Below are 55,639 nucleotides of genomic sequence, written 5' to 3'. Positions count from 1 at the left end.
CGAATGCTGCATGCCTGCGACGAAGCTGCCATCGATCTTGATCATGTCGAACGGGTAGAGGCGCAGGTTGCTGAGCGAAGAGTAGCCGGTGCCGAAATCATCCATCGCCAGCCGAAGGCCGAGCGTTTTGAGGCGAGTAAGCACGTCCAGCGTGCTTTGATTCTCCTCGAGCAATGCGCTTTCGGTGATCTCCAGTTCAAGCCGCGCCGCGGGCAAGCCGCTGTCGGTCAAAGCACTGCGGATCACTTCGAACAGGTCGTTGTTACGCAGCTGCAACGGCGAAAGGTTCACCGAGACCACGGGTTCGTCGTTCCAGCTCGCCGCCTCGTGGCAGGCCTGGCGCAGTACCCATTCGCCGAGAGGGACGATCAGGCCGGTTTCCTCGGCCAGTGGCACGAACTGCTCGGGCAGAAGCAGGCCGCGTGTAGGGTGGTGCCAGCGCACCAGCGCCTCTGCGCCGTTGATGCGCATGCCTTCGCTGAAGTAGCGCGGCTGGTAGTAGAGCTCGAATTGCTCTTCGACCAAGGCCAGGCGCAGTTCGTCTTCCTGACGGCGACGTTCGTGCAACCGCTTGTCCATTTCACTGCCGTAGAAACACCAGGTTCCGCGCCCGTTGGCCTTGGCCTGGTACAGCGCGATGTCCGCGCACCGCAGCAGGTCGGCGGACTGTACGGCGTCGGTCGGCGCCACCGCGATGCCGATGCTCGCACCGATATGGATCAGGTGTTCCTCGTAGTGGAAGGGCTCGCTGAGGCTGGTCACGACGCGCGAGCATAGGCCTTCGATATCGTCGCTACCTTGCAGGCGCCCAAGAACCATGACGAATTCGTCGCCACCCAGGCGCGCGACAAGGTCATCGGCGCGAACGCACTGCTTGAGGCGGTTGGACACGCCGACAAGGATCTCGTCGCCGGCTCCGTGCCCCAGTGTGTCGTTGACGGGCTTGAACCGGTCGAGGTCGATGTAGAGCACCGCCACACTCGACAAGCTGGTCACCGTGGCGAGCCGGTTCTCGAGGTATTCGCGTAGGCGGTTGCGGTTGGGCAGGCCCGTCAGCGCATCATGCTGCGAGAGGTACTGCACACGGGCCTGAGCCTTTGTTTCCTCGGTGATGTCGCTGGCGGTGCCCCGATATCCGATGAGTTCGCCGTTGCGCCGTATGGCCCGTGCCGACAACCGGCAATGCCGCTCACAGCCGTTAGCGGCGCGATAGCTGCAGCGCAGGGGCGCGCGCCGGGAACTGGCCAGCCAGTCTTGCAGGGCAGCCTTGTCGCTGATGAGCAGGTCGAGCAAGGGGCGCCCGATCCACTCGCTCGGTGCATGGCCGGTGATTTCCTCGAAGCGGCTGGACAGATAGATCAGGCGGGCCTGCTGGTCGGTTTCCCAGATCCAGTCGGAGGCCGCTTCGGCGACGTCCCGGAAACGTTCCTCGCTGGCCGCTAATGCTGCCCGGCTCGCCGCGAGCCGCTCGTAGCTGGCGTCCATGATCCGCAGGTTCTTTAGCGCTTGGCGCAGTAATAGCCAGGCAAGCAGGCCCAAGCCGAGCGTTACGCCGCCCAGCACGGGCATGGTAATCCACAAGAGGTATTCACCTGGCTGGGACACCGTCCAGGTCATGCTCAACGGCGAGCCGTCCAGGTAGCCCAGCTCGAACCGCGCATCGGTCTCCTGGTCGCTTCTAGGGGCAACGCGCAGGCCGTCGATAGCGTAGGCCGCGCCCAGTTCGCGTAGGCGGGCCGGGTCGAGAAGGTCGACGAACAAGAGCGTCGACGCGGGCCCTGGGGTGGGTTCGATATCGCTGCCACCGGTGGTCATCACCGCAGCGGCGGCCATGGCCGGGTGCCCCTCGGCTGTTAGCAGGCCAGTCGTGGTCTCCTCGTTGTCGAGGGCGACGCGCGCATCGTCCAGTAGCGTAGACAACCCCTGACCCAGCCATTGCTTCGCATCGACGTCGCTAAGCTCGCCACGGATGACTGAATACGTGGTGCGGCCGTTCGCATCGACGACGAACACTGCTTCGTAGCCGAAATCTTCATACAGCGAAGGCCCGAGATTCTCCTGCTCGTACGCCCAATCGAGATTGGTCTGGCTGCTCAGGTTGGCGTAGGCATCACCCCAGAAAGCGTTGTCGGCGATGTGACGGTTCATCCCTTCCTGGTGCGTCTCGAATGCTCTTTGGGCAAGAAAGCCTTCGCGTACCAGGGCGTCTCGGTCGATGGTGCCGGCAATGTGTATGACGGCCACAGCGGCCGCTAGCAGCGCGAGGGCAAGCAGGCATGCAATGCCAGGCAGAATGCGCCGGGCAAAGGCCGCCTGGGCCTTGGGTCGGATATCACCGAGCGGAGAGGGGACTGCTGACATGGTTCATCCTTATGAAGGACAGCAATGATCGCCCGAGGCCAGGCAAAAGGCCATCACTGACCGTTCGGTCCGAACATCCCGTGAAGTCTGAGGCAAAGAGCGAGTGATGGAGGGGCGGCTAGCGGTTGCGGGTATCCTCGGCATCCGCTTCGGCGTTGCGCTGGGCGATGCGCTGTTTTTGCTCTTCGGTCAGGGGGATCTTGCGGGCGCCGGCCTTCAGCAGGATCAGCCCGCCGATGATCGAGCCGAGCACCACGGCAAGCAGCAACCAGATGTACCAGGGCATGTTCGACTCCCGAAAGCTGTGATGCAGCCACCTTACGCTGTGGCGCTGGGCGATGCCATCCCGGCAGGCGGAAAGTCGCCACGCGGTGGGGCTCCGCCGGTGCGCCGTATTCTGCGACAATGCGCGCCGAAATTTGCTGAGGACGCCCCATGCCCTGCCAGACCCCCCTCATCGTTGCGCTCGATTTTCCTTCCCGTGATGCTGCGCTGACACTGGCCGAACGGCTGGATCCAGCGCTTTGCCGCGTCAAGGTCGGCAAGGAACTGTTCACCCGCTGCGGTCCGCAGATCGTCGAGGCGCTGCACGCCAAGGGCTTCGACGTGTTCCTCGATTTGAAATTTCACGATATTCCCAATACCACGGCGATGGCAGTGAAGGCTGCGGCGGAGCTCGGCGTATGGATGGTAAATGTCCACTGCTCCGGCGGGTTGCGGATGATGACGGCCTGCCGCGAGACGCTGGACGGGCTCAACGGGCCCAAGCCACTGCTGATTGGTGTTACGGTGCTGACCAGCATGGAACAGCAAGATCTCGCCGGCATCGGCCTGAATCTGGCGCCGCAACAGCAGGTGCTGCGCTTGGCAGGACTGGCAGCCCAGGCCGGGCTCGATGGCCTGGTCTGTTCGGCGCAGGAAGCTCAGCCGCTCAAGGCGCAGTTTCCTTCGCTCAAGCTGGTGACGCCGGGGATTCGCCCAGCAGGCGCGGCAGCGGATGATCAGCGTCGCATCCTGACCCCGGCCGAAGCGATGCAGGCGGGGTCGGACTACCTCGTGATGGGCCGGCCGATTGCGCAAGCCACCGATCCGGCGAAAGCCTTGGCGGATGTCGTCGCGCAATTGGCCTGAAGGCCTAGCCGGCTGCCAGGCGGCAGCCGGCCTGCAATGGCTTAGCTGACTTTCAGCACCAGCTTGCCGAAGTTACCGCCGGTAAAGAGCTTCATGAGCGTATCGGGGAAGGTATCCAGCCCTTCGACTATGTCTTCCTTGCTTTTGAGCTGCCCGCTTTGCATCCAGCCGGCCATGTCTTTCATCGCTTCGGGATAGCGCGAGACATAGTCGATCACCACCATGCCCTGCATGCGTGCCCGATTCACCAGCAGCGACAGGTAATTAGCCGGGCCCTTCACTGCATCGGTGTTGTTGTACTGGCTGATCGCGCCGCAGATCACGATGCGAGCCCCGACGGTTATGCGGGTGAGCACCGTGTCGAGGATCTCGCCGCCGACGTTGTCGAAAAACACATCCACGCCCTTCGGGCACGTGCGCTTCAGACCCGCGCCGACCTCTTCGCTCTTATAGTCGATGGCGGCATCGAAGCCGAGCTCGTCGGTTAGAAAGCGGCACTTGTCCGCACCGCCGGCGATCCCGACCACTCGGCAACCTTTGATCTTGGCAATTTGCCCGACGACGCTGCCCACCGCGCCAGCCGCACCAGAAATCACCACGGTTTCACCCGCCTTGGGTTCGCCGACCGCCAGCAGACCGAAATAGGCAGTCATGCCGGTCATCCCCAGCGCGGAGAGGTAGCGGGGCAGCGGCGCCTGGTTCGGATCGACCTTGTAGAAGCCTTTGGGCTCGCCGAGGAAGTAGTCCTGGACGCCTAGTGCACCGTTGACGTAGTCACCCTCCGCGAAACCGGGGTGCTGCGACGCGACGACCTTGCCGACGCCTAGCGCGCGCATCACTTCGCCAATACCAACCGGCGGAATGTAGGACTTGGCATCGTTCATCCAGCCACGCATGGCAGGGTCCAGCGACAGGTATTCCACTTTCACTAGGATCTGCCCTGGTCCCGGCTCGCCAAGAGGTGTTTCGACGAGATCGAAGGTGTCGCGACTCGGCGCACCGATCGGGCGCTTGGCCAGCAGGAATTGGCGATTGGTCTTGTCCATGGGAGCCTCTGGTCAGGAAAACCTTTGGTTTAGTCGCTCGGACCCGCCGCTGCAAGCAAAGCGGAACTCTGAAATGCATGGGCATCGGCGCGAGTGATATCCGGCGAACGGCTTATGACGATTCAGGCGTTGGCGGTATAACGGTGACCAATTCGCGAGCCTCGGTCACAGCGGGGCGGTGCTTCATCTATCAGAACAAGGGAAATCCGCATGAGCATGTCATTCGCCGGAAAGGTTGCGCTGGTTACTGGCGCCGCAGCTGGCATCGGTCGCGCTACGGCGCTGGCGTTCGCCCGGCAAGGATTGAAGGTGGTCGTCGCCGACCTCGACGAAACCGGCGGCCAGGCCTGTGTCGAGGCCATCCTGGAGGCGGGCGGCGAGGCGCTCTTCGTGCGTTGTGACGTGACACGCGATGACCAGGTCCGCGGCATGCTCGAGCAAACAATCGAGGCGTACAGCCGGCTGGATTACGCCTTCAACAATGCTGGGATCGAGATCGAGCAGGGCAAGCTGGCCGAGGGAAGCGAGGCGGAGTTCGATGCCATCATGGGCGTCAACGTCAAGGGTGTCTGGCTGTGCATGAAGCATCAATTGCCGGCAATGCTTGCCCAGGGCGGCGGGGTGATCGTCAACACCGCATCGGTGGCGGGCCTCGGCGCTGCGCCGAAGATGAGCATTTATTCGGCGTCCAAGCATGCGGTGATCGGGCTGACCAAGTCAGCGGCCATCGAATATGCGAAAAAAGGCATCAGAGTCAACGCGGTCTGCCCAGCAGTGATCGACACCGACATGTTCCGCCGGGCCTATGAGGCCGATCCACGCAAGGCCGAATTTGCCGCGGCGATGCATCCGGTCGGGCGCATCGGCAAGGTAGAAGAGATCGCGGCAGCGGTGCTCTATCTCTGCAGCGATGAAGCAGCCTTCACGACGGGCCACGCATTGGCGGTGGACGGTGGCGCGACAGCCATCTAAGTCGTTGCTCTCAAGTCGTGCCGCCTGCCAGCGTGACTTGTTACCCCGGGGGGGGGGTAAGTCGGATTTGGCCGGCGGCATACTGCCGCCCATCTCACCTGCGACCGTTGAGAATCACCAACGTCAGCACCCCTGCAATCAAGCCCCACAACGCGGCGCCAATGCCGAACAGCGTCAGCCCTGACGCCGTCACCATAAAGGTGATCAACGCTGCCTCCCGCTCGTTCGGCTGTTGCATCGCTTGGGTCAGCCCCGACCCAATAGAGCCCAGCAGCGCCAGTGCGGCGACCGACAAGACCAGTGCGGTAGGGAAGGCGGCGAACAATGCGGCTAGCGTCGCGCCAAAAATACCGGCGATGCCATAGAACACGCCGCACCAGGCGGCGGCGGTGTAGCGCTTGGTTCGGTCGGCATGTGCCTCTGGCCCGGCGCAGATGGCCATCGTGATGGCTGCCAGATGGATGCCGTGCGAGCCGAAAGGCGCCAGTAGCAGCGAGGCGATGCCGGTCACCGAGATCAACGGCGACGCCGGCGTGTCGTACCCCTCGGCACGCAGCACCGCCAGGCCGGGCATGTTCTGCGAGGCCATGGCGATGACGAACAAAGGAATGCCGATGCTGAAGATCGCCGCGATGGACAGCGAAGGCGTAGTCCACGCCGGCACCGCTACTCGCAGGCTCAGGCGCTGAAAGTCCAGCAGCCCAGAGAAGCCAGCAATCAGGCAGCCGACTAGCAACGCGCCAAGCACGGCGTAGCGAGGCTGCACGCGCTTGGCTACCAGATAGCTGAAGAACATGCCGAGCACCAGCAAGGGCTGTACTTCTACCGCGCGGAAAATCTCTATGCCGATGTTGAACAGCACGCCAGCCAACAGTGCCGCCGCCAGCGAGGCGGGGACGCGGCGCATCAGGCGCTCGAAGCTGCCGGTCAGCCCGCACAGCGCGATCAGTGCGGAGGCAAAGATGAACGCGCCGATGGCCTCTCCGTACGGAACGCCGGGAAGACTGGTGATGAGCAGCGCGGCGCCGGGCGTCGACCACGCGATGACCACCGGTGCGCGGTAGCGCAGCGACAGGCCGATGCTGCAGATCGCCATGCCGATCGACAACGCCCAGATCCACGACGAGATCTGGCCTTCGCTCAGCCCTGCCGCCTGGCCTGCCTGGAACATGAGCACCAGCGAGCTGGTGTAGCCGGTGAGCATGGCGATGAAACCGGCGACGACGCTGGAGGCCGAGGTGTCGGCAAGCGGGCGAGGCATTGAGCGAGTGGCGTCCGTCATGGTGATTCCTTTGAGTCCGGCTGCTTAGCCTAGGGCGCCCCGCCGCGGCCGTCACGGTACAGCCGGCATGGCGATGAGCGGAACAGCCAGTGGAATGGGGTGCGCTCAAGGCTGGAGGGCGCCGGCGGGGAGGCCATCTCCCAAGCGGAAGATTCCTGGCAGCGCTCGTGACGCAGCAGCACGACATTCAGGCTGTGGTCGGGCCTCCACCTTCAGGCCGTTCTGGCATCGATGTTGCTATTACCCCTGTGCCCGCTGCGAAGCGTCAAAAAACCCGCAGCTGATGGAGGACCAATGAGCCAGGGTATCGAATTCAACCGCTTGATGCTGGAAATGCGCGCCATGCAGACCGATGCAATGGCGCGTTCCAAGCCCGTGTCTGCGCCCCAGGAAGTGGGCGCGCCGAGCTTCTCCGACATGCTCGGCCAGGCCGTCAACAAGGTGAACGAAACCCAGCAGGCCTCCAGCCAATTGGCTAGCGCGTTCGAAATGGGCCAGGGCGGCGTCGATCTGACCGACGTGATGATCGCCTCGCAGAAGGCCAGCGTTTCTTTTCAGGCCATGACCCAGGTGCGTAACAAGCTGGTCCAGGCGTATCAAGACATCATGCAGATGCCGGTCTAAGGCGGGGTTTGATCAATGGCTGAAGTGCTTAGCAAAGTTCCCGCCACGGTCGATTCGGATGCTCCGAAGAAGCCGCTGTTTGGCCTGTCTTTTCTCGAGAACCTCTCCGAGATGTCGATGCTGCGGCAGATCGGCCTGCTGGTTGGCCTTGCCGCGAGCGTCGCGATCGGCTTTGCCGTGGTGCTCTGGTCGCAGCAGCCGGACTACCGGCCGCTGCTCGGTAGCCTCGCCGGGATGGACGCCAATCAGGTCATGGAGACCCTGACCGCAGCCGATATCGCCTACACCGTCGAGCCCAATTCCGGCGCGCTGCTGGTCAAGGCGGACGACCTGGCCCGTGCGCGCCTGAAGCTTGCCGGCGCCGGCATTGGGCAGACGGACAGCAACATCGGTTTCGAAATTCTCGACAAGGAGCAGGGGCTCGGCACTAGCCAGTTCATGGAAGCCACTCGCTACCGTCGCGGTCTGGAAGGCGAACTGGGGCGCACCATCTCCAGCCTGAACAACGTCAAGGGCGCGCGCGTCCACCTGGCGATCCCGAAGAGTTCGGTGTTCGTGCGTGACGAGCGTAAGCCGAGCGCGTCGGTACTGGTCGAGCTCTATCCGGGCCGCACACTGGAGCCGAGCCAGGTGATGGCGATCATCAACCTGGTCGCCACCAGCGTGCCGGAACTGACCAAGTCGCAGATCACTGTCGTCGACCAGAAGGGCAACCTGCTGTCCGACCAACAAGAGCTGACCGAGCTGAGCATGGCCGGCAAGCAGTTCGATTACAGCCGCCGCATGGAAAGCCTCTACACCCAGCGCGTGCACAACATCCTGCAGCCGGTGCTGGGCAACGGTCGCTACAAGGCGGAAGTGTCGGCTGACGTGGATTTCAGCGCGGTCGAATCGACGTCCGAGACGTTCAACCCGGACCAGCCCGCCCTGCGCAGCGAGCAGAGCGTCAACGAACAGCGTCAAAGCAGCCTCGGCCCGCAAGGCGTGCCGGGTGCCCTGAGCAACCAGCCGCCGGGCCCGGCGGCTGCGCCTGAGAATGCGGTTGCTGGTGCGGCTCCTGCCGGCGCCATCGCCTCCGGCCAGCCGCTGCTCGACGCCAACGGTCAGCAGGTCATGGACCCGGCGACCGGCCAGCCGATGCTGGCACCGTACCCAGCCGACAAGCGTGAGCAGTCGACCCGCAACTATGAGCTGGACCGCTCTATCAGTTACACCAAGCAGCAGCAGGGTCGCCTGCGTCGGCTTTCCGTCGCGGTGGTGCTGGACGATCAGGTTGTGGTTTCGGCTGATGGCCAGACCACCCGGGCGCCTCGCAGTGCCGAAGAATTGGCGCGTTTCACTCGCCTGGTGCAGGACGCCGTTGGCTTCGATGCCAGCCGTGGAGACAGCGTCAGCGTGATCAATGCGCCGTTCGCCAGCGACTCGATGGATGAGACGTTCGTCGACAGCCCGTTCTACACGCAACCCTGGTTCTGGGACATCGTCAAACAAGTGTTGGGTGTACTGTTCATCCTGGTGCTGGTGTTCGGCGTGCTGCGTCCGGTACTGAACAACCTGACCAATGCCGGCAAGGGCAAGGAACTGGCACCGGTCGCCGCAGGCGATGCCGAGCTGGGCGACATGGAAGGCATCGAGGGTTCGCTGGCCAGTGATCGGGTCAGCCTGAGCGGGCCGCAGAGCATCATGCTGCCGAGCCCGACCGAGGGGTACGATGCGCAACTGAATGCCATCAAGAATCTGGTAGCTGACGATCCGGGCCGGGTGGCGCAGGTCGTCAAAGAATGGATCAACGCAGATGAGTGACGCACGGGTTCCCGCCAAGATGAACAAGGTCGACAAGGCTGCGATTCTCCTGCTCTCGCTCGGCGAGGCTGATGCCGCACAAGTGCTGCGCCACCTCGGGCCGAAGGAAGTGCAGAAGGTCGGCACGGCGATGGCGCAGCTGCGCAACGTCCAAAAGAACCAGATCGAGTCGGTCATGAGCGAGTTCGTCGAGATCGTCGGCGACCAGACCAGCCTCGGCGTCGGCTCGGACGGCTACATCCGCAAGATGCTCACCCAGGCGCTGGGTGAGGACAAGGCCGGTGGCCTGATCGACCGCATCCTGCTGGGCGGCAACACCAGCGGTCTGGACAGCCTGAAGTGGATGGAGCCGCGCGCGGTGGCCGACGTCATTCGCTACGAGCACCCGCAGATCCAGGCAATCGTGGTGGCCTACCTCGACCCGGATCAAGCGGGTGAGGTGCTCTCGCATTTCGACCACAAGGTGCGCCTGGATATCGTGCTGCGTGTTTCTTCGCTCAATACCGTGCAACCGGCGGCGCTGAAGGAGCTGAACCTGATTCTGGAGAAGCAGTTCTCCGGAAACTCGAACACCACGCGGGCGAACCTGGGCGGCGTCAAGCGCGCCGCGGACATCATGAATTACCTCGACAGCTCGGTCGAAGGCCAGCTGATGGACGCGATTCGCGAAGTCGACGAGGACCTGTCTTCGCAGATCGAAGACCTGATGTTCGTATTCGACAACCTGGCCGATGTCGACGACCGGGGCATTCAGGTACTGCTGCGCGAAGTATCCTCCGACGTGCTCGTGGTGGCGCTCAAGGGCGCCGACGAAGCGATCAAGGAAAAGGTGTTCAAGAACATGTCCAAGCGCGCTGGCGAGTTGCTGCGCGACGACCTCGAAGCCAAGGGCCCGGTGCGCATCAGCGAAGTGGAAGGCGCGCAGAAGGAAATTCTTACCATCGCCCGTCGCATGGCCGAAGCCGGAGAAATCGTGCTCGGCGGCAAAGGCGGCGAAGAAATGATCTGACTAGCAGGACTCTGTCTCGATGTCGAAGGAAAACCCCAGCGACGTGATCCGCGCGAAGGACATCAATGTCTTCGATCGCTGGGCCTTGCCGAGCTTCGATCCGCACGGCGAGCCATCCGAGCCGGAGGTGCCCGAGCCGGCTGTCGAGGAGGCCGAGCTGGCCCACAGCGAGGACGTTCCGGTCGAGGAAGTCAAACCGCTGACGCTCGACGAGCTCGAGGCAATCCGTCAGGAGGCCTATAACGAGGGCTTCAGCACCGGCGAGAAGGACGGCTTCCATGCCGGCCAGCTGAAAGCGCGCCAAGAGGCCGACGCCGCCCTGGCGCCGAAGCTGCGCAACCTCGAAACCTTGATGGGCCAGCTGCTCGAGCCCATCGCCGACCAGGACCGCAACCTCGAACATGCCATGGTGACGCTTGTCAGCCAGCTGGCGCGCGAGGTTATCCAGCGCGACCTGCTGATCGACTCCAGCCAGATTCGTCAGGTTCTGCGCGAGGCGCTCAAACTGCTGCCCATGGGCGCTAGCAACGTGCGCATCCACATCAATCCGCAGGACTTCGAACTGGTGAAAGCGCTGCGCGAACGCCACGAGGAAACCTGGCGGATCATCGAGGACAGCGACTTGATGCCAGGCGGCTGCCGTGTCGAGACCGAGCAGAGCCGGATCGATGCGAGCGTGGAAACCCGTCTGGCGCAGGCAATTGCCCAGTTGTTCGACCAGCAGCGGGAGAACGCCACCAGCCCGCCGGAAGCCGACCTGCATATCGATCTGGACGCGGAGCCATCCGATGCGCCTTGAACGTACCAGTTTCGCCAGGCGCTTCGAAGCCTACGGCGAGGCCATCAAACTGCCCGCCCAGCCGATCCTCGAGGGGCGCCTGCTGCGCATGGTCGGCCTCACGCTGGAGGCCGAGGGGCTGCGCGCCGCAGTCGGCAGCCGTTGCCTGGTTATCAACGAAGACAGCTACCACCCGACGCAGGTCGAGGCGGAAGTCATGGGCTTCGCCAGCGGCAAGCTCTACCTGATGCCCGTCGGCAGTCTCGCCGGTATCGCGCCGGGGGCCCGCGTCGTGCCGTTACCCAATACCGGGCGGCTGCCCATGGGCACCTCGATGCTCGGCCGCGTGCTCGACGGAGCAGGCCGCGCCCTGGACGGTAAGGGCGGTATGAAGGCCGAGGACTGGGTGCCTATGGACGGCCCCGTGATCAACCCGCTCAAGCGCCATCCGATCAGCGAGCCGCTGGATGTGGGCATTCGTTGTATCAACGGCCTGCTCACGGTGGGGCGCGGCCAGCGCCTTGGCCTGTTCGCCGGCACCGGTGTCGGTAAATCCGTGCTGCTCGGCATGATGACGCGGTTCACCGAGGCGGACATCATCGTGGTTGGCTTGATCGGCGAACGTGGCCGCGAGGTAAAGGAGTTCATCGAACATATCCTCACCGAGGAAAGCATCAAGCGCTCGGTGGTCGTCGCGTCGCCCGCCGACGATGCCCCCCTGATGCGGCTGCGCGCGGCGCAGTATTGCACGCGCATCGCCGAGTATTTCCGCGACAAGGGCAAGAACGTACTGCTACTGATGGATTCGCTGACCCGCTATGCGCAGGCCCAGCGGGAAATCGCCCTGGCCATCGGCGAACCCCCGGCGACCAAGGGCTATCCGCCCTCGGTTTTCGCCAAGCTGCCGAGCCTGGTCGAGCGTGCCGGTAATGCGGAAAAAGGCGGTGGCTCGATTACCGCGTTCTACACCGTGCTCTCCGAGGGTGATGACCAGCAGGATCCAATCGCAGATGCCGCACGTGGGGTACTCGACGGTCACATTGTACTGTCGCGCCGGCTGGCAGAAGAGGGGCATTACCCCGCGATCGATATCGAGGCGTCCATCAGCCGCGTGATGCCGGCGGTGGTCAGCCAAGAGCATCTGCGCGGCTCGCAGCGCTTCAAGCAACTCTGGTCGCGCTATCAGCAGAGCCGCGACCTCATCAGCGTGGGCGCCTACGTGCCCGGCGGCGACCCCGAGACGGACCTGGCCATTGCCCGCCAGGCCGAGATGGTGCGCTACCTCAGGCAGGGCCTGAACGAGTCCGAGGGGCTGGCGCAAAGTGAAGTCTCGTTGAGCAACGTCTTCAACCCGAAAGCGGCGAACTAAGCCTTGTCGGCGAGCCGTGCAGCGCGCCTGGCGCCCGTGATCGATATGGCCGAGCGGGCCGAGCGCGACGCCGCGCGCTTGTTCGGCCAGGGGCAGACGCAGGTCGCCCAGGCCGAGGCGAAGCTCGGGGAGCTACGCCAATATTTCACCGACTACCAACAGCAGTGGCTCAATCAGGGCAGCCAGGGCGTCTCGGGTCAGTGGTTGATGAACTACCAACGCTTCCTTTCGCAACTCGAGTCGGCCATCGCCCAGCAGCAACGCAGTCTGGACTGGCACCGCAATAATCTCGACAAGCTGCGCGAGCAATGGCAGCAACGCCGCGCGCGCCTCGACGGGCTGCGCAAACTGGTCGAGCGTTATTTGCAGGAAGCACGTACCGCAGCGGACAAGCGCGAGCAGAAACTGCTCGACGAGTTCGCCCAGCGCCTCGCAGGTCGGCCAAAACAGGAATGAGCTTGCTGCGCGTAGGTTTGGGTGCTAAATCTTCACGTGCTTCTTTGCAACAGCACGGCTGGACATTGAAGCCGCAGGCGCTGGCAGAAAATAGGCGCTACCGGCGGTGCCAGCGCCAATCCAGCAACACACGACAGCCGCGGCGAAGGGTTGCGACCTCGTTAGGATTAGGAGTGCTACATGACCATCAGTTCACAGCTATCGGCAGATGGACAAGAGCTGACGATTACCATCCAGGGGCGTTTCGATTTCAATGCCCATCAGGCCTTCCGCGACGCCTATCAGCGCGTCGATTGCACTCCCAAGCGTTACGTGGTCGACCTTGGCGGTGCGACCTATCTCGACAGTTCCGCGCTCGGCATGCTCCTGCTGCTGCGTGATCACGCCGGCGGCGACAGAGCTGATATCCGCCTGATCAACTGCAACCCAGACGTGCGTAAGGTCCTCTCGGTTTCCAACTTCGAACAATTGTTCGCCATCGCCTGAATGCCTCGCAGGCTATCCATACTCATCGCCGAAGACGGCGCGGCTGACCGCATGCTGCTGGCCGCGATCGTCGCGCGGCAGGGGCATCGGGTGATGACTGCCATCAACGGTGCCGAGGCTGTCGACATCTTCGAACGCGAGCGGCCGCAACTGGTGCTCATGGATGCGCTGATGCCGGTGATGGACGGTTTCGAAGCGGCCGAGCGGATCAAGCGACTGGCCGGCAACGAGCTGGTACCCATCATTTTTCTTACATCGCTGACCGAGAACGAGGCGCTGGTGCGCTGCCTGGAGGCGGGCGGCGACGACTTCATCGCCAAGCCGTACAACCCGATCATCCTCGAAGCCAAGATCCAGGCCATGCACCGGCTGCGGCGTTTGCAGGCCACGGTGCTGGAGCAGCGTGATCTGATTGCACGGCGCAACCAGCAGCTGCTCGACGAGCAACGCGCGGCCAAGGCGATTTTCGACAAAGTGGCCCACGCGGGTTGCCTCAACGCGCCGAATATCCGGTTCCACCAGTCACCGCGCGCCCTGTTCAACGGTGACCTGCTGCTGGCCGCGCATGCGCCGGCCGAGCGGATGTTCGTGCTGCTGGGCGATTTCACCGGCCATGGCCTGCCCGCGGCGATAGGCGCCATGCCACTGGCCGAAACCTTCTACGGCATGACAGCGAAGGGCTACTCCAGTAGCGAAATCCTGCGTGAAATCAACGCCAAGCTGAAACTGATCTTGCCGGTGGAAATGTTCTGCTGCGCGACCTTTCTCGACATCAACTTCAGTCAGGGCAGCCTGCGTTTCTGGAATGGCGGTCTGCCCGATGGTTACCTGCTCAGAGCCGGCCAGGAGGGGCGAGTCGCGTTGACCTCTCGTCACCTGCCGCTGGGAGTGTTGGACAGCGCCGCGTTCGATGACCGTTTCGAAACGCTGCCGCTGGCCGTTGGCGACCGATTGCTGCTGATGTCCGATGGCGTACTCGACAGTTGCAACGCTGATGACGAGCTCTTTGGCGAGGCGCGCCTGCTCGCCGCCCTCGATGCCAACCGCGACCCGGCGCAGCTGTTCGACGAAATCCAGCAGGCACTGAGTGCCTTCCACGGCCAGATGCTCGACGACCTGAGCCTCGTGGAGGTCAGCATGCTGGATGCCCAGGCGGTGGCGCCCGGCAATCCGTTTGGCCAGTTCCCGCTCGGTGCACGACCCATGCGGCCAATGGACTGGTCCACTGGTATCGAGCTGCGGCCTGATAGCCTGCGCACGGCCAATCCGCTGCCGATGTTGATGCAGATGCTGCTGCAGATACCGCCGTTGCGTCAGCGCGCTGGCACCGTCTATACCGTGGTGACCGAGCTCTACTCGAATGCACTCGAGCACGGCGTGCTGCTGTTGGATTCTTCAATGAAGTGCGATGCCGCTGGATTTGCACGCTACTACGACGAACGCCAGCGGCGCTTGGAGCAGCTGCGCGAGGGTAGCGTCACCCTTCAACTGACGGTGCGATCCGAGGGCGCGCGGGGCTGGCTGAGAATCTGCGTCAGCGACAGCGGGCCCGGGTTCGACGTGGCGGAGGTGCTGAGCAAGCAGTACTGCCCCGAAAGCCTCGGCGGGCGAGGGCTGCGGATGATTCGTCAGCTGACTGAGCGGTTCAGCTGGGACGCCGAGGGCAAAGTGCTCAGCGTGGAGTTCCATTGGGGGGCTCATGCATAATTCAGGCTTCTTGCCAGGAGTACAGCTGTGGTCGATCACCTCGACAATCGAGTGTTGATGACGCTTCAGGAGGTTATGGAGGCGGAGTATCCAGTCTTGCTGGACACCTTCCTGGTTGACTCCGAAGAGCGGCTGCGCCTGCTGCAGCGCGCCGTTGATGCCGGCGAGGCGGAAGCGTTGCGCCAGGCCGCGCACAGCTTCAAAGGCAGCTGCAGCAACATGGGGGCCGCCTTGCTTGCCGAACTCTGTCGCGAACTCGAGGAAACCGCGCGGCGCGAACAGCTTGCCGTCGCGCCGGCACTCATCGAGCGTATCGAACGCGAATTCGCCATCGTGCGCATCCTGTACCGTGCCGAGCGGCAACGATTCAGCGGTCGCGCTTGATCCTGTTCGTGCTGGCCCGGAGTTTGCTTTCCCTGCTGTGAAGTCATCACCCTGAGCGGAAAGCCCATGGCCGTTTCCCCCGATCTGCTACTCAATATCAAGGCTCCGACTGCCGCGCCGAAAGCGCCCACCGCCGCAGCTAAATCAAATGCCCAGCCCAGCCGTGACGAGGCCTCCAGCTTCGCCAACGTCTATGCCAAGGAGCGCCAGGCCAAGCCCGTCGAGCGTCATGAGGCCAGCGCAAAACCGACGCGGGACAAAGCCGTTGCTGAAAAACCGAGTCAGGAAACCGCCGCGGCAAGCGGCAGCGAGAAGCCGGCCGTTGACGAATGCGGCAATGAATTGCCTGCCACTGCCGAGGCAACTGCAGAGGACACCGAGTCGCTCGACGACGCTGAGGGGGCCGTGGACCCTTTGCTCCTGCTTGGTCTCGGTGGCCCGGCTGCCGAAACGCCTGCCGACACGGCGCCTACGCTACCGACTGGCAGCGAATTCCTGACGGGCGTGCTGCAGGCGCAACCTGCGTCCGCCGAAGGCGACATGCCGGCTACAGAGGACATGCTCCTAGGCCAGCGTACGCCGCTGGAAGGCCAGACTGGCGCGCCAAAAGGCCAACTGCCGACGACGCTGACCGGCGAGCCGTTGCAGGCTCAGGAGCAGGCCGAGCTCGTCGCGCCGCTCCAGATGGCCGAGGAGAGCACCGAGGATTTGGCTGAGCCCTCGCTGGAAGAAGGCTTCGCCGAATTGCTCGAACAGCTGGATTCGCCAAAGGAAACCCGCAGCGCGGCTGCTGAATCTGCCATCAACCGCTTGAACCCGCTGGCCCAGGCGGTTGGTCAGCAGCCGCCGCAGGTTCAACGGGCAGCGCCATTGGTGCCCGGGCAGCCGGTACAGGTCCAGCAGTCCGGCTGGAGCGAGGCGGTGGTCGACCGCGTGATGTGGATGTCGAGCCAGAATCTAAAGTCCGCCGAGATTCAGCTGGACCCGGCGGAGCTCGGGCGTATGGAAGTGCGCATCGACATGAACAAGGATCAGGCCCAGGTCACCTTCCTTAGCCCGCACGCTGGCGTCCGGGATGCCCTCGAAGGCCAGATGCAACGCCTGCGCGACATGTTTACCCAGCAGGGGATGACAATGGACGTCAACGTTTCCGACCAGTCGTTGGCGCGTGGCTGGCAGGGCCAGGGGCAGGGCGGCGATGAGTCCCGCGGCGGTCGCGGCATGGCCGGTTTCGGCGGCGGGGACGAAGAAGACGTTGTGCAGGGCATGACCGAAATCCGCAGCAATCGGGGTGGCAACGACCGCGGGCTGGTGGATTACTACGCGTGAACCGGCCGGGCGATGAGCCCGGCTTTCCATCCAGCGGCGGGTGAGCAGTGCCCTCTGGCATTTACTGCCGCCTGCCACTGGCCGATACTCTGGCACAGCAGTTGCTCCTAACCCCTTGAACTCAGAGCAATCACACGTGATGACGGATATTTGGCATGGCTAAGAAACAGGGACCACCCGACGTTGCGGCACCTGGTGCGGCAACGGCCGGTGGTAAGAGCAAGCTCAAGCTGATCATCCTCATCGTGGTCGGATTGCTGCTGGCGGTCGGCCTGTCGGTCGGCGCCACGCTGTTCTTCATGGGCAAGAGCGAACCGGAGGCGCCTGCCGAGGACGCTGCCAAGGCGGAGGCCGCCGCGCCTCAGCGTCAGCCAGCCGTTTACGAGGTGCTTGCACCCTCATTCGTGGTGAATTTCAGCAATACCGGTGGCCGGCCCCGCTACATGCAGGTCGGTGTCGCCCTTATGTCGCGTGACCAGGCCGCACTGGACGCCTTGAAGGAACACATGCCGTTGTTGCGCAATCAACTGGTCATGCTGTTTTCCAGCCAGGATTTCGCCGCGCTGGCGACGCCGGTGGGCCAGGAGATGCTGCGCCAGCAGGCGACCGTGAGCGTGCAGGAGCTGGCCCAGAAGGAAATCGGCAAGCTTGCCATCGAGCAAGTGCTGTTCACCAACTTCGTATTGCAATAGGGGGCCGTTCCAGTGGCTGTTCAAGACCTGCTCTCGCAAGACGAGATCGACGCGCTGCTGCACGGCGTGGACGACGGTCTGGTCGATACCGAAAGCGACGCCGAACCGGGCAGCATCAAGAGTTACGACCTCACCAGCCAGGACCGCATCGTCCGTGGCCGCATGCCGACCCTGGAGATGGTCAACGAGCGTTTCGCACGCTACACCCGCATTAGCATGTTCAACCTGTTGCGCCGCTCGGCTGACGTGTCCGTCGGTGGCGTCCAGGTCATGAAGTTCGGCGAATACGTGCATTCGCTGTATGTGCCGACCAGCCTCAATCTGGTCAAGATCAAGCCGTTGCGTGGCACCTCGCTGTTCATCCTCGATGCCAAGCTGGTGTTCAAGCTGGTCGATAATTTCTTCGGCGGCGACGGGCGTCACGCCAAGATCGAGGGCCGGGAATTCACCCCGACGGAACTGCGCGTGGTGCGCATGGTGCTGGATCAGGCGTTCGTCGATCTCAAGGAAGCCTGGCATGCCGTGCTCGACGTCAATTTCGAATACGTGCACTCCGAAGTGAATCCGGCGCTGGCCAACATCGTCAGCCCGAGCGAAGTGGTGGTGGTGTCGACCTTCCATATCGAACTCGACAGCGGCGGTGGCGATTTCCACGTGACCATGCCGTATTCGATGATCGAGCCGATTCGCGAGATGCTCGACGCGGGCTTCCAGTCCGACGTCAGCGACCAGGACGAGCGCTGGATCAATGCCCTGCGCGAGGACATTCTCGACGTGCATGTGCCGCTCAGTGCGACGGTTGTCCGGCGCCAGCTCAAGCTGCGCGACATCCTGAACATGCAGCCGGGCGACGTGATCCCGGTGGAAATGCCCGAAGACATGATCATGCGCGCCAACGGCATGCCAGCCTTCAAGGTCAAGCTAGGCGCGCACAAGGGCAACCTGGCCCTGCAGGTACTCGACTCCGTGCTGCGCCCACGGTGATCGAGCCCTCATTACCTCTCTCAAGCCGGTCGAGGAATCGCAATGGCAGATGAATTTGAAAACACATCCCCTGAAGAGCAGGCGCTGGCCGACGAGTGGGCCGCGGCGCTCGCCGAGGCGGGCGACGCAAGCCAGGACGACATCGATGCGCTGATGAATCAAGGGCCGGCTGCGGCCCCTGCGCCACCGCGAGCACCGCTCGAGGAATTCGGCGCTGCGCCTAAGCACCTCGGCAACCCCGCAGGGCTCGAGGGCCCGAACCTGGATGTCATCCTCGATATTCCGGTGTCCATCTCAATGGAAGTCGGCAGTACCGAGATCAGCATCCGCAACCTGCTCCAGCTCAATCAGGGGTCGGTGGTGGAGCTTGACCGGCTGGCTGGCGAGCCGCTGGACGTCCTGGTCAACGGTACGCTCATCGCTCATGGTGAGGTCGTGGTGGTCAACGAAAAGTTCGGCATTCGCCTGACTGACGTGATCAGCCCGAGCGAACGCATCAAGAAGCTGCGCTGATGAACAGACTCGGTTTTTTCGCATGGGCACTGACGTTGCCGGCGGTGGCTGCGGAGCCGGCCGCCACGGCTGCTTCGGGTGGAATGGGCGCGCAGATGACCAAGCTGCTGCTCGGCCTGTTGCTGGTCATCGGATTGATATTCGCCTTGGCGTGGGCCTTGCGTCGCATGCAACAACTCAACCCGCGCAGCAACCAGGCGATCAAGCTGATTTCCACCCAGGCGCTTGGCCCGCGTGAGCGGCTGGTGCTGGTGCAGGTCGGCACCGAGCAAGTGCTGGTTGGCCTGAGCGCCGGCCGCATCACGCCGCTGCATGTGTTGAAGGAACCGGTGCATCTGCCGGACGCCGAGCCGGCTAATCCGGAGTTTGCCCAGCGGCTGATGGAGTTGCTCGGGCGAGATCAAAAGGACAAGCCTTGATGCTGCGACTGCTGTTGACGCTGCTGCTGGCGGTCGCCGCGCCGCTGGCGATGGGGCAGGACGCAGGCTCGCTGATCGGCCAGGGTGACAACCCGTTGTCGATCCCCGCGATCACGTTGAGCACTGACGCCGAAGGCCAGCAGGAATACTCGGTCAGCCTGCAGATCCTGTTGATCATGACGGCGCTGAGCTTCATCCCGGCGTTTGTCATGCTGATGACCAGCTTTACGCGGATCATCATTGTCTTCTCGATCTTGCGCCAGGCGCTGGGCCTGCAGCAGACGCCGTCGAACCAGATCCTGGTCGGCCTGACGATCTTCCTTACGCTGTTCATCATGGCGCCGGTGTTCGAACGGATAAACAACGAGGCGGTCCAGCCTTACCTCAATGAGCAACTGTCCGCGCAGGACGCGCTGGCCAGGGCCGAGGTGCCGCTGAAGAACTTCATGCTGGCGCAGACCCGAGAGAGCGATCTCGAGCTGTTCATGCGCCTGTCGCGCCGCACCGATATTCCGTCGCCGGATGCCGCGCCGCTGACCATTCTGGTTCCTGCGTTCGTCACCTCCGAGCTGAAGACAGCGTTTCAGATCGGTTTCATGATCTTCATTCCGTTCCTGATCATCGACATGGTGGTCGCCAGCGTGCTGATGGCGATGGGGATGATGATGCTCTCGCCGCTGATCATCTCGCTGCCGTTCAAGATCATGCTCTTCGTGCTGGTCGATGGATGGGGGCTGATCATCGGCACGCTTGCCAGCAGTTTCGGCACGCTCTAGCAGCCAGGGGAGACACGCATGACACCCGAAGTCGCGGTTGACCTGTTTCGCGAAGCCTTGTGGATGACCGCCATGATCGTCGGTGTGCTGGTCGTGCCGAGTCTGCTGGTCGGCCTGGTGGTGGCCATGTTCCAGGCGGCCACTCAGATCAACGAACAAACCCTGAGCTTCCTGCCGCGCCTGCTGGTCATGCTGGTGACGCTGATTTGGGCGGGGCCCTGGCTGGTTCGCGAGCTGATGGAGTACACGCAGGGGCTCGTCCAGAACATTCCGCTGATCATCGGGTGATGGTGGTGCTGGCGTTGAGCGGGGCCCACCGCGGTGCTTGAACTCAGCGATGCGCAGATCGGCGCCTGGGTCGGCCAGTTTCTGTTGCCCATGTTTCGCATCGCCGCACTGCTGATGAGCATGCCGATCATCGGCTCCCAGCTCGTGCCGATGCGCATTCGCCTCTACCTCGCGCTGGCCATTTCGGTGGTGTTGGTGCCGACGCTGCCTGCGGTACCGGTCGTCGAAGCGCTCAGTGGCGAGGCGTTGGTGCTCATTGCCGAACAAATCCTGATCGGGGTCATGCTGGGCTTTACCCTGCAGCTGTTCTTCCATGTATTCATCGTGTCTGGCCAGCTCTTGGCCATGCAGATGGGCCTGGGTTTCGCCTCGATGGTGGACCCGGCCAATGGCATCTCGGTGCCGGTGATCGGCCAGTTTTTCAACATGCTGGTGATCTTGATGTTTTTCGCCATGAACGGTCACCTGGTGGTCCTGGAGATCCTTTCGGAGAGTTTCGTAACCTTACCCATTGGCGGCTGGCTGGTCGGGACCAACCATTTCTGGGAAGTGGCCGGCAAGCTGGGATGGGTGCTGGGGGCGGGGCTCTTGCTGGTCCTGCCAGCAATCACGGCATTGCTGGTGGTGAACCTGGCGTTCGGACTGATGACACGCGCCGCGCCCCAGTTGAACATCTTTTCGATTGGCTTCCCTTTGACCCTGGTGCTCGGCCTGATCCTCGTCTGGATCGGCATGGCCGACATCCTGGCGCAATACCAGACGTTCGCAAGCGAGGCTCTGGCGATGCTTCGCGAATTGATCGGGCTGCGCTGATGCGCTTGACCGTCCACACACGACCGGCGGAGATCCAGCATGGCTGAGAGCGAAAGCGGCGCCGACAAAAGCGAGGAACCCACAGAGAAACGCCTCCGTGAGTCTCGCGAAAAAGGCCAGATCGCGCGCTCACGCGAGCTGAGCACGGTCGCGGTCACAGTGGGGGGAATCGGCGGATTATTGGCGTCCGGGGGAAGCCTTGCCGGTAGTTTGATGGCTGTCATGCAAGGCAGCTTCGAACTCAGCCGGGAAACGTTGCTGGATGAGGGGGCTATGGTTCGCCTGCTGATGAGTAGCGGCATGATTGCGCTCGACGCCATCATGCCGCTGCTGATCGTGCTCATGATCGTTTCGGTCTTGGGGCCAATCTCGCTCGGCGGCTGGCTTTTCTCGGGTTCGATGATGGCGCCGAAGTTCAGCCGCATGAATCCGGGACCTGGACTCAAACGAATGTTCTCCACCAAGGCGCTGGTCGAGCTGCTGAAAGCGCTGGCGAAGTTCATCGTCGTGTTGCTGGTGGCGCTGGCGGTACTGGGCGCCTATGAGGACGATCTGCTGTCCATCGCCAAGCAGCCGTTGGACCTGGCCATCATGCATAGCGTCGAGGTGGTGGGCTGGTGTGCGCTGTGGATGGCTTGCGGCTTGATCCTCATCGCCGCGGTCGACGTGCCATTCCAGCTCTGGGACAACAAGCAGAAGCTGATGATGACCAAGCAGGAAGTCCGCGACGAATACAAGGACAGCGAAGGCAAGCCGGAGGTCAAATCGCGGATTCGCCAGCTGCAGCGGGATGCAGCGCAGCGGCGGATGATGCAGGCGGTGCCGGACGCCGACGTGATCATCACCAACCCAACGCACTTCGCGGTCGCGCTCAAGTACGACGGCGACAAGAGTTCGGCGCCCAGGCTGGTGGCCAAGGGCGGCGACTTCGTAGCGCTGAAGATTCGGGAAATCGCTCGGGAGCACGAGGTAACCGTTCTCGAATCACCCGCATTGGCGCGGGCGGTCTACTACTCCACGGAACTCGACCACGAAATTCCCGCCGGCTTGTATTTGGCCGTCGCCCAAGTGCTCGCCTACGTCTACCAGTTGCGCCAGTACCGCTCGGGCAAAGGCAAACGGCCGGATCCGCTGGGTAACCTGCCGATTCCCCCTGATCTGCGAAGGGATGAATAAGGACGGGCGGCCAGGAAACGTGATGGCTGGACTTCACACTGAGGCGTGAATGCCGCAGGCGTTTCCGGTGTGGGGGCGATAGGCGAGGACGGCAGCGTTTGGAGAGGCTGGAAGCGAGCACGCTTCCAGCCTTGGGCGGTTTTTATTCGATCAATCCACAGGCTACGCGGGCACCGCCACCGCCAAGAGGCTCGGGATGGTCGGAGTGGTTGTCGCCACCCTTGTGAACCATCAGCGCCAGGCCCTTGATGTCACCGAGGCTTTTCAGGCGCGGGGCGAGAACCGGCTGGTTGGCCTTGCCGTCGCTACCGACCATCAGCGCCGGGAGGTCGCCCATATGACCTTCACCCCAGGGTTCGCCGTGTTTGCCGGTGTTTTTCGGGTCCCAGTGACCACCAGCAGCGCCAGCGGGAACGGGTTTACCGTCTTTCTCTTCAGGCTGGCAGCTGCCTTTGGCATGGATATGGAAACCGTGAGTCCCCGGCTCTAGCCCGGACAGTTCAGGGCGAAAGACCAGCCCGTATTCGTTGGTCTCAATCTTGACCGTGCCGACCGATTCGCCGACTCCCTGAGCGTTTACCGATTTGACATCGACATTGAGCGTCTCGGCGCTGGCGCCGAGCGCAGTGCAGCCTGCGATGGCCGCGATGATCCACTGTTTCATTGCAAACTCCTGTTCCTGTCAGGGGCGGCCGCGGCCGCCTTGGGGAGCCGTCGCGCAGCGGGCAACGCGACGGCGCTTCCAGTGAGACTGTGACGGTCGCCAGCGGTTCGCAATCGACCCGTCGGTCGTGTCTGGCATCGAGCTTGGCGCCTGTCCTACCGAAGTTGGACCCCTTCTTGCTATCAACCCGAGCAGGGCGCGTCGAGCGTCAATTCTTTGTTCTGTCTTGTCGGGGTCTACGTGGATCGCACGCAACTCATCAACATTCGCAACGGCCTGGCGGGCGCGGGGCGCGGCAACCTGGGGGTGCCGCTGCTGCTGCTCGTGATGATGGGCATGATGATGCTGTCGGTGCCGCCGTTCCTGCTGGACCTGCTGTTCACCTTCAACATCGCGCTGTCGATCGTTGTGTTGCTGGTCAGCGTCTACGCCTTGCGGCCGCTGGACTTCGCGGTGTTTCCGACGATCTTGCTGGTAGCGACCCTGATGCGCCTGGCGTTGAACGTCGCTTCGACCCGCGTCGTATTGATCAACGGCCACGAAGGGGGCTCGGCGGCGGGCCACGTGATCGAAGCCTTCGGTAATGTGGTGATCGGCGGTAATTACGTCGTGGGTATCGTCGTCTTCGCGATCCTCATGATCATCAACTTCGTGGTCGTTACCAAGGGTGCCGGCCGTATCTCCGAGGTGAGCGCACGCTTCACCCTCGATGCCATGCCCGGCAAGCAGATGGCGATCGATGCCGACCTCAATGCAGGCCTGATCGATCAGGCCGAGGCGAAGAAGCGTCGCGTCGAGGTGGCATCCGAGGCGGATTTCTACGGCTCGATGGATGGTGCCAGCAAGTTCGTACGCGGTGACGCCATCGCCGGCCTTCTGATTCTCTTCATCAACCTGATCGGTGGTGTCGGTATCGGCATGGCACAGCACGGTATGACCTTCGCTGAGGCGGGCCAGGTCTACGCGTTGCTGACCATCGGTGACGGTCTCGTGGCGCAAATTCCGTCGCTTCTGCTCTCGACCGCTGCCGCGATCATGGTGACCCGCGTTACCAGCGCTGAGGACATGGGTCAGCAAGTTAACCGGCAGATGTTCGCCTCGCCTAAAGCGCTGGCGGTCTCGGCCGGCATTATGATCGCCATGGGTCTGGTGCCTGGCATGCCGCACATGTCCTTTCTCGGGCTGGGTGCGGCCTCTGCCGGTGGTGCTTACTGGATCTGGCATCGCCAGAAGCAGGCCAAGCAGCAAGCTGAGCAAGAGGTACAGAAGCAACAGGAAACCCTGCCGGCGCAGCGCGCTGCGGAGACCAAGGAGCTGGGGTGGGATGACGTGACGCCCGTTGACATGGTCGGCCTCGAAGTAGGTTATCGCCTGATTCCGCTGGTCGATCGTAACCAGGGCGGCCAGCTGCTGGCCCGTATCAAGGGCGTGCGCAAGAAGTTGTCTCAGGATCTGGGCTTCCTGATGCCTTCCGTACATATCCGCGACAACCTCGATCTGCTGCCCAACGCCTATCGTCTGACACTGATGGGGGTGAGCCTTGCAGAGGCCGAGGTTTACCCTGACCGCGAGCTGGCGATTAACCCCGGTCAGGTGTTCGGTCCGCTCAATGGGATTGCCGCCAAGGACCCGGCGTTCGGCCTGGAAGCGGTCTGGATCGAAGCCAGCCAGCGTGATCAGGCGCAGTCGCTCGGGTACACCGTTGTCGATGCCAGCACCGTGGTTGCGACCCACCTCAACCAGGTCCTGCACAAGCACGCCCATGAGCTGCTCGGCCACGAAGAAGTGCAGCAACTGATGCAGCTACTGGCCAAGAGCTCGCCGAAGCTCGCCGAGGAACTGGTGCCAGGCATGATTTCGCTCTCGACCTTGCTCAAGGTGCTGCAGTCGCTGCTGATGGAGCAGGTGCCGGTTCGCGACATCCGCACCATCGCAGAAGCCATCGCGAACGTTGCGACCAAGAGTCAAGATCCCGCCGCGATGGTGGCGGCTGTGCGGGTCGCGTTGTCCCGCGCAATCGTGCAAAACGTTGTCGGGCTTGAGCCGCAGCTGCCTGTGATCACCCTTGAGCCCAGGTTGGAACAGATATTGCTCAATAGCCTGCAGAAGGCCGGACAAGGCTCGGAAGACGGCATTCTTCTCGAGCCAGGAATGGCAGAAAAGTTGCAACGGTCTCTGGTAGATGCGGCACAGCGTCAAGAAATGATGGGTAAGCCAGCGATTCTGCTGGTAGCCGGCCCGGTCCGCGCGATGCTCTCGCGATTCGCCCGGCTGGCAGTCCCCAACATTCATGTCCTGGCCTATCAGGAAATACCGGATAACAAGCAGGTCACCATCGTTTCGACGGTGGGTCAGAATTAACCGAGGGTACAGGCCATGCAGGTCAAACGTTTCTTCGCAGCCGACATGCGTATCGCCATGAAGATGATTCGTGACGAGCTGGGTGCCGACGCCGTGATCACCGGCAACCGCCGTGTCGCTGGCGGCGTCGAGCTGACAGCCGTGCTCGATTATCCGATGGAAGCAGTCGCGCCGAAGCAGCCGAATCCGGCGCTCGAGGCCGAGCTGCGCAAGACCCAGACCCGCATCGCCGATGCCCATGCCGAGTTGAGCGCGCCTCGCTCGCAGCCCGCTCGGGACCGTCAGTTGCTTGACGAGAAGCCGGCCGTAGCCGCCAAACCTGCTGCAGCGCCGGTAGCCGCGCCGGCTCCGGCATTCGACTCGCGTGCCGTCGAGGCAATGCAGACCGAATTGCAAGGCCTGCGCGAGCTGATCGAGGTGCAACTCGGCTCATTGGCCTGGGGCCACGAGCAGAACCGTCGCCCGCTGCAGGCTGGCCTCTGGCGTCGCTTGCAGCGCCTCGGTCTGCCGGCTGATCTGTCGCGTGGGCTGTTGGAAAAGGTGGCCTCGATCAGTGATCAGCGTCAGGCCTGGCGCATGCTGCTGGCGCACCTGGCTCAGTCCATCAAAGTGACCAAGCACGAGCCGCTGGAAGAGGGCGGTGTCATTGCTCTTGTCGGCCCGGCCGGCGCCGGCAAGACCACGACCCTGGCCAAGCTCGCTGCACGCCATGTTCTCAAGCACGGCGCGCAGAGCATCGCCCTGGCGAGCATGGACAACTACCGTATCGGCGCGCAGGAGCAGCTCAAGACCTTGGGTCGTATCCTCAACGTGCCGGTGATCCAGATCGACCCGAGTCAGCCGCTGAGCAAGAGCCTGGAGCCGGTTGCACGCAAGCGATTGATTCTGCTCGACACCGCTGGCCTGCCGGCAGGCGATCCGATGATGCGCCTGCAGCTGCAGGCGCTGGCCGACCGTGGCGTACGTTCGAAGAACTATCTGGTGCTCGCGGCGACCAGCCAGAGCCAAGTCCTGAAAGCGGCGTGGCATCACTACCGGCCCTGCGGGCTGGCAGGGTGCATCCTGACTAAACTTGATGAGGCAGGTACTCTGGGCGACGTGCTCGGGCTGACCATCAGTCAGCATCTGCCGATTGCCTACCTTGCCGACGGCCCGCGGATTCCCGAGGACCTCCAGTTGCCGCGCACGCATCAACTGGTCAGCCGCGCGGTGAGCCTGCAATCCGAAGAGTCGCCCAGCGAGGAAACGATGGCCGACATGTTTTCCGGCCTGTACAACGGTTCCTCACGGAGGGCGGGATGAACAGAGCGCTGCGTGAGAGAGAAACAGTAGACGCGTTCAGGTTGAACGCATCGATGGCCTTCGGGCCCCAGCAAGATATAGGCGTTTGATGATGGGTATTCATCCCGTACAGGTTATTGCTGTGACCGGCGGCAAGGGTGGCGTCGGCAAGACCAACGTATCGGTCAACCTTTCCCTGGCGTTGGCTGATCTCGGTCGGCGTGTGGTGCTGCTCGACGCCGACCTCGGTCTGGCCAACGTTGACGTGCTGCTAGGCCTGACCGCCAAGCGCACCCTGGCGGATGTGATCGCCGGTGAATGCGATCTGCGCGACGTCATGATCCCGGGCCCTGGCGGCGTACGGATCGTGCCTGCCGCGTCGGGTACGCAAAGCATGGTGCAGCTATCACCGATGCAGCATTCCGGCCTGATCCAGGCCTTCAGCGAGATCGGCCACGACATCGACGTGCTGATCATCGACACCGCGGCCGGTATTGGCGATGGCGTGGTGAGCTTCGTTCGCGCGGCGCAGGAGGTCCTGCTCGTGGTCACCGATGAGCCCACCTCGATTACCGATGCTTACGCGCTAATCAAGTTGCTCAACCGCGACTACGGCATCAGCCGCTTCCGGGTGCTGGCGAACATGGCGCACGCGCCGCAGGAAGGACGCAATCTTTTCGCTAAGCTGACCAAGGTGACTGAACGTTTCCTTGATGTCGCCCTGCAGTACGTCGGTGCGGTTCCCTACGACGAGGCGGTACGCAAGGCCGTTCAGAAGCAACGCGCGGTCTACGAGGCCTACCCGCGAGCCAAGTGCTCGCTGGCCTTCAAGGCCATAGCGCAGAAAATCGACACCTGGCCGCTGCCGGCAAACCCGCGTGGCCACCTTGAGTTTTTTGTGGAGCGCCTGGTCAGGCCCACCGCAAACGCACACGACTGACAGCGGCGGGAATCGGTTATGTACAACACCAAAGTGGCTAAAGACTCCCAGTACCAGCTCATCGAGCAGTACGCCCCGTTGGTCAAGCGCATCGCTTACCACTTGCTGGCGCGCCTGCCAGCCAGCGTGCAGGTCGATGATCTGATGCAGGCCGGCATGATCGGCCTGCTCGAAGCCTCCAAGAAGTACGACTCCGGCAAGGGGGCAAGCTTCGAAACTTATGCCGGTATCCGCATTCGTGGCGCGATGCTTGACGAGGTTCGCAAGGGCGACTGGGCGCCACGGTCGGTGCACCGCAATTCGCGCATGGTCAGCGAGGCCATTCGCGCCATCGAAGCAAGAACGGGGCGCGACGCTAAAGATCAAGAAGTTGCGGCCGAACTTAAATTGAGTCTCGATGAGTACTACGGCATTCTGGGCGACACCCTGGGCAGCCGCCTGTTCAGCTTCGATGATCTGCTGACGGAAGGCGAGCACGGGGAGTTCGGTGAAGACGCCGCCAGCGCCCACCCGGAACCGTCTCGCGATCTTGAGGACGAGCGCTTCCAGCAGGCCCTGGCTGATGCGATTGCCAGTCTGCCCGAGCGTGAAAAGCTGGTGCTGTCGCTGTACTACGACGAAGAGTTGAATTTGAAGGAAATCGGCCAGGTGCTGGGCGTCAGCGAGTCACGGGTCAGCCAGTTGCACAGTCAGTGCGCGGCGCGCCTGCGGGCTCGTCTCGGCGAGTGGCGCGCGCGATAGGGCCGGTTCTCAGGAACGCGAATCAAGGTTGCTCTAACGAGCTTCATTCACGAAGCCCGCAACAGACCGTGAGCAGGCTCCGGGATTTCGGGATTTACGGAGGTGTACTTGGACAAGAACATGAAAATCCTCATCGTCGACGACTTTTCGACGATGAGACGGATCATCAAGAACCTCTTGCGTGATCTGGGCTTCACCAACACCGCCGAGGCGGATGATGGCACCACCGCACTGCCGATGCTCAAGAGCGGCAGCTTCGACTTTCTCGTCACCGACTGGAACATGCCCGGCATGACCGGCATCGACCTGCTGCGCGCCGTGCGTGCGGACGACCGTCTCAAGCACCTGCCGGTGCTCATGGTGACGGCCGAGGCCAAGCGTGACCAGATCATCGAGGCCGCGCAGGCCGGTGTTAACGGGTACGTGGTCAAGCCGTTCACGGCGCAGGTACTCAAAGAGAAAATCGAGAAGATCTTCGAGCGCGTCAACGGCTGAAGTAACGCCGCGAGGGCACTATGACGCAAGCAGACCAAAGCCTGGCGGAGTTCGAAACGACGCTCAAGGCTCACGCACCCCAACTTATCGAAAGTCTCCAGCAGGGCCGCTTCGACGAAGCGGCGCAGATGTTTAACGAGCTCAGTCAGGCTCGTAACCAGGGACTTTATCAAGAAGTCGGCAAACTTACCCGCGAGCTGCACAACGCCATCGTCAAGCTGGAGATGGACACCTGCGCGACCGGGGGCGATCCGTCACCGATCACTGACGCCACGGACCGTCTGTCCTATGTCGTCGAGATGACCGAGAAGGCCGCCAACCGCACCATGGACCTCGTCGAGGAATCCGCGCCGCTGGTCAACTACGTCAGTTATGAGGCGCAGAGCTTGACGGCTGATTGGCAGCGCTTCATGCGCCGCGACATGAATGCCGAACAGTTCCGCGACCTGGTCAAACGGCTAGATCAGTTTCTGCAGCGGACCATGAACGATGGCAGCCAGCTGTCGCAGAACCTCAGTGAAATCATGCTCGCCCAGGACTTCCAAGACCTGACCGGCCAGGTGATCAAGCGGGTCACGCGGCTGATCACTGAACTCGAAAGCAACCTGCTCAACCTGGTGCTGATGGCCGGTCAGGTCGACCGCGTCGCAGGCATCAAGCACGACCGCGAAGAGCTGCGCGCCGAGCAGGAACGAAAAAAACAAGAAAAAGGCCCTTCCCATGGTGAAGGTCCGCAGATGCATGCCGATATACGTGAGGATGTCGTATCCGGGCAGGACGATGTCGACGATCTGCTTTCGAGCCTGGGCTTTTAGGGGAAGTGAAATATGAGCTTCGACGCCGATGAAGAAATCCTCCAGGATTTCCTGGTTGAGGCCGGCGAGATTCTCGAACTATTGTCAGAGCAGCTGGTGGAGCTGGAGAGCAGCCCCGATGACGCAGCATTGCTCAATGCGATTTTTCGCGGTTTCCATACGGTAAAAGGTGGTGCGGGTTTCCTCCAGCTGCATGAGCTGGTCGAGTGTTGCCACATCGCCGAAAACGTCTTCGACATCCTGCGCAAGGGTGAGCGTCGCGTCGACTCGGAATTGATGGACGTTGTCCTGCAAGCGCTGGACGCCGTCAACGAAATGTTCGGCCAGGTCCGTGAGCGTACGGCCGTTACCCCGGCCACGCCCGAGCTGCTGGCAGCCCTGTCGCGCCTGGCCGAACCAGCCTCCAGCGAGCCGGCTGTCGCCGAACCGGTCACGCCGGTCGGCTCGGCCGAGCCTGAGCCCGTTCCAGCCAGTGCCGACACTGAATTCGAACAGTTCCTTGGCGCGCTGGACGAGGCGGCCGAGGCTCCGGCTGCGGCGTCAGCTGACGAGATTACCGACGAAGAGTTCGAATCGCTGCTCGACCAGCTTCACGGCAAGGGCCAGTTCGCCCCGGCTACGGGTGCCGATTCTGTGGTCGTGCCTGAACAGGCCGCCGCACAGCCGGCCGGCGACGAGATTACCGACGATGAATTCGAGGCGCTGCTCGATCAGCTGCACGGTAAAGGCCAGTTCAGCGAAGTAAGCCCGGCACCGTCTGCACCGGTCGCGGCCGAAGCACCCGCGCCAGCGGGCGACAACATCACCGACGACGAATTCGAAGCGCTGCTTGACCAATTGCACGGCAAGGGCAAGTTCGAACCGGAAGCGGCGAGTGCTGCTGCACCGACACCGCCGGCCAAGCCTGCGGCCGCGCCAGCCAAGGCGGTGGAGAAGGCCGCACCGGCCAAGCCCGCTGCGCCTGCGGCCAGCAAACCGGCTGCCCCGGCTGCCGCTACGGCCAAGCCTGCTGCTCCCGCTGCGCCTGAAAAGCCGGCCAGCGAAGCGGAAACTACCGTTCGCGTCGACACTGCGCGGCTCGACGAGATCATGAACATGGTCGGTGAGCTGGTGTTGGTGCGTAACCGCCTGGTGCGGCTCGGCTCCAACAGTGGCGACGAGGCCATGTCCAAGGCCGTTTCCAATCTGGATGTCGTCACTGCCGATCTGCAGAGCGCGGTCATGAAGACCCGCATGCAGCCGATCAAGAAGGTATTCGGACGCTTCCCTCGCCTGGTCCGCGACCTGGCGCGCAGCCTGAAGAAAGAAATCAACCTGGAGTTGGTGGGCGAAGAGACAGATCTCGACAAGAACCTCGTCGAGGCGCTCGCCGACCCGCTCGTGCACTTGGTGCGCAACGCGGTCGACCATGGGGTCGAGACCCCCGAAGAGCGCGAGGCCGCCGGCAAGCCGCGCACCGGTCGTGTGGTGCTGTCCGCCGAGCAGGAAGGGGACCACATCCTCTTGCAGATCACCGACGACGGTAAGGGCATGGATGCGAACATCCTGCGCGCCAAGGCGGTAGAGAAGGGCATGCTCGACAAAGATGCCGGTGATCGTCTGAGCGACCTGGAGTGCTACAACCTGATCTTCGCGCCGGGCTTTTCGACCAAGTCGGAAATCTCGGACGTGTCCGGCCGTGGTGTAGGCATGGACGTGGTCAAGACCAAGATTTCCCAGCTCAACGGCACGGTCAACGTGTTCTCGAACAAGGGCCAGGGCTCTCGCGTGGTGATCAAGGTCCCGCTGACGCTGGCGATCATGCCGACGCTGATGGTCATGCTGGGCAATCAGGCATTCGCCTTCCCGCTGGTGAACGTCAACGAGATTTTCCATCTCGACCTGTCTCGCACCAACGTGGTCGACGGCCAGGAAGTGGTAATCGTGCGAGACAAGGCGCTGCCGCTGTTCTACCTCAAACGCTGGCTGGTTCAAGGTGCCGAGCACGAGGAGCAGCGCGAGGGGCATGTGGTGATCCTCAGCGTAGGCAATCAGAGCATTGGCTTCGTCGTCGACCAACTGGTCGGCCAGGAGGAAGTTGTCATCAAGCCTCTGGGCAAGATGCTGCAGGGCACCCCCGGCATGTCGGGCGCGACCATCACGGGTGACGGCCGCATCGCGTTGATCCTCGACGTTCCCAGCATGCTCAAGCGCTACGCGCGCCGCGGCTGATTCATCCCGGGCGGCGGCCTAATGTAGGCCGCTGTCGCTAGGAGTGTTTTATGGCAGTCAAGGTCCTGGTCGTCGACGACTCCGGCTTCTTCCGGCGCCGGGTGTCGGAAATTCTCTCGGCAGACCCGAATATCCAGGTCATCGGCACCGCGACCAACGGCCGCGAGGCGATCGACCAGGCGCAGGCGCTCAAGCCTGACGTCATTACCATGGATTACGAGATGCCGATGATGGACGGCATCACCGCGGTGCGGCAGATCATGCAGCGCTGCCCGACGCCGGTCCTGATGTTCTCGTCGCTGACGCACGAAGGTGCCCGGGTAACGTTGGACGCCCTTGATGCCGGTGCCGTGGATTTCCTGCCGAAGATCTTCGAGGACATCTCGCGCCACCCGGCCAAGGTCAAGCAGCTGCTGTGCGAGAAGATCCGTACCATCGCGCGCAGCAATCGCCGCTACGGCAGTTACAGTCCGCCTGCGTCCGCGCCGACGCCAGCTGCGTCACTCACCAGCCGCAGTGCGCCGGCGGTGCCTCGCCATGCCGCGAGTACTCCGTTGTCACCCGCTCAGACGCAGCCGCACGTGGCGCCCGCACTTAGCTCACCGGCCCCGCGCCGCAAGGCCTATCGCCTGGTCGCCATTGGCACTTCCACGGGCGGGCCCGTCGCACTTCAGCGGGTGCTGACTCAGCTCCCGGCCAGCTTTCCGTCGCCCATCGTACTCATTCAGCACATGCCGGCGGCGTTTACCAAGGCATTCGCCGAGCGCCTGGACAAGCTTTGCAAGATCAACGTCAAGGAAGCCGAGGACGGCGACGTCCTGCGCCCGGGGCTTGCCCTGCTGGCTCCAGGCGGCAAGCAGATGATGGTCGACGGCCGTGGTACGGTGCGCATCCTGCCGGGTGACGAGCGCCTCAATTATCGCCCCTGTGTCGACGTGACCTTCGGCTCCGCAGCCAAGGCCTACAACGACAAGGTGTTGGCGGTCGTACTTACCGGTATGGGTGCCGACGGCCGTGAAGGGGCGCGCATGCTCAAGCAGTGCGGCAGCCAGGTGTGGACGCAGGATGAAGCCAGTTGCGTCATTTACGGGATGCCCATGGCAGTGGCCAAGGCGAATCTGAGCGACGCCGTGTACAGCCTTGACGAGATCGGCCGCCACCTGAGCGAGGCGTGCATCTGATGAAAGGCCGCCGTTGATGGACATCCTCAGCCTTATCGGGCTGGTCCTGGCATTCGTCGCTATCGTCGGGGGCAACTTCCTGGAAGGCGGCCATGCCGCGGCTCTGCTCAATGGCCCCGCGGCGCTGATCGTGCTTGGCGGAACGCTCGGCGCCGTCCTGCTGCAGACGCCCATGGCAGTGTTCATGCGCGCCATGTCCATTGTCCGCTGGATATTCTTCCCGCCGCGCATCGACATGCTTGGCGGTATCAGCCTTGTCACTGGTTGGAGTGGCACCGCACGTAAGGAAGGGCTGCTGGGCCTGGAGCCTATCGCCGAAGCCGAGCCGGACCCCTATGCACGCAAGGGGTTGCAGTTGCTGGTCGATGGGGCCGAGCCGGAGGTGATCCGCAGCATCCTGGAAGTCGATCTCTATACCCAGGAGACACGTGACCTGCGGGCGGCCAAGGTGTTCGAGAGCATGGGCGGCTATTCGCCCACGGTCGGCATCATCGGAGCGGTGATGGGCCTGATTCACGTCATGGGCAATTTGGCCGATCCCAGCCAACTCGGCAGCGGGATTGCCGTGGCGTTCGTCGCCACTATTTACGGCGTAGCGTTTGCGAACCTGCTGGTGCTGCCGATTGGCAACAAGCTCAAGGCCGTGGTCCAGAAGCAGACCAGCTATCGCGAGATGCTGCTTGAAGGCGTGCTGTCCATTGCTGAGGGCGAGAATCCGCGATCGATCGAGATGAAGCTGCAAGGCTTCATGGACTGAGCGGGCGGCAGGGAAACCATGATGCAGCGAATTCAGACCTACGATCAGAACGCCATGCGGGGCACACCCGTACCTGCGCCCGCTGATTTGTACCTGCTGAGGGGCGCTTGAGATGGCGCGCCGTCGATCGCACGAAGAGCCGGAAAATCACGAGCGCTGGCTGGTTTCCTACGCTGACTTCATCACGCTGCTGTTCGCGTTCTTCGTGGTGATGTACTCCATTTCCTCGCTCAACGAAGGCAAGTACAAGATCCTGTCGGACTCGCTGGTGGGTGTGTTCAACCAGCCCGACCGTTCAATCATGCCCATTCCGGTGGGCGAGGAGCGCCCCCGCGCAAGCCAGGACGCCGCCGCCTCGGTGACTGACCCGGCGGCTGAGCCGGTGGACCCGCTCGACAGTATTGCGCGCAGCATGCGCAGCGCTTTCGCCGACTTGATCGCCAACAACCAGCTGACCGTTCGTGGCACCGAGACGTGGGTCGAAATCGAGTTCAATTCCAGCCTGCTCTTCCCCAGTGGCGATGCGCTGCCGAATGACCGGGCGTTCGGCATGCTGGAAACGGTCGCCGGCATTCTGGCGCCGTTCGGCAACCCGGTGCGTGTCGAAGGGTTCACGGACAACCTGCCGATTAGCACCGCGGCGTATCCGACCAACTGGGAGCTTTCGGCTGCCCGCGCTGGCAGCGTGGTGCGGATGCTGGCCGCGGGTGGCGTCGATCCGTCGCGGATGGCGGCGGTGGGCTATGGTGAATTCCAACCGGTCGCGGACAACGCTACGGCCGAAGGGCGGGCGCGAAATCGGCGTGTGATTCTCGTGATCTCGCGCGACCTCGACGTCCGGCGCGGCGTATCGGAAATGAGGCGCGGCGAGGCCGGGCCTGGCATGCAAAGTGCACCGCCCGTTATTCAATAGGTGCCGCGAGTCGGTAACGTCAATTCCCCGTCGCCGGCTGCTCCGGTGCGGCAGCGGCCGGCCTGGTGCTATCCGGATGGAAATAAGCGTATGAGAGTCTGGGCTGTAGCCAATCAGAAAGGTGGGGTGGGCAAGACGACCACGTCGGTTTCGCTCGCCGGATTGCTGGCCGATTCCGGCAAGCGCGTCGTGGTTCTGGATCTTGACCCGCATGGTTCGATGACCAGCTATTTCGGGCAGGACCCGGATAACATCGAGCGCAGCGTGTTCGACCTGTTCCAGCATCAGGGGGCCGTACCCGAGGGCCTGCCGTGGGAGCTGTTGGTTCCGACGAGCCACGAGCGCATCTCCTTGCTGCCGTCGAGCACCGTGTTGGCCACACTGGAACGCCAGTCGCCCGGCCAGAATGGTCTCGGGCTTGTGGTCGCCAAGAGCCTGTCGCAGCTCTGGCAGGATTTCGACTACGCCATCATCGACAGCCCGCCGTTGCTAGGCGTGCTCATGGTTAACGCGCTTGCCGCGAGCCAGCGGCTGGTAATACCGGTACAGACCGAATTCCTCGCGCTGAAGGGGCTGGAGCGGATGGTCAGCACCCTGACGATGATCAATCGCTCGCGGCGTCAGGCTCTGCCGTACACCATCGTGCCGACGATGTTCGACCGGCGTACGCAAGCCTCGATGAACACGCTCAAGCTGCTGCGCAATGGTTATCAGGACCACCTCTGGCAGGCGTTCATTCCGATCGATACGCGGCTGCGCGATGCGAGCCTGGCGGGGGTGGTGCCGTCCCAGTACGATCCGAACAGTCGCGCGGTGATTGCCTACCGTGCACTGCTCAAGACCTTGCTTGCTGCGCAGGAGACGACTCAGGTCGCTTGAGTCGACGTACGGGCTTATCGCGCCTCAAGTTCGGGGCCGATGCAGCCGATAGCCTATCCAGTTGGTACTCACGAGTTGGTTTCATGAGCCGTACCCTTCTTAAAGAAAGCCGATCGCAGCAGACCTTGCAGTCGTATCTCGACGCCTTGTTGCAGGACGCCATGGAACTGGCCGAGTCGGTCAGCCAGGACGAGTTCCAGGCTGCGGTGCTCGAGGAGCAGCGTCGCGATACGCATCGGGTAGTGCCGTTGCGCGAGGTTGCGCCTCCGGCTGCACCGGTCGAATCGACCCGGCCGGCGCCGGTGATCGTGCCTGTCGAGACGCCAAAACCAGAGCCGGTGCTCCATGTGGTGCCGATGCCCGAACCGACGAAGGTCGAAGCGGAGCCGGTCGCGTTGCTCGAGCTCGAGCCGGAAGTGCCTGCCAAGGCACCGGCCGCGTTGGTCGAGCCGATTGCCCAGTTCGATGCGATGCGCCAAGGCCCGGGTGGGCCAACTGAAGCTGACCCGGGCCAGCCGGAGTGGGGCGAGGAGCCCTTCGAGTGCCTGTTGTTCGATGTTGCCGGCCTGACTCTGGCGGTGCCGCTGGTCAGCCTCGGCTCCATTTACCCGCTGGCCGGGCAGGACCTGACGCCGCTGTTTGGTCAGCCTAGCTGGTTCCTCGGTATCCTGCCGAGCCAGGCTGGCAATCTGAAGGTGCTGGATACGGCGCGCTGGGTGATGGCCGACCGGTACCGTGACGATTTCCGCGAAGGCTTGCAGTACGTGATATCCGTGCAAGGCTACGAGTGGGGGCTAGCAGTGCATCAAGTGAGCCGGTCGATCCGTCTCGACCCCAAGGAGGTCAAGTGGCGCTCGCAGCGTACGCAGCGGCCTTGGCTAGCCGGAACGGTAATTGACCATATGTGTGCGCTCGTGGATGTGGCGGCCCTTGCCGAACTCATCGCCAGCGGTGCGACTCGACACCTCAAGGGCATACCGTCCTGAGACCTGACAATCAGAGGGCCTGCGCATGCAGGTCCCGTTACCGATAGAATCAACCGCCGCAGCGGTATTTAGAGAGGGTGGGCTATGAAGATGACTTCCGCGCAGGGTTCCGACGATCCAGTCCTGCAATGGGTGACCTTTCGTCTGGATAACGAGACCTATGGCATCAACGTGATGCAGGTCCAGGAAGTGCTGCGTTACACCGAGATCGCACCGGTGCCGGGTGCGCCCAGTTACGTGCTGGGCATCATCAACCTGCGCGGTAACGTGGTGACGGTAATCGATACCCGCCAGCGTTTCGGCCTCGATACGGCGCCGGTCTCCGACAACACGCGGATCGTGATCATCGAGGCGGACCGCCAGGTGATTGGCATCATGGTCGATAGCGTGGCCGAAGTGGTTTATCTGCGCCAGTCCGAGATCGAAACCGCCCCGAACGTCGGCAATGACGAGTCGGCGAAGTTCATCCAGGGCGTGTGCAACAAGAACAACGAACTGCTGATTCTGGTCGAGCTCGACAAGATGATGACCGAAGAAGAGTGGGCGGAACTGGAGAGCATCTGACCCATGCTGATCGCGTCTCTGGTCGCGCTTGCCCTGTGCTGCCTTGGGCTGCTCTGTTTCAGCCTCTGGCTGTTGCGTCGCCAAAGGCAACTGCAGCTGGAACAGGCGCGGCGGGACGAGGCGCGTGACCGGCGCCTCAAAGAGCTTGGCGCGCGCCTCGACACCTATCTCGAAGGTAGCGTGAGAATGGGCCAGGAGCTTCGTGAGTTAACACGAACCCTGGCACCGCTGCCCGAGCGTATAACCCAGCTCGAACAGCGCGATATCGATACCTTCACCTATTCCCAAGCCGCGAAACTGGTCGGCATGGGCGCGAGCGTCGAAGACCTGACCCAATCCTGCGGGCTGTCCCAGTCCGAAGCGGAACTGGTCAGCAAGCTGCACCAGATGCGTCGCAAGCCGGGCTAGGCTTGCCCGATCGTCGCCCCGCGCCTGGCTGGGGAACGATGAGCTTAATCCTCTCTCCAAACTGAACAGGGCCCCGCTTCCCTAGCGCGGCCGGCTGCCCGGCGTTGCCGAGGAGGATGTGATGCTACGCATTCTTATGCTGTGCCTGCTGGTGGGGAGTTCAACGGCGCTTCATGCCACCGAAGCGCCTCCCGAGATCGAAGGCGCCATGACGGTAAACGTGTTCCAGGCGAAGCGACTACACGAACTGGGCGCTGTGTTCATTGACGTGCGCGGCGGCCAGGAGTGGGCGTGGGGGCATGTCGAAGGGGCTGTTCACCTGAACCTTGCGAGCGATTTCTTCGGCCTGGCGAGCCCGTCCTGGCCGCGAAACATGCCCTTGGTCGTTTATTGCGATAGCGAGGTGTGCCCAGCAAGTGCCGAAGCGGTGCGGATGGCCGTCGAATGGGGTTACGCGCACGTCTTCTATTTCCGGCAGGGCTACTTCGCCTGGATGCTTCATGACTTCCCACAGGAGAAGGCCCGTTTCGGGCAGATGACCACGCTCAACGCTCAGGCGCATTGAGCCGGGGCAGGTCCTGGGTCGGGGCTGAGGGCGAAAAGCCGGGTGGGCACTTTCCTTTCAGGTACCAGGCAAACGCGATGATTTCGGCGATGGTGCGATACAGCGCCTCAGGAATCGTGTCGCCAAGCTCCAGCCGCGCCAGCAGTTTAACCAGCTCTGCATTTTCGTAGATCGGCACTTCATGTTCACGCGCGATTGCCAGGATTGCTTCAGCCAGCTCGTCGTCACCCTTCGCCGACAGGATGGGCGCATCGACACCGTCGTAGGTCAGCGCGATTGCCTGGCGCGGGGTGTCGGTGCTCATGCGGTTTCGTCCACGAAGCGTTGATCGAGCGAGGTCCGTGGACCCTGCGGTGGCGTGCCTCTGGAGCAGGCGAGTTCGCCAACGTTCAGCCCAGCTGCGAGCAGGCGCTGGCGCAAATGGTCCAGTTCGGCGTTGATCAGGTCAGCCGTGCCGCTGCGCTCGGCCCATATTTGGCTCGACAGGCTGCCCCGCAGCAACTGGGCCTGAACCTGCAGCGGGCCAAGCGGTGGCACATCGAAGGCCAGTTCTACCTTCCAGAGTGTCTCTGGTTTTTCCTTGCGGGCTTGGTTCGGCTCGTCTTCGCGCTGCATCTTGATTTGCAGTGGAACGATGCTGGCCTGGTCGCGCATCGGAATTTCGGTCTGCCAGGTGGTGACCTGGGTGCCGTCCGGCAGGGTCTGGGTTTGTGCGAGGCTTGATAACTGGTGTGTCTGCAGACGCGATACCGCGGCGGCCGCTAGCTTGAGTAGCGCTTCCAGGTCGTCCTCATCTTCCAGCCCTGGCGGCAGGCGGCTGGGAAGCGGAAAGCTCTGTGCCATTTGTCTGGCACTGGGTTGTGCCAGTGCGCCAAGCGAATTGCGGGCGAAGGCGGGCAGGGCCTGGCCGAGCGTGGCGGTCGCCTGGGCCGCACCGAGCGTCCCGGCGCCAGGCAGGCCGGGCAATTGCGCCACCAGGCGCAACAATGCGGCTTTCATATCGGTCGGCAGCGGCTCCGCCTCGCCGCCCAGCAGCGACGACTCCATGAATACGCCGCTTCTCGCCAGCGCCTGGGCCAGCGCCTTTGGATCGCCCAGCTGTTGCATCTGCGGGACGAGGCCAAGCAGGCGTTCAGCTGCACTACGTACTGACGCAGGCAGTTCACTCGGCGAGAGTGCGTTGAGCAAGGCATCCAGTGAGCCCTGGCGGCTGCCTTGGGCGCCCAGTTGCTGGCCCAGGACGAGCTGGTCCAGCCGACCACTCAAGGGTACGAATGCCAGCGATTGGTCACCCTGGACCCGGGCCGTCAACAAGCTACCCAGCGGCAGTGGGCGCGTGGATTCCAAGCTCAGCGTTTGTCCGGCCATTGGCGAATTCAGCAGGGCGATGACTACTCGGAACACCGGTTGGCCGCCCTGCAGGCTCTGTTGGCTGGCTGTGACCTTGCCCTGGATGAGGGTGCCGACGGGCATCTGCGCTAGGTCAATGCTCCCTTGTGGCTGACGGCTGGCCGGTTGCAACGCCGCCATCAGGCGCGTATCGGACAGCGCGGTGACGACCATGACCGCACCCGGTGAGGCGGCTCGCGGGGCGGTCGTCTCCAAGGTCGCCTGCCGTCCATTGGCCAGCGTTAGGCGCAAGGTGACTTGGAAGGTCTGTAGTGCTTCTTTGACGCTGACCACCTCAGCCTCGGCGCTTTCCCCAGCCGCGAGCAGCCCCTGCAGCGGTTGCAGCAGTTTGAGGGCCATATCGGCGGCCGTCGTCACCGGGCGGGACGCGCCGGGGTTCGCGATAGGCTGGCTAGGCTTGATCTCGGTCATCTTTACTCAAATGCTCTTACAACCTTTCAGCTTGGTGAGCTTTGGCGCCGGAGTCCGGCATGTATAATTCCGGCCGCCCGGGGCTGCCCATGAGTGTAGCGGCCATGCCCCCTTCATCTTGAGGTGTGTAGCGTGTCCAGTCCCTTTCTCGAAGCTGTAGCGCTGTCATGCGAGCGGGACTGGCGGCTGTTGTTCGAACGGCTGGATCTGCAGGTTGCTCCAGGCGACATGTTGCAGATCGCCGGACCGAACGGCAGCGGGAAGACCAGTTTGCTGCGCCTACTCAGCGGGCTGATGCAGCCAACCGCCGGGGAGGTGCGCCTCAACGGGCGAAGCCTCGACAGCCAGCGTGGCGAACTGGCCCGCAATCTCGTGTGGATCGGCCATGCGGCGGGCATCAAGGGCCTGCTCACTGCCGAAGAAAATCTCACCTGGCTGTGCGCGCTGCACCAGCCTGCGACGCGTGAAGCGATCTGGCAAGCCCTTGAAGCGGTTGGCCTGCGCGGCTTCGAAGACGTTCCCTGTCATACCCTTTCTGCTGGTCAGCAGCGCCGCGTTGGCCTGGCGCGCCTTTATCTGTCGCCGCCCCCCTTGTGGATTCTCGACGAGCCCTTCACGGCCCTCGACAAGCACGGCGTGGCTCAGCTGGAGCGGCACCTGGCGGCACACTGCGCGTGCGGCGGCATGGTCGTGCTGACGACCCACCATACGCTGAGCGAGACGCCCGCCGGCTATCGCGAACTGGATCTGGGGCAGCGCGCCGCATGAGCAATGTTTTTACCCTGTTGCTGGCTCGCGAAACCCGGCTGTTGTTTCGTCGTCCGGCGGAGCTGGCGAACCCGCTGGTGTTCTTCTCGATCGTGATCGCGCTGTTCCCGCTGGCGGTCGGTCCCGAGAGTCAGCTGCTGCAAACGCTATCGCCCGGGCTCATCTGGGTCGCGGCACTCTTGGCCGTGCTGCTCTCGTTGGACGGCCTTTTTCGCAGTGATTTCGAAGACGGCTCGCTTGAACAGTGGGTCGTTTCGCCGCACCCCTTGGCGCTGTTGGTGCTCGCCAAAGTGCTGGCACACTGGGCGTTTTCCGGTTTGGCGCTGGTTTTGCTCGCGCCGTTACTGGCCCTGATGCTGGGGATGCCGTTCGATGCGTTGCCGGTACTGCTTGTATCGCTTTTGCTGGGTACGCCAGTGCTGAGCCTTCTGGGAGCAGTGGGCGCCGCCCTGACGGTCGGGCTCAAGCGTGGCGGCCTGTTGCTCGCCTTGCTGATCCTGCCGCTCTACATTCCGGTCCTGATCTTGGGTAGCGGGGCACTGCAGGCTGCTCTGCAGGGGTTGCCGGCGGCAGGGCATCTGTTGTGGTTGGCCAGCCTGACGGCGCTGACCGTGACCCTGACACCTTTTGCAGTAGCCGCCGGCTTGAAGATCAGCGTTGGCGAATGATGGAAGGGTTGCCTTTAAGGCTGCGACGTCTGCGCGGACGTTGACAGACGGGGCGCTCAAGTGACGGTTTTACTGATCCGCAACAACCAGCTTCCCCGGGGTCCCGGGGCACAATTGGCACGCTTGGTGGGTTCGAGGCAGGTTCTATGAACTGGACATGGTTCCACAAACTGGGTTCGCCCAAATGGTTCTACGAGATCAGCAGCCGCTGGATGCCTTGGCTCGGCTGGGCCGCTGCGCTGCTGATCACCGTGGGCGTGGTCTGGGGGCTGGCCTTCGCGCCGCAGGATTACCAGCAGGGCAACAGCTTTCGCATCATTTATATCCATGTGCCCGCCGCCTTCCTGGCGCAATCGATCTACGTAATGCTGGCGGTTGCCGGCATCGTCGGCCTCGTGTGGAAGATGAAGCTTGCTGACGTGGCCCTGCAGCAGGCCGCCCCCATCGGCGCTTGGATGACCTTCGTTGCGTTGCTCACCGGGGCGGTCTGGGGCAAGCCGACGTGGGGTGCCTGGTGGGTCTGGGACGCCCGGCTTACCTCCATGCTCATCCTCCTGTTCCTGTACTTCGGCATCATTGCGCTGGGCCAGGCGATCAGCAATCGTGACAGCGCGGCCAAGGCCTGCGCGGTGCTGGCGATCGTCGGGGTGGTGAACATCCCGATCATCAAATACTCGGTGGAGTGGTGGAACACGCTTCACCAGCCTGCGACCTTCACCGTGACCGAAAAGCCCGCAATGCCCGTCGAGATGTGGCTGCCGCTGTTGGTCATGGTGCTGGGCTTTTACTGCTTTTTTACCTTGGTGCTGCTGATGCGCATGCGTCTGGAAGTGCTGCGTCGCGAATCGCGCAGCAGTTGGGTCAAGGCTGAGGTGAAGGCTCTGGTGAGCAAAACATCATGAATTTCTCATCCTTTTCCGAGTTCATCGCCATGGGTAACCATGGGCTGTACGTCTGGTCGTCCTACGGCATCAGCCTGGCCGTCCTGATTCTCAACGTGGCATTGCCGTTGCTGGCGCGCCGGCGTTACCTGCAAGACGAGGCGCGTCGTATGCGCCGGGAGGATATGAAGTGAATCCTGTGCGCAAGAAGCGTCTGTTCATCGTGTTGGCCATCCTGGCTGGCGTCGGTATTGCCGTGGCGCTGGCCCTGACGGCCCTGCAAGAAAACATCAACCTGTTCTACACGCCGACGCAGATCGCCGCCGGCGAGGCGCCGGAAGGCACGCGGATACGCGCCGGTGGGTTAGTCGAAGCCGGCTCGGTATCGCGCAGCAATGATTCGCTAACGGTGGCTTTTCGCGTAACCGACAACAACGCCACGGTCACCGTCCGCTATCAGGGCATCCTCCCGGATCTGTTCCGTGAAGGGCAGGGCATCGTCGCCCTGGGCCGGGTGAACGGCGAAGGTGTGCTGGTTGCCGATGAGGTGCTGGCCAAGCACGACGAAAACTACATGCCGCCGGAAGTCAGCCAGGCGCTCGAAAAGAGCGGAATGATGAAGCATTACGAAGGTGGCAAGGAGGAGTACGCGAAATGATTCCCGAGCTCGGCCATTTGGCAATGATCCTCGCGCTGTGCCTGGCAGTGGTCCAGGGCACGCTTCCGCTAATTGGCGCCTGGCGGGGCGATCGCCAGTGGATGGGGTTGGCGCAGCCGGCGGCATGGGGCCAGTTCTGTTTCCTCGCGTTTTCTTTCATCTGCCTGACCTACGCCTTCATGGTCGACGATTTCTCCGTCGCGTACGTCGCGCAAAATTCCAACAGCGCGCTGCCCTGGTACTACAAATTCAGCGCCGTCTGGGGGGCGCACGAGGGGTCGCTCCTGTTATGGGCCTTCATTCTCGCTGGCTGGACGTTCGCCGTTTCGATCTTCTCGCGCCAGCTTCCCGAAGACATGCTTGCCCGTGTGCTCGGTGTCATGGGCTTGATCAGTATCGGTTTCCTGCTGTTCCTGATCATCACGTCTAACCCCTTCGATCGTCTGCTGCCTCAGGCGCCGATGGACGGGCGCGATCTCAATCCGCTGCTCCAGGATTTCGGCTTGGTCGTTCATCCACCCATGCTCTATATGGGCTACGTCGGCTTCTCGGTCGCCTTCGCCTTCGCCATCGCTGCGCTGCTCGGCGGGCGGCTCGATGCAGCCTGGGCGCGCTGGTCCCGCCCCTGGACACTCGTCGCTTGGGCCTTTCTCGGCGTGGGCATCGCGCTGGGCTCCTGGTGGGCCTACTACGAGCTCGGCTGGGGCGGCTGGTGGTTTTGGGACCCGGTCGAGAATGCATCCTTCATGCCTTGGCTCGTCGGCACGGCGTTGATCCACTCGCTCGCAGTGACGGAGAAACGTGGTGTGTTCAAGAGCTGGACGGTACTGCTGGCCATCGCGGCGTTCTCGTTGAGCCTGCTGGGCACCTTCCTGGTTCGCTCCGGTGTGTTGACGTCGGTCCATGCGTTTGCCACCGACCCGGCGCGAGGCGTCTTTATCCTGATATTTCTGCTGATGGTCGTTGGCGGCTCGCTGACGCTGTTCGCCCTGCGTGCGCCAGTCGTCAAGAGTCAGATCGGTTTCGGTCTGTGGTCACGCGAAACGCTGTTGCTGGTCAACAACCTGTTGCTGGTGGTCGCTACCTCGATGATCCTGCTCGGCACCCTGTATCCGCTGCTGCTCGACGCGCTGTCTGGCGCCAAGCTCTCGGTCGGCCCGCCATACTTCAATGCGATGTTCCTGCCGCTGATTGGCTTACTGATGGTGGCGCTCGGTGTGGGCGTGCTGGTGCGCTGGAAGGACACACCGGTGCGCTGGCTGGCGGGAATGCTGGCACCCGTGCTGGTCACCAGCGCAGTGATCGGCGGCCTGGGTTCGATGGTCTTCGGTGACTTCCATTGGGCTGTGCTCGCGGTTTGCCTGCTGGGTGCCTGGGTGGTGCTCGCCGGCATACGCGACATTCTCGACAAGACACGCCATAAGGGCTTGCTCAAGGGTATCCGCAGTTTGACCCGCAGCTATTGGGGTATGCAGGTCGGGCATCTCGGTCTGGTCATCTGCGCGATGGGCGTTGTGCTGACCAGCCTGCAAAGCGATGAGCGCGACCTGCGTATGGCGCCGGGGGATTCGCTCGAACTGGGCGGCTACACCTTCGTTTTCGAGGGGGCGAGCCATTTCGAAGGCCCGAACTTCACCTCTGACCGCGCGACCATGCGCGTCTTCCAGGACGGCGATCAGGTCGCCACCCTGCATCCGGAAAAGCGCCTGTATACCGTGCAGCAAATGCCCATGACCGAGGCGGGGATCGATCCAGGCTTTACCCGTGACCTCTATGTCGCCCTCGGCGAACCGCTGGGGGAGGGCGCCTGGGCGGTGCGCGTGCACATCAAGGCGTTCGTGCGCTGGATCTGGTTGGGTGGGCTGGTGATGTGCCTGGGTGGCGTGCTTTCAGCCTGCGATCGCCGCTATCGCGTCAAGGTCAAGATGCGCGTGCGCGAAGCGCTCGGCCTCGCCCAGCAAGGAGCCTGAAATGAAACGACTACTGATGTTGTTGCCACTGGCGATTTTTCTGGTGGTCGCGGTGTTTCTGTACCGTGGTCTGTTCCTCGATCCGACGGAGCTGCCGTCCGCGCTGATCGGCAAGCCGCTCCCAGCGTTCTCGCTGCCTTCGGTCGAGGACCCGCAGCGGCTGGTCAGCGCCGAGGACATCAAGGGTCGGCCTGCGCTGGTCAATGTCTGGGCGACCTGGTGCGTCGCCTGCAAGGTCGAGCATCCCGTGCTTAACAAGCTCGCGCAGCAGGGCGTTGTCATCCACGGCGTGAACTACAAGGACGACAACGCCGCGGCGCAAAAATGGCTGCGCGACTTTCACGACCCTTACCAACTCAACATCCGTGACGAGCAAGGCAGCCTTGGGCTGGATCTCGGCGTATACGGGGCGCCTGAGACGTTCCTTGTCGACAAGCATGGGATCATCCGACACAAGTATGTCGGTGTGATCGATGAGCGCGTCTGGCGTGAGCAACTGGCGGCGTTGTATCAGGAGCTGGTTGACGAATGAAAATGTTCTTTCACGCCCTGCTGTTGGCCGTCGCGATGATTGGCAGCGCCCACGCGGCAATCGATGCTTATGAGTTCAAGTCGGAAGCCGAGCGCGAGCGCTATCGCACGCTGGTCGAGGAGCTCCGCTGCCCGAAGTGCCAGAACCAGAATATCGCTGACTCCAACGCGCCGATCGCCATGGACCTGCGGCGGGAGATCTACCGCATGCTCGAAGAAGGGCAGAGCAACGAGCAGATCGTCGAGTATCTCGTAGATCGCTATGGCGACTTCGTTCGCTACAAGCCGCCGGTCAACGCCAAGACGCTGGTGCTATGGTATGGACCCGTTGTGCTGCTGGTGATCGGGTTCGTCGTACTCGGGCTGATCCTGGTTCGCCGCCGGCGGGCGAGTGGCTCCGGCGCATCGCACACTCTTTCCGAGGCCGAACGCGAACGCCTCGCCCTGTTGCTGGATAAAAAAGACCCATGATCGATTTCTGGATTGCGGCCGGCATTCTGCTGCTGGCTGCCCTGGCTTTCCTATTGCTGCCCTTGTTGAAAGGCCGCAGGGCGCAAGCCGAAGAGGACCGCACCGCGCTCAATGTGGCGCTTTACGAAGAGCGTCTCGCCGAACTCGCGGGCCAGCGCGACGCCGGCACGCTCGATGCTGAGCAGTACGAGGCGGCACGCGACGATGCGGCGCGCGAACTGCTCGAGGACACCGCTCCGGGCGAGGCTCGTCGCAGCAGCCGGCTCGGGCGTGCGGTGCCTCTCGTGGCTGCGTTTCTGGTTCCGCTGATCGGCTACGGCTTCTACCTGCATTGGGGCGCCAGCGATAAGCTCCAACTGGCTCGTGAGTTCGCTGAGCAACCCCGGAGCATGGCCGAGATGACTGCCCGCCTGGAGCGGGCCGTTAAAGCGCAGCCGGATTCGACTGAAGCCTGGTATTTCCTTGCGAGGACGTACATGAGCCAGGAGCGTGCAGCCGATGCCGTTCCGGCGTATCAACGCGTCGCCGAACTCGCCGGCCGCCAGCCCGATATCCTGGGTCAATGGGCACAGGCGCTGTATTTCGCAGGTGATCGTCAATGGTCGGAGCAGATCGAAGCCTTGACCTCCGAGGCCTTGCAGGCGGACCCGCACGAGGTGACCAGCCTCGGCTTGCTGGGCATTGCAGCTTTTGAGCAGGAACGGTTCGCCGACGCGATTCAATATTGGGAGCGCCTGGTTGCGACCTTGCCGGCTGAAGATCCATCACGCGAGGCGATCCAGGGTGGCATTGAGCGGGCCCGCGAACAGCTTGGCGCAACTGGTGAGGCCCAAACAGCGCAAGCCGGTGCTGCTGAAACGGCGCCGAAGGAAGCGGGTCTTACCGTCAAGGTGAGCCTGGATGACTCTCTGGCTCAGGGCGTTCGGCCTGAAGATGCTGTGTTCGTCTTCGCGCGTGCGGTGTCTGGTCCGCCAATGCCGCTCGCGGTCAAGCGCCTGACAGTTGCCGATCTACCAGCCACCGTCACGCTCGGCGATGCCGATGCGATGACCCCGCAGCTTCGCTTGTCCAACTTCGATCAGGTCAGGCTGTTCGCGCGGATATCCAGGGACGGCAACGCGACCCGCGGCGAGTGGAAGGGCGACAGCCAGCCGCTAAGCCCGGCGAGTCAAGGTGATGCGGTAGAGCTGACGATCGACCAACCAGACACGCCCTGACGATCTTGTAGGGCAGCGAGGCGATAGATGACGGCCAATGATTCGTTCGACAACCAGTCCCTGATGCGCGTCCTGAGGGCGTCATCGGTTATCTTCCTTGCATCGCTGTTGGCAGCCTGTGCGGGTAATCCCTACGAGACGTCAGAACCGCGCCCGGTTCCGCCGGCGCCAGTGCCGGATGCCCGGGAGCCAGTCCGCACACCGCCCCCTGTGCGGACGCCTCCTGCACCGCGTCCGCCGGCGGTTCAGAAGAGCCATCCGCGCTACGCACCGCCTCCCCATGCCGCTGCGCACTGGGATAACCGGCTCGGCGTCTATGTCGTGGAGGGTCGCGATCTCTACTACCGGGAGCGCCTGTACTACCGTTGGGATGGCGATTGGTATTCGTCGGGTCGTCTGGAAGGGCCCTGGGATCCGGTCGCCCAGCCAAGCGTACCGCCGGGATTGCGGGGACTTCATTGAGTGGATGCGAAGCAAAAGATTGCCCTAAAGCACGGCGCACCGTGGCCGATATCTTGTCTGGCGGGGCGCACAGGCCCCGGGCATTGCATTAGGCGAAATGGTTTGGAGCGGCGGCATATGAGTGCATCAGTCAAGCGTCTTGAAGAAACCGGCAGCGCATTACGCGACGCGTTGGTTCAGCAGGACTGGGCCGCCATCAGCGTGCTGGATTTGCAATGCCGGCAGGTCGTCGAAGCCGCGATGAACGAGCCTCGTCTGGAGGATCCTGCCATTCGGGAGCGAATGCAGGAACTGGTCGATCTGTATCGGGAACTGGTTGCCAGTTGCCAAGCGGAGCAAAAGCGAATCGCCGGCGAGTTGATCCAGCTCAATCAATCGCAGAACGGTGCCAAAGTTTATAAGTTATTCGAGTAGTCACACCCTTGCCGCTCCGCTCGTTTAAACCGCTCGTCGGTTTAAATGGCCCAACGCAATCTCGAAAAGGCTATTTATCGTTGCGGTAGCCATTAGCAGATCGTCGTATTTCCGTTGTTGTCATCTCTTTGACATGCCCGCGATATCGGCATGCTTTAGGTATTGCCATACCTATTCTTCGATATCTCTCTCGTTCTTTGCAAATCAGCCGAACTGCTTTGAGCTTATGGCGGTATGTGAATCGTCCCCAAGCCGATTCTTATCTCGACCTGCTGACTTGCTGCGCCTAAGTGGCCTGAAAAAAATCACGTCATAAATTTGACTGAGCTCTAGTTTTTGACTTTTACTAGTGGCTATCTGCCGGTGAAGTTCGCTTCTCAAGTTCGATTCGTTCTCGGCGTTTCATTCAGCTTCCAGAGCCTATAAACAAGATGTGGCGTGAAACCAAAATTTTGTTGATAGACGATGACAGTGAGCGCCGACGTGATTTGGCCGTCATCCTTAATTTCCTGAGCGAAGACCATCTGGCTTGTTCGAGCAACGATTGGCAGCGTGTCGTTGACTCACTTGAGTCCAGCCGAAATGTGTTGGGCGTCATGCTGGGCGACGTCTCGAACGGCAACGCGGCCGAGTTTCTCAAGCAGCTCGGTAAGTGGGACGAGAACCTGCCGGTGCTGCTGATCGGTGAGCCGCCTCGCAGCGACTGGCCGGACGATGTTCGCCGTCGCGTGCTGGCCAGCCTCGAAATGCCGCCGAGCTACAACAAGCTGCTCGACTCATTGCACCGCGCGCAGGTCTATCGGGAGATGTACGACCAGGCCAAGTCGCGCGGGCGCCAGCGTGAGCCCAATCTGTTCCGCAGCCTGGTAGGCACCAGTCGTGCCGTCCAGCATGTTCGGCAGATGATGCAGCAGGTCGCCGACACCGAAGCTAGCGTGCTGATTCTCGGTGAATCCGGGACGGGCAAGGAGGTGGTCGCGCGCAATCTGCACTACCACTCCAAACGACGCAACGGGCCTTTCGTTCCGGTGAACTGCGGCGCCATTCCCGCCGAGCTGCTCGAAAGCGAACTGTTCGGGCACGAGAAAGGCGCGTTCACCGGCGCCATCACCGCACGTGCCGGTCGCTTCGAGCTGGCCGAAGGCGGCACCTTGTTCCTCGACGAAATTGGCGACATGCCCCTGCCGATGCAGGTCAAGCTATTGCGCGTCCTGCAGGAGCGCACCTTCGAGCGCGTCGGCAGCAACCGCACGCAGAACGCTGACGTACGCATCATCGCCGCGACTCATAAAGATCTCGAGAAGATGATCGTGGACGGTGGTTTCCGCGAGGACCTTTACTACCGCCTGAACGTTTTCCCTATCGAGATGGCCCCACTGCGCGAGCGCATCGAAGATATCCCGCTGTTGATGAACGAGCTGATCTCGCGCATGGAACATGAAAAGCGCGGTTCGATTCGCTTCAACTCCGCTGCCATCATGTCGCTGTGCCGCCATGACTGGCCGGGCAACGTACGCGAGCTGGCGAACCTGGTCGAACGCATGGCGATCATGCATCCCTATGGCGTTATTGGCGTAATGGAATTGCCCAAGAAGTTCCGCCACGTCGATGACGACGACGAGCAGTATGCCAGCGGCATCCACGACGAGATGGAGGAGCGGGCGGCGATCAGCGCGCCCATGATCGCTGCCGATGCGCATGCGATGTTGCCGGCTGAGGGTCTGGACCTGAAGGATTACCTAGGCAATCTCGAACAAGGGCTCATCCAGCAGGCGCTGGATGACGCGGGTGGGGTGGTCGCCCGGGCCGCGGAGCGACTGCGAATTCGCCGTACCACGCTTGTAGAGAAGATGCGCAAGTATGGTATGAACCGGCGCGACGACGATCTGGACGAATGATCGCCGCCCCTAACGACTGACGCTCGCTCCTCGTGCCTGTACCCTGCAGGCACGATCCTTGCTCCGAAGCACTTCGTGACCATCTTTTGACGGCAGCGAGTGCACCCGTGACCACAGCTCTTTCATCGCCTCGGGCTTCTGCCCGCCCGGACAGCATCGATACCGCTGGTTTGGAACGGTCCGTCGACCAGTTCGCGCGTATGGCCGGTCAGCTGGGTGAGTCGCAGAGCCTCTTGCAAGCGCGCGTGAATACACTTAACGACCAGCTTGCCGAGGCCAGTGCCCAGCGGCTATGCGAACTCGGCGAGAAGGAGCGCCTGGCCAATCGTCTGCAAAGTTTGCTTGACCTGCTGCCCGGCGGTGTCATCGTCATCGATGGTCAGGGCGTGATTCGGGAAGCCAATCCCGTGGCGATCGACCTGCTGGGCGAGCCGCTGGAAGGCGCGCTCTGGCGCGATGTGATTGCCCGGAGTTTCGCTCCACGTCGTGATGATGGACATGAGATTTCGCTGCGTGACGGTCGCCGCGTTTCCATCGCGACACGCTCGCTCAATGGCGAGCCGGGGCAACTGGTTCTACTGACCGATCTCACCGAGACGCGCCGCCTGCAAGAGCAGCTGGCGCGCCATGAGCGCCTGTCTTCGCTCGGCCGCATGATGGCATCCCTTGCCCATCAGATCCGTACCCCGCTTTCGACCGCGCTGCTCTATGCCAGCCACCTCGAGCAGGGCGGGCTGTCAGGCGAGCAGCAGCTGCGTTTCGCTGGCCGCTTGAAGGATCGTCTCAACGAACTTGAGCATCAGGTGCGCGACATGCTGGTGTTCGCCCGAGGCGATCTGCCGCTGTGTGATCGCTTGGCGCCGGCTGAACTAATGTGTGCCCTTCGCGGTGCCGCTGAAGCGCGAATCGAAAATGTGAGCGTACGCTGGCAGTGCGATGCACGAGCTGGCGCTTTGCTTTGCAATCGCGACACGCTGGTCGGCGCGCTGTTGAACCTCATTGAGAACGCGCGCCAGTCCGGCGCCGATCCGCTGCGCCTGAAAGTCCACTTTTACCAGCGGGACGATCGGCTGCTGATTACCGTGAGCGACAATGGTCACGGCATTGAGCCGGCGACGCTTCAGCGCCTTGGCGAGCCGTTTTTCACCACCAAGACTAACGGCACCGGCCTCGGGCTCGCGCTGGTCAAGTCGGTTGCGCGAGCCCACTCCGGTGCGTTTCGGCTGCGCTCACGGCTAGGGCGTGGCACCTGCGCCACGCTGAGCCTGCCCTTGCTCGACCAGCCCGCCGCTGCCATGGGGAACCAATGATGAACGCTCGGATTCTGCTCGTCGAAGATGACCCATCGCTCCGCCAGGCGCTCAGTGACACCCTGGAACTTGGTGGCTATCGCCATCGCGCTGTGGATAGTGCTGAATCGGCGCTGGTAGCGCTGCAGGACGAAAGCTTCGCCCTGCTGATCAGTGACGTGAACATGCCGGGCATGGACGGACACGCGCTTCTGGGACTGGTTCGGCAGCGTTATCCGCACATGCCGGTGTTGCTGATGACGGCGTTCGCAGCGGTCGAGCGCGCCGTCGATGCCATTCGGCACGGGGCGATCGACTACCTCGTCAAGCCGTTCGAGCCGCAGGTTCTGTTGCAACTCGTGGCGCGCCACGCCTGCGGTCGGCTGGACGAACCGGGTCAGGGTCCGATCGCGGTCGAGGCCACCAGCCAGCAATTGCTCGCGCTGGCTGCGCGGGTCGCGCAAAGCGACTCCACGGTACTCATTTCTGGCGAGTCCGGGACAGGCAAGGAGGTTCTGGCACGCTATATCCACCAACAGTCGCCGCGTGCTGCCAAGCCATTCATCGCGATCAACTGCGCCGCGATTCCGGACAACATGCTCGAGGCGACGCTTTTCGGGCACGAGAAGGGCGCGTTCACCGGTGCAATCGCCAGCCAGCCAGGCAAGTTCGAATTGGCCGAAGGCGGCACGCTGCTGCTCGATGAAATATCGGAGATGCCGCTCGGGCTGCAGGCTAAGTTGCTGCGCGTACTGCAGGAGCGAGAGGTAGAGCGCGTGGGTGGTCGCAAGCCGATCTCGTTGGATATTCGCATCATCGCTACTACCAATCGCGACCTCGGCGCGGAGGTGCGGGAAGGGCGCTTCCGTGAAGACCTGTTCTACCGGCTTTCTGTCTTCCCGCTGGCGTGGGCCGCGCTGCGAGACAGGCCGGCCGATATTCTGCCTTTGGCTGAGCGGCTACTGTCGACCCATGCGGCCAAGATGCGTCAGGCAGTGCCTCGTTTCAGTGTCGAGGCCCGTCACAGCCTGCAGGTGCATGGTTGGCCTGGCAATGTCCGCGAACTCGACAACGCCGTTCAGCGTGCCCTGATTCTTCAGCAGGGTGGCGTCATCCATCCGCAGGACTTGTGCCTGGAAGGCATGGCGGCCGCGATGACGCCCGCTCGGCCTGTTGTGGTCGTAACGGGCGGAGCAGTTGACGCTCGGCCTGCAGATACTGCTGGTGTCCTTGGTGAAGACCTACGGCGCCGCGAGTTCGAACTCATCCTGGACACGCTGCGCGCCGAGCGTGGCAAGCGCAAGGAAACGGCCGATCGGCTGGGCATCAGCGCCCGGACCTTGCGTTACAAGCTTGCCCAGATGCGCGATGCGGGGATGGATCCCGAAACGCTCGCATCGTGACCCGCTAAGCGTTCGTTCGCTCTGCTAGGCTTCGTCCATCTCGACGAAGGAGCAGAACGTGGAAGCAGGATTCTGGCATCGGCGCTGGTCGCGCAACGAAATTGGTTTCCACCTGGGTGAAGTCAACCCCTACCTGCAGCATCACTGGCCTTGCCTGCAGCTCCCGCCGGGTGCGCGGGTGCTGGTGCCGCTATGTGGCAAAAGCTTGGACATGGCCTGGCTCGCCGCGCAGGGTTTCGATGTTCTCGGCGTAGAGCTGAGCGAAAAGGCCGCGGCTGATTTCTTTGTCGAGCAAGGGCTGCAACCGGAAATCGTCCCTTTGGGTGAGTTCCTGCGGTATCAGGCCGGGCGCGTTGAAATTCTCTGCGGCGATTTCTTTTCCCTTACGCCGGCCCAGGTTGCCGGCTGTGTCGCGTTGTATGACCGCGCTGCTCTGATCGCGCTTCCGCCACAGATGCGCCAGCGTTATGTGGCGCATCTCGCTCAGCTCTTCGAGGCGGGCTGTGAGGGGTTGCTGGTAACGCTGGACTATGAGCAGCCGGAGATGGACGGGCCACCCTTCGCCGTGAGCGACGTGGAGGTCAGGCAAACGCTTTCGCCTGCCTGGGCGATCGAGTTGTTCGAAGAAGTGGACGTACTGAACGGCAACTGGAAGTTTCTCCAGCGTGGCCTAACGCGGTTAGAAGAGCGCTGCTACCGGCTCGTTCGGCGGACGGACTAGCCGCGGGGGCCTGGCAGCGCCACGTTGAAACGAAAACCCCGCCGAGAGGCGGGGTCGTTGTAACTTGCAAGCCGGCCGTATCAGCCTCGCTGGCGCAGGGCTTCGATACGATCGTCCAGCGACGGATGGGTCATTAGCAGGCCCGCCAGGCCGTTGCGCAGCGCGCCGTTGATGCTGAACGCTTTGAGGCTGTCCGGCATGTCGACCGGCACGCCCTGTTCAGCCTGCAGGCGCCGCAGTGCTCCAATCATCGCACCGGTGCCGGCCAGCTGGGCGCCGGCTTCGTCAGCCCTGAACTCGCGCTGGCGAGAGAACCACATGACGATGATGCTGGCCAGAATGCCGAGTACCAACTCCGCGAAAATGGTCGCGATGAAATAGCCCATGCCGTGACCATCTTCATTCTTGAAGATGGCGCGGTCGACGAAGCTGCCGAAGATACGTGCGAAGAACATCACGAAGGTGTTCACCACGCCCTGAATCAGGCTGAGCGTGACCATGTCACCGTTGGCCACGTGGCCGATCTCATGAGCCAGCACGGCCTTCACTTCTTCCGGCGAGAATCGCTCGAGCAGGCCTTGGCTGACGGCGACCAGGGCGTCGTTCTTGTTCCAGCCGGTGGCGAAGGCGTTGGCCTCGTAGGCCGGAAAGATGCCGACTTCCGGCATGCGGATGCCGGCTTCGCGCGACAGCTGCTCGACCGTCTGCAGCAGCCACTGCTCGTGCCGTGTGCGGGGCTGGGTGATGATCTCGGTCCGAGTGCTCATCTTCGCCATCCATTTGGAGATGAACAGCGAGACCAGCGAGCCGGCAAAGCCAAATACGGCGCAGAACGCGAGCAGGCTGCCGTAGTTCTGGCCGGTGTAGCGATCGACCCCAAGCAGCTTGAGGGTGATACTGGCGACGACCAGGACGGCCAGGTTAGTGGCCAGGAACAAGAAAATGCGCATCATGTTTGCGGCAGACTCCGGAGGAGAACAATTAAGAACGTAGGCTATATAAGGGGCGGGTTGGCGCGATTCAACCAAGCGACTATTTCAAGCTATGTCGCTTGTGCAAGCGTCAGGCTCAGGCCTTTGCTTCAAAGTTGCTCGTAAAGAGCTGGCGGGCCAGTAGGGCGAGGCGCTCGCTGTCGCCATCGCGAAGTGCAACACGGAGGGAATTGGCAAGGCTGCCTTGGACGCGTCGAACGCTCAGGGGCACCGGATCGGTGACGGAAACGGATTCCATGCTGAAAGCCGTTAGCTGGACAAAGGACTTTTCTGTCAGCACAGCCTGTTCGATGGCCTGGAATTGAAGGGTGTTCTCGTAACGCAGGTAGCCTTCCTCGGCTAGCCAGATCAGCGTGCTCAGGCAGCCCTGGTGCCGCTTGCTCGGCAGGCCGAACTCATCGGGCTCCTCGAAACCGATGAGGTCCTCCACATACAGCGTGATCTTGCGCGGGAACGCCTGATACAGCGCCAGCAGGCCGGCCGCGGCGTCCCGGTAGAAATCGTCGATTTGCAAGTCCATTGGTTACTGGCTGTAGGACTTGAGGAAGTTACCGATGCGGCCGATCGCCTGTTCGAGGTCATCCACGCGCGGCAGCGTGACCACGCGAAAGTGGTCTGGCCAGGGCCAGTTGAACGCGGTGCCTTGAACGATCAGCAGCTTTTCCGAGAGCAGCAGGTCGAGCACGAACTTTTCATCGTTGTGGATCGGGCAGATCTTCGGGTCGATCCGCGGGAAGGCGTAGAGCGCGCCCATGGGCTTCACGCAACTGACGCCGGGAATATCGTTGAGCAGTTCCCAGGTGCGGTTGCGCTGCTCGAGCAGGCGGCCGGGTGGAAGGACCAGGTCATTGATGCTCTGGTAGCCCCCCAGTGCGGTCTGGATGGCGTGTTGCGAGGGTACGTTGGCACACAACCGCATGTTGGCCAGGATGTCGATGCCTTCGATGTAACTCTGGGCCTTGTGCTTGGGCCCGGTAATCACCACCCAGCCAGAGCGGAAGCCAGCGACGCGGTAGGATTTGGACAGGCCGTTGAAGGTCAGGCAAAGGACGTCCGGTGCCAGCGAGGCGGTGCAGACGTGCACGGCGTCGTCGTACAGGATCTTGTCGTAGATTTCATCGGAGAACAGCACCAGCTTGTGCTGACGCGCCAGCTCCACCATGCCTTCGAGCACTTCGCGCGGATACACGGCGCCGGTCGGGTTGTTCGGGTTGATCAGTACCAGCGCCTTGGTATTCGGCGTGATCTTGGCCTTGATATCGGCCAAGTCGGGCCACCAGTTGGCCTGTTCGTCGCAGAGATAGTGCACCGGCTTG

General features: G+C 62.6%; 60 protein-coding genes (2 of these 60 cut by a window edge). 50 read left to right on the top strand and 10 right to left on the bottom strand.

Annotation, left to right across the window (positions count from 1 at the left end):
* Together M1D78_RS13480 and M1D78_RS13475 are read right to left on the bottom strand one after the other, a co-directional pair.
* A protein-coding gene (locus tag M1D78_RS13480; RefSeq protein WP_437420511.1) for a bifunctional diguanylate cyclase/phosphodiesterase crosses the window boundary here: on the bottom strand, window positions 1-2,361 show its 5' portion. Its footprint begins 234 nt before the window's first position; the window shows 2,361 of its 2,595 coding nt (coding positions 1-2,361); it begins with the start codon at window positions 2,359-2,361; its stop codon lies off the left edge, out of view.
* 118 nt (window positions 2,362-2,479) lie between these two features.
* A complete protein-coding gene (locus M1D78_RS13475; protein ID WP_437420510.1) occupies window positions 2,480-2,647 on the bottom strand; it encodes a DUF2897 family protein in 168 nt (55 codons plus the stop codon).
* Window positions 2,648-2,796: 149 nt separating this feature from the next.
* Here M1D78_RS13475 and pyrF point away from each other — a divergent pair, with 149 nt between their 5' ends.
* The gene (gene pyrF / locus M1D78_RS13470) at window positions 2,797-3,492 is read left to right on the top strand and encodes an orotidine-5'-phosphate decarboxylase (RefSeq protein ID WP_437420509.1); all 696 of its coding nucleotides are present in this window, start codon (window positions 2,797-2,799) and stop codon (window positions 3,490-3,492) included.
* Window positions 3,493-3,533: 41 nt separating this feature from the next.
* Here the strand turns inward: pyrF and M1D78_RS13465 are convergent, their stop codons facing one another.
* Window positions 3,534-4,538: an NADP-dependent oxidoreductase gene (locus M1D78_RS13465; RefSeq protein WP_437420508.1), complete on the bottom strand. Its 1,005-nt coding sequence runs from the start codon at window positions 4,536-4,538 to the stop codon at window positions 3,534-3,536.
* 210 nt (window positions 4,539-4,748) lie between these two features.
* Between M1D78_RS13465 and M1D78_RS13460 the strand changes: the two genes are divergently transcribed.
* The gene (locus tag M1D78_RS13460) at window positions 4,749-5,510 is read left to right on the top strand and encodes an SDR family oxidoreductase (protein WP_437420507.1); all 762 of its coding nucleotides are present in this window, start codon (window positions 4,749-4,751) and stop codon (window positions 5,508-5,510) included.
* Between the two features lie 94 nt (window positions 5,511-5,604).
* Here the strand turns inward: M1D78_RS13460 and M1D78_RS13455 are convergent, their stop codons facing one another.
* Complete coding sequence (locus tag M1D78_RS13455) at window positions 5,605-6,792, bottom strand: benzoate/H(+) symporter BenE family transporter (protein WP_437420506.1); 1,188 nt, start codon at window positions 6,790-6,792, stop codon at window positions 5,605-5,607.
* 294 nt (window positions 6,793-7,086) lie between these two features.
* Here M1D78_RS13455 and fliE point away from each other — a divergent pair, with 294 nt between their 5' ends.
* The 18 genes from fliE to flhB all read left to right on the top strand — a co-directional run bounded on the left by fliE (window position 7,087) and on the right by flhB (window position 22,398).
* Window positions 7,087-7,416, top strand: coding sequence for a flagellar hook-basal body complex protein FliE (gene fliE / locus M1D78_RS13450; RefSeq protein ID WP_437420505.1), 330 nt, complete (start codon window positions 7,087-7,089; stop codon window positions 7,414-7,416).
* A gap of 15 nt (window positions 7,417-7,431) precedes the next feature.
* Window positions 7,432-9,219: a flagellar basal-body MS-ring/collar protein FliF gene (fliF, locus tag M1D78_RS13445; RefSeq protein WP_437420504.1), complete on the top strand. Its 1,788-nt coding sequence runs from the start codon at window positions 7,432-7,434 to the stop codon at window positions 9,217-9,219.
* A complete protein-coding gene (gene fliG / locus M1D78_RS13440; protein WP_437420503.1) occupies window positions 9,212-10,228 on the top strand; it encodes a flagellar motor switch protein FliG in 1,017 nt (338 codons plus the stop codon). Before fliF ends, fliG begins: the two co-directional genes overlap by 8 nt.
* A 19-nt stretch (window positions 10,229-10,247) precedes the next feature.
* Window positions 10,248-11,027, top strand: a complete 780-nt coding sequence (gene fliH, locus M1D78_RS13435; RefSeq protein ID WP_437420502.1) for a flagellar assembly protein FliH — start codon at window positions 10,248-10,250, stop codon at window positions 11,025-11,027.
* Window positions 11,017-12,375 (top strand): flagellar protein export ATPase FliI, encoded by a 1,359-nt coding sequence (gene fliI / locus M1D78_RS13430; protein ID WP_437420501.1) that lies wholly within the window; start codon window positions 11,017-11,019, stop codon window positions 12,373-12,375. The genes fliH and fliI overlap by 11 nt, the downstream gene beginning before the upstream one ends.
* Before the next feature lie 3 nt (window positions 12,376-12,378).
* Window positions 12,379-12,831: a flagellar export protein FliJ gene (gene fliJ, locus M1D78_RS13425; protein WP_437420500.1), complete on the top strand. Its 453-nt coding sequence runs from the start codon at window positions 12,379-12,381 to the stop codon at window positions 12,829-12,831.
* Window positions 12,832-13,011: 180 nt separating this feature from the next.
* Window positions 13,012-13,317, top strand: coding sequence for an STAS domain-containing protein (locus M1D78_RS13420; protein WP_437420499.1), 306 nt, complete (start codon window positions 13,012-13,014; stop codon window positions 13,315-13,317).
* On the top strand, window positions 13,318-15,024 hold the full coding sequence (locus M1D78_RS13415; RefSeq protein ID WP_437420498.1) for an ATP-binding SpoIIE family protein phosphatase: 1,707 nt from the start codon (window positions 13,318-13,320) through the stop codon (window positions 15,022-15,024).
* Window positions 15,025-15,081: 57 nt separating this feature from the next.
* Entirely contained in the window at window positions 15,082-15,408 is a 327-nt protein-coding gene (locus M1D78_RS13410) for an Hpt domain-containing protein (RefSeq protein WP_437421314.1), read from the top strand.
* Window positions 15,409-15,474: 66 nt separating this feature from the next.
* On the top strand, window positions 15,475-16,737 hold the full coding sequence (locus M1D78_RS13405) for a flagellar hook-length control protein FliK (RefSeq protein ID WP_437420497.1): 1,263 nt from the start codon (window positions 15,475-15,477) through the stop codon (window positions 16,735-16,737).
* Between the two features lie 155 nt (window positions 16,738-16,892).
* Entirely contained in the window at window positions 16,893-17,429 is a 537-nt protein-coding gene (fliL, locus tag M1D78_RS13400) for a flagellar basal body-associated protein FliL (RefSeq protein WP_437420496.1), read from the top strand.
* Between the two features lie 12 nt (window positions 17,430-17,441).
* Complete coding sequence (gene fliM, locus M1D78_RS13395) at window positions 17,442-18,413, top strand: flagellar motor switch protein FliM (protein WP_437420495.1); 972 nt, start codon at window positions 17,442-17,444, stop codon at window positions 18,411-18,413.
* Between the two features lie 42 nt (window positions 18,414-18,455).
* Window positions 18,456-18,926, top strand: a complete 471-nt coding sequence (gene fliN / locus M1D78_RS13390) for a flagellar motor switch protein FliN (protein WP_437420494.1) — start codon at window positions 18,456-18,458, stop codon at window positions 18,924-18,926.
* The gene (gene fliO, locus M1D78_RS13385; RefSeq protein WP_437420493.1) at window positions 18,926-19,345 is read left to right on the top strand and encodes a flagellar biosynthetic protein FliO; all 420 of its coding nucleotides are present in this window, start codon (window positions 18,926-18,928) and stop codon (window positions 19,343-19,345) included. The genes fliN and fliO overlap by 1 nt, the downstream gene beginning before the upstream one ends.
* 50 nt (window positions 19,346-19,395) lie before the next feature.
* Window positions 19,396-20,121: a flagellar type III secretion system pore protein FliP gene (fliP, locus tag M1D78_RS13380; RefSeq protein WP_457933594.1), complete on the top strand. Its 726-nt coding sequence runs from the start codon at window positions 19,396-19,398 to the stop codon at window positions 20,119-20,121.
* Between the two features lie 18 nt (window positions 20,122-20,139).
* Complete coding sequence (gene fliQ, locus M1D78_RS13375) at window positions 20,140-20,409, top strand: flagellar biosynthesis protein FliQ (protein WP_407291396.1); 270 nt, start codon at window positions 20,140-20,142, stop codon at window positions 20,407-20,409.
* Window positions 20,410-20,442: 33 nt separating this feature from the next.
* Window positions 20,443-21,222 carry a flagellar biosynthetic protein FliR gene (gene fliR, locus M1D78_RS13370; RefSeq protein ID WP_437420491.1) on the top strand — a complete coding sequence of 260 codons (780 nt, stop codon included), beginning with the start codon at window positions 20,443-20,445 and terminating at the stop codon, window positions 21,220-21,222.
* 39 nt (window positions 21,223-21,261) lie between these two features.
* Window positions 21,262-22,398, top strand: a complete 1,137-nt coding sequence (flhB, locus tag M1D78_RS13365) for a flagellar biosynthesis protein FlhB (RefSeq protein WP_437420490.1) — start codon at window positions 21,262-21,264, stop codon at window positions 22,396-22,398.
* 142 nt (window positions 22,399-22,540) lie between these two features.
* On the opposite strand, the gene sodC is transcribed toward flhB, so the two are convergent.
* Window positions 22,541-23,062, bottom strand: coding sequence for a superoxide dismutase [Cu-Zn] SodC (gene sodC, locus M1D78_RS13360; RefSeq protein ID WP_437420489.1), 522 nt, complete (start codon window positions 23,060-23,062; stop codon window positions 22,541-22,543).
* Between the two features lie 240 nt (window positions 23,063-23,302).
* On the opposite strand from sodC, the gene flhA reads away from it, so the two are divergent.
* The 15 genes from flhA to M1D78_RS13285 all read left to right on the top strand — a co-directional run bounded on the left by flhA (window position 23,303) and on the right by M1D78_RS13285 (window position 38,159).
* Entirely contained in the window at window positions 23,303-25,423 is a 2,121-nt protein-coding gene (gene flhA, locus M1D78_RS13355; RefSeq protein ID WP_437420488.1) for a flagellar biosynthesis protein FlhA, read from the top strand.
* 15 nt (window positions 25,424-25,438) lie between these two features.
* Window positions 25,439-26,725, top strand: a complete 1,287-nt coding sequence (flhF, locus tag M1D78_RS13350; protein ID WP_437420487.1) for a flagellar biosynthesis protein FlhF — start codon at window positions 25,439-25,441, stop codon at window positions 26,723-26,725.
* Between the two features lie 88 nt (window positions 26,726-26,813).
* The gene (gene fleN / locus M1D78_RS13345) at window positions 26,814-27,644 is read left to right on the top strand and encodes a flagellar synthesis regulator FleN (RefSeq protein WP_457932888.1); all 831 of its coding nucleotides are present in this window, start codon (window positions 26,814-26,816) and stop codon (window positions 27,642-27,644) included.
* Between the two features lie 18 nt (window positions 27,645-27,662).
* Window positions 27,663-28,385, top strand: coding sequence for an RNA polymerase sigma factor FliA (gene fliA, locus M1D78_RS13340; RefSeq protein WP_437420485.1), 723 nt, complete (start codon window positions 27,663-27,665; stop codon window positions 28,383-28,385).
* Between the two features lie 120 nt (window positions 28,386-28,505).
* Entirely contained in the window at window positions 28,506-28,880 is a 375-nt protein-coding gene (locus tag M1D78_RS13335) for a chemotaxis response regulator CheY (protein WP_437420484.1), read from the top strand.
* A gap of 20 nt (window positions 28,881-28,900) precedes the next feature.
* Window positions 28,901-29,695 (top strand): protein phosphatase CheZ, encoded by a 795-nt coding sequence (locus tag M1D78_RS13330; RefSeq protein ID WP_437420483.1) that lies wholly within the window; start codon window positions 28,901-28,903, stop codon window positions 29,693-29,695.
* Window positions 29,696-29,707: 12 nt separating this feature from the next.
* Complete coding sequence (locus M1D78_RS13325) at window positions 29,708-31,906, top strand: chemotaxis protein CheA (protein WP_437420482.1); 2,199 nt, start codon at window positions 29,708-29,710, stop codon at window positions 31,904-31,906.
* Window positions 31,907-31,956: 50 nt separating this feature from the next.
* Window positions 31,957-33,087 (top strand): protein-glutamate methylesterase/protein-glutamine glutaminase, encoded by a 1,131-nt coding sequence (locus tag M1D78_RS13320; RefSeq protein WP_437420481.1) that lies wholly within the window; start codon window positions 31,957-31,959, stop codon window positions 33,085-33,087.
* Window positions 33,088-33,103: 16 nt separating this feature from the next.
* The gene (locus M1D78_RS13315) at window positions 33,104-33,844 is read left to right on the top strand and encodes a flagellar motor protein (RefSeq protein WP_437420480.1); all 741 of its coding nucleotides are present in this window, start codon (window positions 33,104-33,106) and stop codon (window positions 33,842-33,844) included.
* A gap of 112 nt (window positions 33,845-33,956) precedes the next feature.
* Entirely contained in the window at window positions 33,957-34,757 is an 801-nt protein-coding gene (motD, locus tag M1D78_RS13310; protein ID WP_437420479.1) for a flagellar motor protein MotD, read from the top strand.
* 90 nt (window positions 34,758-34,847) lie between these two features.
* Window positions 34,848-35,636 carry a ParA family protein gene (locus M1D78_RS13305; protein WP_437420478.1) on the top strand — a complete coding sequence of 263 codons (789 nt, stop codon included), beginning with the start codon at window positions 34,848-34,850 and terminating at the stop codon, window positions 35,634-35,636.
* 83 nt (window positions 35,637-35,719) lie between these two features.
* Window positions 35,720-36,622 carry a CheW domain-containing protein gene (locus tag M1D78_RS13300; protein ID WP_437420477.1) on the top strand — a complete coding sequence of 301 codons (903 nt, stop codon included), beginning with the start codon at window positions 35,720-35,722 and terminating at the stop codon, window positions 36,620-36,622.
* 84 nt (window positions 36,623-36,706) lie between these two features.
* Entirely contained in the window at window positions 36,707-37,186 is a 480-nt protein-coding gene (locus tag M1D78_RS13295; protein ID WP_243604693.1) for a chemotaxis protein CheW, read from the top strand.
* A 3-nt stretch (window positions 37,187-37,189) separates the two neighbouring features.
* Window positions 37,190-37,594, top strand: a complete 405-nt coding sequence (locus M1D78_RS13290; RefSeq protein ID WP_437420476.1) for a DUF2802 domain-containing protein — start codon at window positions 37,190-37,192, stop codon at window positions 37,592-37,594.
* 121 nt (window positions 37,595-37,715) lie between these two features.
* Window positions 37,716-38,159, top strand: coding sequence for a rhodanese-like domain-containing protein (locus tag M1D78_RS13285; protein WP_437420475.1), 444 nt, complete (start codon window positions 37,716-37,718; stop codon window positions 38,157-38,159).
* Here M1D78_RS13285 and M1D78_RS13280 read toward each other — a convergent pair.
* Together M1D78_RS13280 and fliK are read right to left on the bottom strand one after the other, a co-directional pair.
* Complete coding sequence (locus tag M1D78_RS13280; protein WP_437420474.1) at window positions 38,140-38,463, bottom strand: EscU/YscU/HrcU family type III secretion system export apparatus switch protein; 324 nt, start codon at window positions 38,461-38,463, stop codon at window positions 38,140-38,142. The two genes, M1D78_RS13285 and M1D78_RS13280, sit on opposite strands and share 20 nt — an antisense overlap.
* Window positions 38,460-39,980, bottom strand: coding sequence for a flagellar hook-length control protein FliK (gene fliK / locus M1D78_RS13275; protein WP_437420473.1), 1,521 nt, complete (start codon window positions 39,978-39,980; stop codon window positions 38,460-38,462). The genes M1D78_RS13280 and fliK overlap by 4 nt, the downstream gene beginning before the upstream one ends.
* Window positions 39,981-40,112: 132 nt before the next feature.
* Between fliK and ccmA the strand changes: the two genes are divergently transcribed.
* The 15 genes from ccmA (at window position 40,113) to M1D78_RS13200 (ending at window position 53,331) form a co-directional block, all read left to right on the top strand.
* A complete protein-coding gene (gene ccmA, locus M1D78_RS13270) occupies window positions 40,113-40,748 on the top strand; it encodes a cytochrome c biogenesis heme-transporting ATPase CcmA (protein WP_437420472.1) in 636 nt (211 codons plus the stop codon).
* Entirely contained in the window at window positions 40,745-41,416 is a 672-nt protein-coding gene (ccmB, locus tag M1D78_RS13265; protein ID WP_437420471.1) for a heme exporter protein CcmB, read from the top strand. Before ccmA ends, ccmB begins: the two co-directional genes overlap by 4 nt.
* Window positions 41,417-41,562: 146 nt before the next feature.
* Window positions 41,563-42,318 (top strand): heme ABC transporter permease, encoded by a 756-nt coding sequence (locus tag M1D78_RS13260; protein ID WP_437420470.1) that lies wholly within the window; start codon window positions 41,563-41,565, stop codon window positions 42,316-42,318.
* On the top strand, window positions 42,315-42,491 hold the full coding sequence (gene ccmD, locus M1D78_RS13255; protein WP_437420469.1) for a heme exporter protein CcmD: 177 nt from the start codon (window positions 42,315-42,317) through the stop codon (window positions 42,489-42,491). The genes M1D78_RS13260 and ccmD overlap by 4 nt, the downstream gene beginning before the upstream one ends.
* Window positions 42,488-42,955: a cytochrome c maturation protein CcmE gene (gene ccmE, locus M1D78_RS13250; protein WP_437420468.1), complete on the top strand. Its 468-nt coding sequence runs from the start codon at window positions 42,488-42,490 to the stop codon at window positions 42,953-42,955. The genes ccmD and ccmE overlap by 4 nt, the downstream gene beginning before the upstream one ends.
* The gene (locus M1D78_RS13245) at window positions 42,952-44,925 is read left to right on the top strand and encodes a heme lyase CcmF/NrfE family subunit (protein WP_437420467.1); all 1,974 of its coding nucleotides are present in this window, start codon (window positions 42,952-42,954) and stop codon (window positions 44,923-44,925) included. Before ccmE ends, M1D78_RS13245 begins: the two co-directional genes overlap by 4 nt.
* A gap of 1 nt (window position 44,926) precedes the next feature.
* Window positions 44,927-45,457 carry a DsbE family thiol:disulfide interchange protein gene (locus M1D78_RS13240; protein WP_437420466.1) on the top strand — a complete coding sequence of 177 codons (531 nt, stop codon included), beginning with the start codon at window positions 44,927-44,929 and terminating at the stop codon, window positions 45,455-45,457.
* Complete coding sequence (locus tag M1D78_RS13235; protein ID WP_437420465.1) at window positions 45,454-45,927, top strand: cytochrome c-type biogenesis protein; 474 nt, start codon at window positions 45,454-45,456, stop codon at window positions 45,925-45,927. Before M1D78_RS13240 ends, M1D78_RS13235 begins: the two co-directional genes overlap by 4 nt.
* On the top strand, window positions 45,924-47,144 hold the full coding sequence (gene ccmI / locus M1D78_RS13230; RefSeq protein ID WP_437420464.1) for a c-type cytochrome biogenesis protein CcmI: 1,221 nt from the start codon (window positions 45,924-45,926) through the stop codon (window positions 47,142-47,144). The genes M1D78_RS13235 and ccmI overlap by 4 nt, the downstream gene beginning before the upstream one ends.
* 63 nt (window positions 47,145-47,207) lie before the next feature.
* Window positions 47,208-47,606: a hypothetical protein gene (locus M1D78_RS13225; RefSeq protein ID WP_437420463.1), complete on the top strand. Its 399-nt coding sequence runs from the start codon at window positions 47,208-47,210 to the stop codon at window positions 47,604-47,606.
* A gap of 117 nt (window positions 47,607-47,723) precedes the next feature.
* Entirely contained in the window at window positions 47,724-48,020 is a 297-nt protein-coding gene (locus M1D78_RS13220; RefSeq protein WP_437420462.1) for a flagellar protein FliT, read from the top strand.
* A gap of 431 nt (window positions 48,021-48,451) precedes the next feature.
* The gene (locus M1D78_RS13215; RefSeq protein ID WP_437420461.1) at window positions 48,452-49,918 is read left to right on the top strand and encodes a sigma-54 dependent transcriptional regulator; all 1,467 of its coding nucleotides are present in this window, start codon (window positions 48,452-48,454) and stop codon (window positions 49,916-49,918) included.
* 200 nt (window positions 49,919-50,118) lie between these two features.
* The gene (locus M1D78_RS13210; protein WP_437421313.1) at window positions 50,119-51,228 is read left to right on the top strand and encodes a sensor histidine kinase; all 1,110 of its coding nucleotides are present in this window, start codon (window positions 50,119-50,121) and stop codon (window positions 51,226-51,228) included.
* Window positions 51,228-52,610 carry a sigma-54-dependent transcriptional regulator gene (locus M1D78_RS13205; RefSeq protein ID WP_437420460.1) on the top strand — a complete coding sequence of 461 codons (1,383 nt, stop codon included), beginning with the start codon at window positions 51,228-51,230 and terminating at the stop codon, window positions 52,608-52,610. Before M1D78_RS13210 ends, M1D78_RS13205 begins: the two co-directional genes overlap by 1 nt.
* A 58-nt stretch (window positions 52,611-52,668) precedes the next feature.
* Complete coding sequence (locus tag M1D78_RS13200) at window positions 52,669-53,331, top strand: thiopurine S-methyltransferase (protein ID WP_437420459.1); 663 nt, start codon at window positions 52,669-52,671, stop codon at window positions 53,329-53,331.
* An 80-nt stretch (window positions 53,332-53,411) separates the two neighbouring features.
* Here M1D78_RS13200 and htpX read toward each other — a convergent pair whose 3' ends face one another.
* The 3 genes from htpX to M1D78_RS13185 all read right to left on the bottom strand — a co-directional run.
* The gene (htpX, locus tag M1D78_RS13195) at window positions 53,412-54,284 is read right to left on the bottom strand and encodes a protease HtpX (protein ID WP_437420458.1); all 873 of its coding nucleotides are present in this window, start codon (window positions 54,282-54,284) and stop codon (window positions 53,412-53,414) included.
* Between the two features lie 115 nt (window positions 54,285-54,399).
* Entirely contained in the window at window positions 54,400-54,843 is a 444-nt protein-coding gene (locus tag M1D78_RS13190) for a hypothetical protein (RefSeq protein ID WP_437420457.1), read from the bottom strand.
* Window positions 54,844-54,846: 3 nt separating this feature from the next.
* On the bottom strand, window positions 54,847-55,639 hold the 3' portion of the coding sequence (locus tag M1D78_RS13185; RefSeq protein ID WP_437420456.1) for a pyridoxal phosphate-dependent aminotransferase. Its footprint extends 419 nt past the window's final position; the window shows 793 of its 1,212 coding nt (coding positions 420-1,212); its start codon lies off the right edge, out of view; the stop codon is at window positions 54,847-54,849.

Source organism: Pseudomonas sp. SA195, assembly GCF_054131565.1.
The sequence above is the reverse complement of the archived record's forward strand: the minus strand, read 5'-3'. Positions and strand labels throughout refer to the sequence as shown.

Bases quoted from the DNA above. Each gene is read 5' to 3' on its own strand.
- M1D78_RS13475 (WP_437420510.1), bottom strand. From the start codon at position 2,647: ATGCCCTGGTACATCTGGTTGCTGCTTGCCGTGGTGCTCGGCTCGATC.
- pyrF (WP_437420509.1), top strand. From the start codon at position 2,797: ATGCCCTGCCAGACCCCCCTCATCGTTGCGCTCGATTTTCCTTCCCGT.
- M1D78_RS13465 (WP_437420508.1), bottom strand. From the start codon at position 4,538: ATGGACAAGACCAATCGCCAATTCCTGCTGGCCAAGCGCCCGATCGGT.
- M1D78_RS13460 (WP_437420507.1), top strand. From the start codon at position 4,749: ATGAGCATGTCATTCGCCGGAAAGGTTGCGCTGGTTACTGGCGCCGCA.
- M1D78_RS13455 (WP_437420506.1), bottom strand. From the start codon at position 6,792: ATGACGGACGCCACTCGCTCAATGCCTCGCCCGCTTGCCGACACCTCG.
- fliE (WP_437420505.1), top strand. From the start codon at position 7,087: ATGAGCCAGGGTATCGAATTCAACCGCTTGATGCTGGAAATGCGCGCC.
- fliF (WP_437420504.1), top strand. From the start codon at position 7,432: ATGGCTGAAGTGCTTAGCAAAGTTCCCGCCACGGTCGATTCGGATGCT.
- fliG (WP_437420503.1), top strand. From the start codon at position 9,212: ATGAGTGACGCACGGGTTCCCGCCAAGATGAACAAGGTCGACAAGGCT.
- fliH (WP_437420502.1), top strand. From the start codon at position 10,248: ATGTCGAAGGAAAACCCCAGCGACGTGATCCGCGCGAAGGACATCAAT.
- fliI (WP_437420501.1), top strand. From the start codon at position 11,017: ATGCGCCTTGAACGTACCAGTTTCGCCAGGCGCTTCGAAGCCTACGGC.
- M1D78_RS13420 (WP_437420499.1), top strand. From the start codon at position 13,012: ATGACCATCAGTTCACAGCTATCGGCAGATGGACAAGAGCTGACGATT.
- M1D78_RS13415 (WP_437420498.1), top strand. From the start codon at position 13,318: ATGCCTCGCAGGCTATCCATACTCATCGCCGAAGACGGCGCGGCTGAC.
- M1D78_RS13410 (WP_437421314.1), top strand. From the start codon at position 15,082: ATGACGCTTCAGGAGGTTATGGAGGCGGAGTATCCAGTCTTGCTGGAC.
- M1D78_RS13405 (WP_437420497.1), top strand. From the start codon at position 15,475: ATGGCCGTTTCCCCCGATCTGCTACTCAATATCAAGGCTCCGACTGCC.
- fliL (WP_437420496.1), top strand. From the start codon at position 16,893: ATGGCTAAGAAACAGGGACCACCCGACGTTGCGGCACCTGGTGCGGCA.
- fliN (WP_437420494.1), top strand. From the start codon at position 18,456: ATGGCAGATGAATTTGAAAACACATCCCCTGAAGAGCAGGCGCTGGCC.
- fliO (WP_437420493.1), top strand. From the start codon at position 18,926: ATGAACAGACTCGGTTTTTTCGCATGGGCACTGACGTTGCCGGCGGTG.
- fliP (WP_457933594.1), top strand. From the start codon at position 19,396: ATGGGGCAGGACGCAGGCTCGCTGATCGGCCAGGGTGACAACCCGTTG.
- fliQ (WP_407291396.1), top strand. From the start codon at position 20,140: ATGACACCCGAAGTCGCGGTTGACCTGTTTCGCGAAGCCTTGTGGATG.
- flhB (WP_437420490.1), top strand. From the start codon at position 21,262: ATGGCTGAGAGCGAAAGCGGCGCCGACAAAAGCGAGGAACCCACAGAG.
- sodC (WP_437420489.1), bottom strand. From the start codon at position 23,062: ATGAAACAGTGGATCATCGCGGCCATCGCAGGCTGCACTGCGCTCGGC.
- flhF (WP_437420487.1), top strand. From the start codon at position 25,439: ATGCAGGTCAAACGTTTCTTCGCAGCCGACATGCGTATCGCCATGAAG.
- fleN (WP_457932888.1), top strand. From the start codon at position 26,814: ATGATGGGTATTCATCCCGTACAGGTTATTGCTGTGACCGGCGGCAAG.
- fliA (WP_437420485.1), top strand. From the start codon at position 27,663: ATGTACAACACCAAAGTGGCTAAAGACTCCCAGTACCAGCTCATCGAG.
- M1D78_RS13335 (WP_437420484.1), top strand. From the start codon at position 28,506: ATGAAAATCCTCATCGTCGACGACTTTTCGACGATGAGACGGATCATC.
- M1D78_RS13330 (WP_437420483.1), top strand. From the start codon at position 28,901: ATGACGCAAGCAGACCAAAGCCTGGCGGAGTTCGAAACGACGCTCAAG.
- M1D78_RS13325 (WP_437420482.1), top strand. From the start codon at position 29,708: ATGAGCTTCGACGCCGATGAAGAAATCCTCCAGGATTTCCTGGTTGAG.
- M1D78_RS13320 (WP_437420481.1), top strand. From the start codon at position 31,957: ATGGCAGTCAAGGTCCTGGTCGTCGACGACTCCGGCTTCTTCCGGCGC.
- M1D78_RS13315 (WP_437420480.1), top strand. From the start codon at position 33,104: ATGGACATCCTCAGCCTTATCGGGCTGGTCCTGGCATTCGTCGCTATC.
- motD (WP_437420479.1), top strand. From the start codon at position 33,957: ATGGCGCGCCGTCGATCGCACGAAGAGCCGGAAAATCACGAGCGCTGG.
- M1D78_RS13305 (WP_437420478.1), top strand. From the start codon at position 34,848: ATGAGAGTCTGGGCTGTAGCCAATCAGAAAGGTGGGGTGGGCAAGACG.
- M1D78_RS13300 (WP_437420477.1), top strand. From the start codon at position 35,720: ATGAGCCGTACCCTTCTTAAAGAAAGCCGATCGCAGCAGACCTTGCAG.
- M1D78_RS13295 (WP_243604693.1), top strand. From the start codon at position 36,707: ATGAAGATGACTTCCGCGCAGGGTTCCGACGATCCAGTCCTGCAATGG.
- M1D78_RS13290 (WP_437420476.1), top strand. From the start codon at position 37,190: ATGCTGATCGCGTCTCTGGTCGCGCTTGCCCTGTGCTGCCTTGGGCTG.
- M1D78_RS13285 (WP_437420475.1), top strand. From the start codon at position 37,716: ATGCTACGCATTCTTATGCTGTGCCTGCTGGTGGGGAGTTCAACGGCG.
- M1D78_RS13280 (WP_437420474.1), bottom strand. From the start codon at position 38,463: ATGAGCACCGACACCCCGCGCCAGGCAATCGCGCTGACCTACGACGGT.
- fliK (WP_437420473.1), bottom strand. From the start codon at position 39,980: ATGACCGAGATCAAGCCTAGCCAGCCTATCGCGAACCCCGGCGCGTCC.
- ccmB (WP_437420471.1), top strand. From the start codon at position 40,745: ATGAGCAATGTTTTTACCCTGTTGCTGGCTCGCGAAACCCGGCTGTTG.
- M1D78_RS13260 (WP_437420470.1), top strand. From the start codon at position 41,563: ATGAACTGGACATGGTTCCACAAACTGGGTTCGCCCAAATGGTTCTAC.
- ccmD (WP_437420469.1), top strand. From the start codon at position 42,315: ATGAATTTCTCATCCTTTTCCGAGTTCATCGCCATGGGTAACCATGGG.
- M1D78_RS13245 (WP_437420467.1), top strand. From the start codon at position 42,952: ATGATTCCCGAGCTCGGCCATTTGGCAATGATCCTCGCGCTGTGCCTG.
- M1D78_RS13240 (WP_437420466.1), top strand. From the start codon at position 44,927: ATGAAACGACTACTGATGTTGTTGCCACTGGCGATTTTTCTGGTGGTC.
- M1D78_RS13235 (WP_437420465.1), top strand. From the start codon at position 45,454: ATGAAAATGTTCTTTCACGCCCTGCTGTTGGCCGTCGCGATGATTGGC.
- ccmI (WP_437420464.1), top strand. From the start codon at position 45,924: ATGATCGATTTCTGGATTGCGGCCGGCATTCTGCTGCTGGCTGCCCTG.
- M1D78_RS13225 (WP_437420463.1), top strand. From the start codon at position 47,208: ATGCGCGTCCTGAGGGCGTCATCGGTTATCTTCCTTGCATCGCTGTTG.
- M1D78_RS13220 (WP_437420462.1), top strand. From the start codon at position 47,724: ATGAGTGCATCAGTCAAGCGTCTTGAAGAAACCGGCAGCGCATTACGC.
- M1D78_RS13215 (WP_437420461.1), top strand. From the start codon at position 48,452: ATGTGGCGTGAAACCAAAATTTTGTTGATAGACGATGACAGTGAGCGC.
- M1D78_RS13210 (WP_437421313.1), top strand. From the start codon at position 50,119: ATGGCCGGTCAGCTGGGTGAGTCGCAGAGCCTCTTGCAAGCGCGCGTG.
- M1D78_RS13205 (WP_437420460.1), top strand. From the start codon at position 51,228: ATGAACGCTCGGATTCTGCTCGTCGAAGATGACCCATCGCTCCGCCAG.
- htpX (WP_437420458.1), bottom strand. From the start codon at position 54,284: ATGATGCGCATTTTCTTGTTCCTGGCCACTAACCTGGCCGTCCTGGTC.
- M1D78_RS13190 (WP_437420457.1), bottom strand. From the start codon at position 54,843: ATGGACTTGCAAATCGACGATTTCTACCGGGACGCCGCGGCCGGCCTG.